Annotated in this window: 61 protein-coding genes (2 of these 61 only partly in view); 24 read left to right on the top strand and 37 right to left on the bottom strand. The window is 67.9% G+C overall.

All coding sequences use genetic code 11. From position 1 onward, the window contains the following. Positions 1-2,854, bottom strand: partial view of a tetratricopeptide repeat protein gene (locus tag NCO8_RS07145; RefSeq protein WP_067637434.1) — the 5' portion only. The gene continues 95 nt to the left of window position 1, outside the view; the window shows 2,854 of its 2,949 coding nt (coding positions 1-2,854); it begins with the start codon at positions 2,852-2,854; its stop codon lies off the left edge, out of view. Positions 2,855-2,967: 113 nt separating this feature from the next. On the opposite strand from NCO8_RS07145, the gene NCO8_RS07140 reads away from it, so the two are divergent. Continuing rightward, positions 2,968-3,888: a hypothetical protein gene (locus NCO8_RS07140; RefSeq protein ID WP_067637432.1), complete on the top strand. Its 921-nt coding sequence runs from the start codon at positions 2,968-2,970 to the stop codon at positions 3,886-3,888. Between the two features lie 69 nt (positions 3,889-3,957). Here NCO8_RS07140 and NCO8_RS07135 read toward each other — a convergent pair whose 3' ends face one another. After that, a complete protein-coding gene (locus NCO8_RS07135; protein ID WP_157104809.1) occupies positions 3,958-4,707 on the bottom strand; it encodes a peptidase inhibitor family I36 protein in 750 nt (249 codons plus the stop codon). Between the two features lie 183 nt (positions 4,708-4,890). On the opposite strand from NCO8_RS07135, the gene NCO8_RS07130 reads away from it, so the two are divergent. After that, positions 4,891-5,157 carry a hypothetical protein gene (locus NCO8_RS07130; protein ID WP_067637429.1) on the top strand — a complete coding sequence of 89 codons (267 nt, stop codon included), beginning with the start codon at positions 4,891-4,893 and terminating at the stop codon, positions 5,155-5,157. After that, positions 5,154-5,573 (top strand): type II toxin-antitoxin system VapC family toxin, encoded by a 420-nt coding sequence (locus NCO8_RS07125; protein ID WP_067637427.1) that lies wholly within the window; start codon positions 5,154-5,156, stop codon positions 5,571-5,573. Before NCO8_RS07130 ends, NCO8_RS07125 begins: the two co-directional genes overlap by 4 nt. A gap of 7 nt (positions 5,574-5,580) precedes the next feature. Here the strand turns inward: NCO8_RS07125 and NCO8_RS07120 are convergent, their stop codons facing one another. Together NCO8_RS07120 and NCO8_RS07115 are read right to left on the bottom strand one after the other, a co-directional pair. Further along, positions 5,581-5,904: a hypothetical protein gene (locus NCO8_RS07120; RefSeq protein WP_067637425.1), complete on the bottom strand. Its 324-nt coding sequence runs from the start codon at positions 5,902-5,904 to the stop codon at positions 5,581-5,583. Continuing rightward, positions 5,901-6,179, bottom strand: coding sequence for a hypothetical protein (locus tag NCO8_RS07115; protein ID WP_067491422.1), 279 nt, complete (start codon positions 6,177-6,179; stop codon positions 5,901-5,903). Before NCO8_RS07115 ends, NCO8_RS07120 begins: the two co-directional genes overlap by 4 nt. A 111-nt stretch (positions 6,180-6,290) precedes the next feature. Here NCO8_RS07115 and NCO8_RS07110 point away from each other — a divergent pair, with 111 nt between their 5' ends. Next, positions 6,291-7,598 (top strand): phthiocerol/phthiodiolone dimycocerosyl transferase family protein, encoded by a 1,308-nt coding sequence (locus tag NCO8_RS07110; protein ID WP_157104808.1) that lies wholly within the window; start codon positions 6,291-6,293, stop codon positions 7,596-7,598. Here NCO8_RS07110 and NCO8_RS07105 read toward each other — a convergent pair. Genes NCO8_RS07105 through NCO8_RS07075 form a run of 7 tightly spaced genes read right to left on the bottom strand, consistent with a single transcriptional unit; the run spans position 7,566 to position 12,828 of the window. After that, positions 7,566-7,979: a type II toxin-antitoxin system VapC family toxin gene (locus NCO8_RS07105; protein ID WP_084456699.1), complete on the bottom strand. Its 414-nt coding sequence runs from the start codon at positions 7,977-7,979 to the stop codon at positions 7,566-7,568. The genes NCO8_RS07110 and NCO8_RS07105 overlap by 33 nt on opposite strands. After that, positions 7,972-8,223 (bottom strand): type II toxin-antitoxin system Phd/YefM family antitoxin, encoded by a 252-nt coding sequence (locus NCO8_RS07100; RefSeq protein WP_067637421.1) that lies wholly within the window; start codon positions 8,221-8,223, stop codon positions 7,972-7,974. The genes NCO8_RS07105 and NCO8_RS07100 overlap by 8 nt, the downstream gene beginning before the upstream one ends. 52 nt (positions 8,224-8,275) lie before the next feature. Next, positions 8,276-9,802: a class I adenylate-forming enzyme family protein gene (locus NCO8_RS07095; RefSeq protein WP_245655267.1), complete on the bottom strand. Its 1,527-nt coding sequence runs from the start codon at positions 9,800-9,802 to the stop codon at positions 8,276-8,278. Continuing rightward, positions 9,799-10,554 (bottom strand): glycosyltransferase family 2 protein, encoded by a 756-nt coding sequence (locus tag NCO8_RS07090; protein WP_067637420.1) that lies wholly within the window; start codon positions 10,552-10,554, stop codon positions 9,799-9,801. Before NCO8_RS07090 ends, NCO8_RS07095 begins: the two co-directional genes overlap by 4 nt. Before the next feature lie 13 nt (positions 10,555-10,567). After that, positions 10,568-10,930, bottom strand: coding sequence for a hypothetical protein (locus NCO8_RS07085; protein ID WP_243749732.1), 363 nt, complete (start codon positions 10,928-10,930; stop codon positions 10,568-10,570). After that, the gene (locus NCO8_RS07080) at positions 10,927-11,793 is read right to left on the bottom strand and encodes a beta-ketoacyl-[acyl-carrier-protein] synthase family protein (protein ID WP_067637418.1); all 867 of its coding nucleotides are present in this window, start codon (positions 11,791-11,793) and stop codon (positions 10,927-10,929) included. The genes NCO8_RS07085 and NCO8_RS07080 overlap by 4 nt, the downstream gene beginning before the upstream one ends. Positions 11,794-11,799: 6 nt before the next feature. Further along, entirely contained in the window at positions 11,800-12,828 is a 1,029-nt protein-coding gene (locus NCO8_RS07075; protein ID WP_067637417.1) for a 3-oxoacyl-ACP synthase III family protein, read from the bottom strand. Between the two features lie 214 nt (positions 12,829-13,042). Here NCO8_RS07075 and NCO8_RS07070 point away from each other — a divergent pair, with 214 nt between their 5' ends. Next, positions 13,043-14,146 (top strand): cytochrome P450, encoded by a 1,104-nt coding sequence (locus NCO8_RS07070; protein ID WP_245655266.1) that lies wholly within the window; start codon positions 13,043-13,045, stop codon positions 14,144-14,146. Position 14,147: 1 nt separating this feature from the next. Here NCO8_RS07070 and dprE1 read toward each other — a convergent pair whose 3' ends face one another. Genes dprE1 through NCO8_RS07040 form a run of 6 tightly spaced genes read right to left on the bottom strand, consistent with a single transcriptional unit; the run spans position 14,148 to position 20,624 of the window. Further along, positions 14,148-15,533, bottom strand: a complete 1,386-nt coding sequence (dprE1, locus tag NCO8_RS07065; RefSeq protein WP_067637413.1) for a decaprenylphosphoryl-beta-D-ribose oxidase — start codon at positions 15,531-15,533, stop codon at positions 14,148-14,150. A gap of 9 nt (positions 15,534-15,542) precedes the next feature. Beyond that, a complete protein-coding gene (locus tag NCO8_RS07060) occupies positions 15,543-16,190 on the bottom strand; it encodes an ABC transporter ATP-binding protein (protein ID WP_067637558.1) in 648 nt (215 codons plus the stop codon). Next, complete coding sequence (locus NCO8_RS07055; RefSeq protein ID WP_067637411.1) at positions 16,177-17,244, bottom strand: ATP-binding cassette domain-containing protein; 1,068 nt, start codon at positions 17,242-17,244, stop codon at positions 16,177-16,179. Before NCO8_RS07055 ends, NCO8_RS07060 begins: the two co-directional genes overlap by 14 nt. Further along, on the bottom strand, positions 17,241-18,071 hold the full coding sequence (locus tag NCO8_RS07050) for an ABC transporter permease (protein ID WP_067637409.1): 831 nt from the start codon (positions 18,069-18,071) through the stop codon (positions 17,241-17,243). Before NCO8_RS07050 ends, NCO8_RS07055 begins: the two co-directional genes overlap by 4 nt. Further along, a complete protein-coding gene (locus tag NCO8_RS07045; protein ID WP_084456719.1) occupies positions 18,064-19,017 on the bottom strand; it encodes an ABC transporter permease in 954 nt (317 codons plus the stop codon). The genes NCO8_RS07050 and NCO8_RS07045 overlap by 8 nt, the downstream gene beginning before the upstream one ends. Before the next feature lie 20 nt (positions 19,018-19,037). Then, complete coding sequence (locus tag NCO8_RS07040; protein ID WP_376739940.1) at positions 19,038-20,624, bottom strand: ABC transporter substrate-binding protein; 1,587 nt, start codon at positions 20,622-20,624, stop codon at positions 19,038-19,040. 78 nt (positions 20,625-20,702) lie between these two features. On the opposite strand from NCO8_RS07040, the gene NCO8_RS07035 reads away from it, so the two are divergent. Then, positions 20,703-21,038, top strand: coding sequence for an ArsR/SmtB family transcription factor (locus NCO8_RS07035; RefSeq protein WP_067491441.1), 336 nt, complete (start codon positions 20,703-20,705; stop codon positions 21,036-21,038). Positions 21,039-21,067: 29 nt separating this feature from the next. Further along, complete coding sequence (locus NCO8_RS07030; protein WP_067637552.1) at positions 21,068-21,766, top strand: type 1 glutamine amidotransferase domain-containing protein; 699 nt, start codon at positions 21,068-21,070, stop codon at positions 21,764-21,766. On the opposite strand, the gene NCO8_RS07025 is transcribed toward NCO8_RS07030, so the two are convergent. The 3 genes from NCO8_RS07025 to NCO8_RS07015 form a co-directional block, all read right to left on the bottom strand. Continuing rightward, positions 21,741-22,178, bottom strand: a complete 438-nt coding sequence (locus tag NCO8_RS07025; protein ID WP_067637407.1) for a hypothetical protein — start codon at positions 22,176-22,178, stop codon at positions 21,741-21,743. The genes NCO8_RS07030 and NCO8_RS07025 overlap by 26 nt on opposite strands. Positions 22,179-22,240: 62 nt before the next feature. Beyond that, entirely contained in the window at positions 22,241-22,684 is a 444-nt protein-coding gene (locus NCO8_RS07020) for a MarR family winged helix-turn-helix transcriptional regulator (RefSeq protein WP_067637405.1), read from the bottom strand. Between the two features lie 72 nt (positions 22,685-22,756). Then, entirely contained in the window at positions 22,757-23,344 is a 588-nt protein-coding gene (locus NCO8_RS07015) for a DUF4352 domain-containing protein (protein ID WP_210740313.1), read from the bottom strand. A gap of 322 nt (positions 23,345-23,666) precedes the next feature. Between NCO8_RS07015 and NCO8_RS07010 the strand changes: the two genes are divergently transcribed. The 3 genes from NCO8_RS07010 to NCO8_RS07000 all read left to right on the top strand — a co-directional run bounded on the left by NCO8_RS07010 (position 23,667) and on the right by NCO8_RS07000 (position 28,385). Continuing rightward, complete coding sequence (locus tag NCO8_RS07010; RefSeq protein ID WP_210740312.1) at positions 23,667-25,598, top strand: N-6 DNA methylase; 1,932 nt, start codon at positions 23,667-23,669, stop codon at positions 25,596-25,598. A gap of 61 nt (positions 25,599-25,659) precedes the next feature. Further along, on the top strand, positions 25,660-27,228 hold the full coding sequence (locus tag NCO8_RS07005) for a serine/threonine-protein kinase (RefSeq protein ID WP_157104806.1): 1,569 nt from the start codon (positions 25,660-25,662) through the stop codon (positions 27,226-27,228). Positions 27,229-27,314: 86 nt separating this feature from the next. Further along, positions 27,315-28,385 carry a hypothetical protein gene (locus tag NCO8_RS07000; RefSeq protein ID WP_067637401.1) on the top strand — a complete coding sequence of 357 codons (1,071 nt, stop codon included), beginning with the start codon at positions 27,315-27,317 and terminating at the stop codon, positions 28,383-28,385. Positions 28,386-28,467: 82 nt separating this feature from the next. Here the strand turns inward: NCO8_RS07000 and NCO8_RS06995 are convergent, their stop codons facing one another. The 3 genes from NCO8_RS06995 to aroA all read right to left on the bottom strand — a co-directional run bounded on the left by NCO8_RS06995 (position 28,468) and on the right by aroA (position 31,198). After that, a complete protein-coding gene (locus tag NCO8_RS06995) occupies positions 28,468-28,785 on the bottom strand; it encodes a hypothetical protein (RefSeq protein WP_225278907.1) in 318 nt (105 codons plus the stop codon). 101 nt (positions 28,786-28,886) lie between these two features. Then, the gene (gene rsgA, locus NCO8_RS06990; protein WP_210740370.1) at positions 28,887-29,891 is read right to left on the bottom strand and encodes a ribosome small subunit-dependent GTPase A; all 1,005 of its coding nucleotides are present in this window, start codon (positions 29,889-29,891) and stop codon (positions 28,887-28,889) included. Then, positions 29,888-31,198: a 3-phosphoshikimate 1-carboxyvinyltransferase gene (aroA, locus tag NCO8_RS06985; protein ID WP_067637546.1), complete on the bottom strand. Its 1,311-nt coding sequence runs from the start codon at positions 31,196-31,198 to the stop codon at positions 29,888-29,890. Before aroA ends, rsgA begins: the two co-directional genes overlap by 4 nt. Positions 31,199-31,283: 85 nt before the next feature. Here aroA and NCO8_RS06980 point away from each other — a divergent pair, with 85 nt between their 5' ends. After that, the gene (locus tag NCO8_RS06980) at positions 31,284-32,057 is read left to right on the top strand and encodes an SOS response-associated peptidase (RefSeq protein ID WP_067637397.1); all 774 of its coding nucleotides are present in this window, start codon (positions 31,284-31,286) and stop codon (positions 32,055-32,057) included. A 22-nt stretch (positions 32,058-32,079) separates the two neighbouring features. Here NCO8_RS06980 and NCO8_RS06975 read toward each other — a convergent pair whose 3' ends face one another. Together NCO8_RS06975 and ybaK are read right to left on the bottom strand one after the other, a co-directional pair. Next, positions 32,080-32,388 (bottom strand): hypothetical protein, encoded by a 309-nt coding sequence (locus NCO8_RS06975; RefSeq protein WP_067637394.1) that lies wholly within the window; start codon positions 32,386-32,388, stop codon positions 32,080-32,082. 88 nt (positions 32,389-32,476) lie between these two features. Beyond that, positions 32,477-32,968 carry a Cys-tRNA(Pro) deacylase gene (gene ybaK, locus NCO8_RS06970; protein WP_067491458.1) on the bottom strand — a complete coding sequence of 164 codons (492 nt, stop codon included), beginning with the start codon at positions 32,966-32,968 and terminating at the stop codon, positions 32,477-32,479. Positions 32,969-33,168: 200 nt separating this feature from the next. On the opposite strand from ybaK, the gene NCO8_RS06965 reads away from it, so the two are divergent. Together NCO8_RS06965 and rsrA are read left to right on the top strand one after the other, a co-directional pair. Continuing rightward, the gene (locus NCO8_RS06965; RefSeq protein ID WP_067491716.1) at positions 33,169-33,804 is read left to right on the top strand and encodes a sigma-70 family RNA polymerase sigma factor; all 636 of its coding nucleotides are present in this window, start codon (positions 33,169-33,171) and stop codon (positions 33,802-33,804) included. A gap of 11 nt (positions 33,805-33,815) precedes the next feature. Beyond that, positions 33,816-34,079 carry a mycothiol system anti-sigma-R factor gene (gene rsrA, locus NCO8_RS06960; RefSeq protein ID WP_067637392.1) on the top strand — a complete coding sequence of 88 codons (264 nt, stop codon included), beginning with the start codon at positions 33,816-33,818 and terminating at the stop codon, positions 34,077-34,079. A gap of 56 nt (positions 34,080-34,135) precedes the next feature. On the opposite strand, the gene NCO8_RS32995 is transcribed toward rsrA, so the two are convergent. Next, positions 34,136-34,210: a 50S ribosomal protein bL37 gene (locus NCO8_RS32995; RefSeq protein ID WP_022597109.1), complete on the bottom strand. Its 75-nt coding sequence runs from the start codon at positions 34,208-34,210 to the stop codon at positions 34,136-34,138. A 148-nt stretch (positions 34,211-34,358) separates the two neighbouring features. Between NCO8_RS32995 and NCO8_RS06955 the strand changes: the two genes are divergently transcribed. Continuing rightward, on the top strand, positions 34,359-34,574 hold the full coding sequence (locus NCO8_RS06955; RefSeq protein ID WP_067491718.1) for a biotin/lipoyl-binding carrier protein: 216 nt from the start codon (positions 34,359-34,361) through the stop codon (positions 34,572-34,574). Between the two features lie 31 nt (positions 34,575-34,605). Beyond that, complete coding sequence (locus tag NCO8_RS06950) at positions 34,606-36,120, top strand: sensor histidine kinase (protein ID WP_067637390.1); 1,515 nt, start codon at positions 34,606-34,608, stop codon at positions 36,118-36,120. A gap of 111 nt (positions 36,121-36,231) precedes the next feature. On the opposite strand, the gene NCO8_RS06945 is transcribed toward NCO8_RS06950, so the two are convergent. After that, on the bottom strand, positions 36,232-36,486 hold the full coding sequence (locus NCO8_RS06945) for a WhiB family transcriptional regulator (RefSeq protein WP_022567051.1): 255 nt from the start codon (positions 36,484-36,486) through the stop codon (positions 36,232-36,234). Positions 36,487-36,738: 252 nt separating this feature from the next. Further along, positions 36,739-37,683 (bottom strand): diacylglycerol/lipid kinase family protein, encoded by a 945-nt coding sequence (locus tag NCO8_RS06940; RefSeq protein ID WP_067491720.1) that lies wholly within the window; start codon positions 37,681-37,683, stop codon positions 36,739-36,741. A 194-nt stretch (positions 37,684-37,877) separates the two neighbouring features. Between NCO8_RS06940 and NCO8_RS06935 the strand changes: the two genes are divergently transcribed. Continuing rightward, complete coding sequence (locus tag NCO8_RS06935) at positions 37,878-38,321, top strand: hypothetical protein (RefSeq protein WP_067637544.1); 444 nt, start codon at positions 37,878-37,880, stop codon at positions 38,319-38,321. On the opposite strand, the gene NCO8_RS06930 is transcribed toward NCO8_RS06935, so the two are convergent. From NCO8_RS06930 to NCO8_RS06910, 5 genes are all read right to left on the bottom strand, one after another. Continuing rightward, positions 38,318-38,995 (bottom strand): endonuclease V, encoded by a 678-nt coding sequence (locus NCO8_RS06930; protein WP_067637388.1) that lies wholly within the window; start codon positions 38,993-38,995, stop codon positions 38,318-38,320. The genes NCO8_RS06935 and NCO8_RS06930 overlap by 4 nt on opposite strands. 6 nt (positions 38,996-39,001) lie before the next feature. Then, the gene (locus NCO8_RS06925) at positions 39,002-39,442 is read right to left on the bottom strand and encodes a GNAT family N-acetyltransferase (protein ID WP_067637542.1); all 441 of its coding nucleotides are present in this window, start codon (positions 39,440-39,442) and stop codon (positions 39,002-39,004) included. Between the two features lie 35 nt (positions 39,443-39,477). Then, positions 39,478-40,086 carry an acid phosphatase gene (locus NCO8_RS06920; protein ID WP_067637386.1) on the bottom strand — a complete coding sequence of 203 codons (609 nt, stop codon included), beginning with the start codon at positions 40,084-40,086 and terminating at the stop codon, positions 39,478-39,480. A gap of 26 nt (positions 40,087-40,112) precedes the next feature. Beyond that, positions 40,113-41,348, bottom strand: a complete 1,236-nt coding sequence (locus NCO8_RS06915; RefSeq protein ID WP_067637384.1) for an Rv3212 family protein — start codon at positions 41,346-41,348, stop codon at positions 40,113-40,115. 262 nt (positions 41,349-41,610) lie between these two features. After that, positions 41,611-43,347 (bottom strand): DEAD/DEAH box helicase, encoded by a 1,737-nt coding sequence (locus NCO8_RS06910; RefSeq protein WP_067637382.1) that lies wholly within the window; start codon positions 43,345-43,347, stop codon positions 41,611-41,613. 430 nt (positions 43,348-43,777) lie between these two features. Between NCO8_RS06910 and NCO8_RS06905 the strand changes: the two genes are divergently transcribed. Continuing rightward, positions 43,778-44,830 (top strand): alpha/beta fold hydrolase, encoded by a 1,053-nt coding sequence (locus NCO8_RS06905; RefSeq protein WP_067637380.1) that lies wholly within the window; start codon positions 43,778-43,780, stop codon positions 44,828-44,830. A gap of 28 nt (positions 44,831-44,858) precedes the next feature. After that, positions 44,859-45,548: a ferritin-like fold-containing protein gene (locus tag NCO8_RS06900; protein WP_067491477.1), complete on the top strand. Its 690-nt coding sequence runs from the start codon at positions 44,859-44,861 to the stop codon at positions 45,546-45,548. 234 nt (positions 45,549-45,782) lie between these two features. On the opposite strand, the gene NCO8_RS06895 is transcribed toward NCO8_RS06900, so the two are convergent. Next, a complete protein-coding gene (locus tag NCO8_RS06895) occupies positions 45,783-46,640 on the bottom strand; it encodes a helix-turn-helix transcriptional regulator (protein WP_067637379.1) in 858 nt (285 codons plus the stop codon). A 100-nt stretch (positions 46,641-46,740) separates the two neighbouring features. Between NCO8_RS06895 and NCO8_RS06890 the strand changes: the two genes are divergently transcribed. Next, on the top strand, positions 46,741-47,274 hold the full coding sequence (locus NCO8_RS06890; RefSeq protein WP_067491480.1) for a YceI family protein: 534 nt from the start codon (positions 46,741-46,743) through the stop codon (positions 47,272-47,274). Positions 47,275-47,379: 105 nt separating this feature from the next. Beyond that, a complete protein-coding gene (locus NCO8_RS06885) occupies positions 47,380-47,607 on the top strand; it encodes a DUF3107 domain-containing protein (protein ID WP_067491482.1) in 228 nt (75 codons plus the stop codon). Positions 47,608-47,666: 59 nt separating this feature from the next. On the opposite strand, the gene fasR is transcribed toward NCO8_RS06885, so the two are convergent. After that, entirely contained in the window at positions 47,667-48,335 is a 669-nt protein-coding gene (gene fasR / locus NCO8_RS06880) for an HTH-type transcriptional activator FasR (protein WP_067491484.1), read from the bottom strand. A gap of 194 nt (positions 48,336-48,529) precedes the next feature. Between fasR and NCO8_RS06875 the strand changes: the two genes are divergently transcribed. The 3 genes from NCO8_RS06875 to NCO8_RS06865 all read left to right on the top strand — a co-directional run bounded on the left by NCO8_RS06875 (position 48,530) and on the right by NCO8_RS06865 (position 51,959). Beyond that, positions 48,530-49,618, top strand: a complete 1,089-nt coding sequence (locus tag NCO8_RS06875) for a DUF3152 domain-containing protein (protein ID WP_439951669.1) — start codon at positions 48,530-48,532, stop codon at positions 49,616-49,618. Positions 49,619-49,817: 199 nt separating this feature from the next. After that, on the top strand, positions 49,818-50,999 hold the full coding sequence (gene moeZ, locus NCO8_RS06870; RefSeq protein ID WP_067637377.1) for an adenylyltransferase/sulfurtransferase MoeZ: 1,182 nt from the start codon (positions 49,818-49,820) through the stop codon (positions 50,997-50,999). 108 nt (positions 51,000-51,107) lie between these two features. Next, on the top strand, positions 51,108-51,959 hold the full coding sequence (locus NCO8_RS06865; protein ID WP_067491486.1) for a TIGR02569 family protein: 852 nt from the start codon (positions 51,108-51,110) through the stop codon (positions 51,957-51,959). Positions 51,960-52,014: 55 nt separating this feature from the next. Here the strand turns inward: NCO8_RS06865 and NCO8_RS06860 are convergent, their stop codons facing one another. Both NCO8_RS06860 and NCO8_RS06855 read right to left on the bottom strand, forming a co-directional pair. Next, on the bottom strand, positions 52,015-53,496 hold the full coding sequence (locus tag NCO8_RS06860) for an MFS transporter (RefSeq protein ID WP_067637375.1): 1,482 nt from the start codon (positions 53,494-53,496) through the stop codon (positions 52,015-52,017). Between the two features lie 150 nt (positions 53,497-53,646). After that, positions 53,647-54,318 carry a FadR/GntR family transcriptional regulator gene (locus tag NCO8_RS06855; RefSeq protein WP_067637373.1) on the bottom strand — a complete coding sequence of 224 codons (672 nt, stop codon included), beginning with the start codon at positions 54,316-54,318 and terminating at the stop codon, positions 53,647-53,649. A gap of 294 nt (positions 54,319-54,612) precedes the next feature. On the opposite strand from NCO8_RS06855, the gene NCO8_RS06850 reads away from it, so the two are divergent. Beyond that, on the top strand, positions 54,613-55,018 hold the start of the coding sequence (locus NCO8_RS06850) for an MFS transporter (RefSeq protein ID WP_245655271.1). 746 nt of this gene lie beyond the right edge of the window; 406 of the gene's 1,152 nt are visible here — the first part of the coding sequence; its start codon is at positions 54,613-54,615; its stop codon lies beyond the right edge, outside the window.

Below are 55,018 nucleotides of genomic sequence, written 5' to 3'. Positions count from 1 at the left end.
GGGTCTCGGGGTGGCCGGATCCGAGGATACGTTCGCGGTCGAGGAGTAGTTGCCGGAGGACGGCGAGCTGTGCCTCTGGGGCGCCGGATCTGCCTAGCCAGAAGGCGATCCTGTCGCGGGTATCCAGGGTGTCGGGGTGGTCTAGTCCCAGGGTGCGTTTGAGGTCGGGGAGTAGTTGCCGGTATGTGGTGAGCGCTTGCGAGACTTCGCCGGTTTCGCCAAGCCAGCTGGCGATGTTGCCACGAGCGATCAGTGTGGCGGGGTGATCTGGCCCGAGGACGCGTTCGAGGTCTGGCAGGAGTTGTAGGAGAGCGGCAAGTGCTGCCGATGGGTCGCCGGATCTGCCGAGCCAGGCAGCGATGTTTTGCTGTGTATGCAGCGTGGTGGGGTGAAGTGGTCCGAGGATGCGTTCGTGGTCCGGGAGCAGTTGATGATATGCGGTGAGCGCTGCGTTGGGGTTGCCGGTTTCGCCGAGCCAGGCGGCGATGTTATGCCGGGTGCGCAGAGCATCAGGGTGGTCTGGTCCGAGGATGCGCTCCTGGTCGGAGAGTAGTTGCCGGAAGGCCACGAGCGCTGCGTTGGGGTTGCCGGTTTCACCGAGAAAGCCAGCGATGTTGTTGCGAATGATGAGGGTACTCCGGTGGTCGGTCCCGAAGGTGCGTTCCTCGTCAGCGAGGAGGCTACGGAAGGCTTTCAGCGCAGCGTCAGTGTCGCCGGTTTGCCCGAGCGTCTGGGCGATGTTATTGCGAGTGACAACGACTTCGCGGTGATCAGCCGGATCAATTTCCGGCAGCAGCGCCGTCCAGAGCGCGAGGTTGTCAGCTGCGCGATTGCCTTGCAAGGAATAGACCAGTACTAGCGCTTCGTGGGCTCGACCGGCTCGGGCTAGATGGCGCGCGCCGGATCTGGCGCGGTAGTCGAGGGTCGACTGCTGGGGATCTTTGGTGCCTAGAGTGTCGGCGATTGCTCGGTGGGCAGTGCGCATGTCGATTTCTAGATGACGCTCGATGGGTTCGGCGAAAGCCAAGTGGGCCAGTCCGATTCGTTCGTCGGCAGTGCTTGCGGCCGAGCGAGCAACGAGGACGCCAAGGGATGCAAGCAGGTCGCGCAGTTCGGCTGGCGATAGGGGGGTGCCGAGGTTGTTGAGGGCTTGGCCGGCCAGGTCAAGTGGGAGAACCGGGCCGACACCGGCAGCGGCGAGGATTGCCAGGATTCGATCGATATGAGTTGCATATGTGGGGGTTTGATCTTCTTCGGACGCGGACGCGGAGGCGGAGGCGTCGGTGATGCGTTGGGCGATCGCGGCGTTCAGGGTCGAATCGCCTGTGTCCGTCCAGTTGTCGGGGAGCTGGGAGACCTCAGTGAACAGGCGCGAGATCAACCATCCGCCACCGACAGTTGTGTCCTCGGGGACAAGGTCGTCGAGACCGTTGTCGTCGGGTAGGAGCCCACCTGCGAAGGTGAAGGTCGCCTCGACAACTGTTCTGGCCGTGGGCAATTCAAGGAAGATCTCGAAACCGTGCGCCAGGCGCGGGTCTTCATCAACTCTGGTTCCCTGGCGGATACCGGCGATTACACACAGGTCGCTGACCGATTCATCGGTAGTGACCGCACCGATTGCTGCAACCAACGCCTCTCTGTTACCAGGATCGGGTTGATCGAGTCCGTCGATGACGATATGGACCGGGTCATCCGAGGCCACCTTGGCGAAGGGCAGAACGACCAGGCGGTCGAGGGCGCCGAGCGTGCGCTGCTGTTCCTCGGTGAGCGAGTTGGCCGTCCTGGCGGCTGCCGCAGCGAATCCTGGCAGCGTGTGGCCGAGCTGCGTGGCCAATTCTTCGGCCACGGTCAACGGGCTACTGGTCGCATCGAGGAATACCGCTGCGTGAATGTATTTCGGCGGAATGAGTTCCGGCCGGGTGGCGCGAACCAGCATTCCCATGATTGCTGATTTCCCGGAACCGGCGGGTCCGATCAGCAACCGCAGGCGCGGCGGCTCGTGAGTGACGAGCTTTCTGATGGTGCGCGCGACGTCGCGTGTCCACAGCAGGTCTCTGGTCAGCTGGTCGACCAGACCAGCGGACGGTCGCCCGGTCAGGCAATCGGACCGCGCCCGGTTGGGAACGAGCCACAGCCCGGGGTCACCACCGCGCAATGCTTGTGCGGCACCCGACATGGTGAGACTCAGATGCCCTGGATCCTGGTTGGTGCAGCCTCGCGCAATGGGAGTACGCAACGTTTCGACGAAGATCTGGCTGGGCCCGGTCGGGTCGCCGGTACGTAGGGTGTTGATGATCGTCCGGGTGAAGCAGGCGTTGAAGGCCGGTGCGTCGTCGGCGGAGGCGGTGAGTAGCTCCATTCGCGCCGCGTTGCGGGGGATCGCGGTGAACCATTCGGACCCGGCGACATTGATCGCCCGACCCGAGGCGCACGCGTCCACGAGCATCACCAGTCCGTCGAGTCTGCCTTGTTCGTTGCGCTTGAGGTCGGTCTGGATCCGGGAGCCGAGGTCGAGCGCTTTGTCACGGTCGGGAACCTCGGTGGTGTTCTCATCCAAAGAGTCTTTCGCCAGCAGGAAGAACTTGCGGTCCTCGGGATCGTAATGGCCGTGGCCGATGAAGCTGACCAGCAGCGTCGCCTGCTGCCGCTTCGCGGTGGTGAAGGCGCTCGACACCGCGTGTCGCAGTTCGACATGCCCAGGATCGACCAACGGTGCACCGTCCGCGGTCACCGGCATCCACCCACCAAGCTCACGGAGTTCCGTCAACAGCTCTCCGGCCAGCGTGTCGATGTGCTCGATCCGCCCTAGGCCTTCGCATTGCGACGCCACCACCAGCGCCAAGCGCCCACCCATTCTTTGAACCTAGCGCGACGAACCGAAATCTGCCGGTTCTCCGACGAAAGCGCCTCTGGCAGAATCGGGTTGGCGCCGGACGGATCCGGCTGACCCAGTGAGGGGAGCCGACAATGTCGGAAATTGTTCTCGTCCACGGTATCGCTCAGGAGCAGTACTCCGCGGACCTCCTGGAAAGCCGTTGGATGCCTGCCCTCGCCGGCGCGGTCCGTCTCGCTGGGTACCCCGAACTGGCGGACGAAATGTGGCGTCAGCAGCGCCCCGGCTCGATCGAGGCCCGAATGGCCTTCTACGGCAACGCCTTCCTCGAAGCGGGTGCACAGGGCGGCCCGGCATCGGTTGAACTGGACACGAACGAACTCGACCTGGCCGAAAGGCTCGCCGAAGCATGGTTGCGTGCCGCCGCCGAGCGGGCCGCCGACCCAGCCGACCGCGCCGAAGCGGACCGCCAACTGGCCATCCTCGCCGACACCACCGCCCAACCACAGGGTGCAGGTGCCGCTCTCCGCCCAGCCATCAACGCTCTGACCCGGCTGAACTGGTTCGCCCCCGGCGGGTACAGCCTTGCCTCCCGTTTCGTGGTCCGCGCCCTCGGCCAGGTCACCCGCTACTTCACCGACCCCCAGGTCCGCGAGTTCGCCCAGCAGCGCGTGCTCGAGCACATCGGCCCCGAAACCCGCCTTGTCATCGCCCATTCCCTGGGTTCGGTCGTCACCTACGAAGCCCTGCACCGCACCACCCAACCGGTCGCGCTCATCACCGCGGGCTCACCGCTCGGACTGCACTCGATCATCTATCCCCGCCTGCGGCCTAGCCCACCTGGAGTGCCACCCACCGTGACCAGCTGGGACAACCTCGCCGACCGCGACGACATCATCGCAACCACCCTCGACCTGGCCCCACTGTTCCGAACCTCCGACCGGGGCGTCGCGCCGGGAGTCACCCTGGTCGACAACGGTGCCGAACCCCACAGTGCCCTCAACTATTTGGCAAAGGGACAAATCGGAAAACTCGCCGCGGCTGCACTGACATAGTGGTTCAGTTCGGTTCGGTCTCCGCATTGTCGGCTGCGCTCCCTGTGGAGGTGAGGGACATGCATTCGGTCAGGAGGGTGGGGCGGCGGTGGTCACCGTCGACGTGGTGGTCGTCGGCTTGCGGGTCGTGCTCGTCGGGATAGGTGCGGTTGTCGTGGTGGTCTTCTTCGTGGTAGTGGTCGGCACCGGTCCCACCGTCAGCGACCGGGCTCGCCCCTGCCATTCCTCGGGCAGATTTCCCTTGGTCGACACGGCGATGGTGTAGCTGTCGCCTTCGTGTCCTGCGGTGTCGAACAGGGTGACCGTCTTGCCGGTGCGGTTGAACACCGAGACGGCGGCGGCGTCGATGTGCTGGCCGCTCAGGTCGGGGGAGCCGATCTTGAACAGCGACATCTTGCCCGCACCGTCGTGTCCGGTGAACACGCACACATACGAGGTGGGGCAACGCTCGAAGCCGGTGCAGCCGCCGGTCTTGTTGCACCAGTCCTCGGTGACGCTGGTGAACGTCTTGGCAGTGACGGTCGTTGTCTCGCTGCCCTTTCCGCTTTCGAGCTCGACGGTGTGTTCCTCGTCGGGCGCCGCACCGAGCCGGTCGATCACGTACTCACAGGCCGCGCTCAGCGCGATCCCGGTCGCCGCCGTCACCAGTGCCGCCGTCACCGTCACCCCGGCCCGCAGTTTCAGCGCGATGACCTCGACGACCGGCACCACCATCTCGCACACGACATCCTGTGCCGTCTCGGTCGCCTTCTCGTGGTCACACGCCACCGCACCGAACCCGACAAGCATCGCGAGTATCACCGTGAACACTGTCCGCACGGCGTCAGAATGCGCCCGGAAACCGCTCTCCCGCAGCCGGTTCCGCCCGCAACGAAACCCGCGTTCGGGCGTGGTTTCGATTGCTCAGCACAACGAACTTCTCAGCTCTGACGGCGGCGCCCGTGTCAGTGTCCATCACGAGCGCATCGCCACAATCCCGGTCATGCATGTACAATTGCATGCATGGTTGCCTTGCAGATTCGCGACGTTCCCGAACCGCTGCGGGACCAGTTGGTCGCGTTGGCTCGCCAGCGAGGGCAGTCTTTGCAGGCATTCCTCTTCGACCTGGTGCGCGATGAAGCCCGGCGCCAGGACAACATCGCGGTGCTCAAGCAGTTCAGTCCGGCCACCTGGGATGTCGCGTTCACAGCTCAGGACGTCATAGTGGCCTTGGACGATGAACGCTGCGAGCGGGACTCGGCGTTGGACGGTCCGGGAGCTCGCGAATGATCGTGGTCGACGCTTCGGTCTTCGTTCACGCGCTCCTGAACCCCGACCCACTCGGTACCGTCTGCCGCGATGCCTTGGAAGCCGACAATCGCTGGATCACCCCGCAGCATTGGACTGTCGAGGTTCTGTCCGTCATCCGCCGTTTCGCCCGCGCGGGCACCATCACCACCGGGCAGGCCGCTCGCGCTGTCACCGCGTTGGAAAAACTCGACCCCGAAGTTCCGGTCACGCGCGTACTCGTCCCGAGAATCTGGGCGCTGCACGACAATCTGACCGCCTACGACGCCGCCTATGTCGCCGCGGCCGAGGCATATGGTTGCGATCTGCTCACCACCGATTCGAGGCTGGCGAACGCGCCGGGCATCACCTGCTCGGTGCGCGTGTTGACGGCCGCGAATACTGCGCCGATCCAGTAGGGGGCGTTCAGCTGGCTCGGTGGATGGGGTGGACTCGGGAGAGGGCGCGTTTGGCTTCGGCCAGGGAGATCATGTGGTCTTCGTCGTCGATTTCGGCGACGGCGGCCTCGGCCCATTCGCGCAGTAGCGTCGATACTCCGACGCGCCGTTCGTCGGCCAGATCCTTGAGGCGGGAATGCAGGCCGAGCGGTAACCGGATCGAGGTGGTCACCATGATGTCCTCGTTGGCCGGCAGTCGGGGCGGCGCGTCGGCAGGCTCGTCGGAGAAACTCAGCCGGTCCATGAAATCGGCGAGTTCCTCTCGGCTGGACGGAAAGTCCTGATCGCTCATGATGGATTCCCACTTTCCCACTGCTCGAATTGCGCCAGCTCCTCGGCACGCATCGTCCGTGCGCCGATGATCACCCACGTCCAGTCGTCGCGCTGCCGTGTGACCACGATCAACGGACGCCCGGCCGTGGTGCGCCCCCACACCGTCAAGACGGTCACCTGGCCGTCGAAGGCCGGGCGCGGCCACCGTCGTGACGCTGCGAGGACCTGCCGAACCTCGCTGGGTTCGATGCCGATCAGGTGAGCGATCGCCCAATCAGGCCACTCGAAACCCATAAGTCCATAATACGCACGTAGTAACGGACTGTGAAAGAGCTGTGTATCGAACCGGCCGCTGTTCGTTAGGCTCGCCGTGACCCGATTTTCCGACGAAGGGTGGGTGCGACGGTGCGCACGGAAGCGGTGCAGCGTGCGTTGTCGGCGTCGGAGCGGTGGTTCTGGTTGGTGGATCAGTTGTCGCCCGCGAATTGTGTGGTGCGGATCCGGGTGCGGGGGCCGATCGGGGCTTATCGGCTGGAGTTCGCGGCCGAAGCGCTTGTCGCGGAGTTTCCGTTGTTGCGGTCGGTGGTGGGACAGGGGCCGTGTTTTGTCGCGTCGGCGGACCCGCATCTGCCGGTGTTGCATCGCATCGTCGTCGGCCTCGATGACTGGCGCACCGTGTTCGACACTCAGCTCGCGACGCCTGTCGACTTGGCGACCGCGCCGGGTCGGATCGTCGACTTGGCTTTCCGGCCGGGCACCGACGACGAGCAGCACGACCTGATCGTGGTGTTCTCGCATGTCTATCTCGACGGGCGTTCGATGGTCGCGCTCGTCTGGCGACTGCTCGCCTACGCCTTTGGTGCCCAACCCGTGGTCACCGCCCGCCCGGCGATTCCGGCGCCGGATGACCTGATCCCGCCCGCGCAGACGCGGATGTGGCGCTGCCTGTGGACGAATGTGTCCGCCCAGCTCACCGCCTTCGCCCGGCGCGCCGTAAGCCTGCCCGGTTGCCCGCCACCGCTACCGATTCGCCGCACCCGCACGGTCGTGCGCACGATCACGGGGGAGAAGCTCATTGCTCTGCGCGCCCGCTGCCAACGCGAAAGCGTCACCGTCAACGCGCTGTTGGCAGCGGCACTGGCCGAGGCGATCGGCGGCCACGCCCCGAAAGCGACCGGCACGGTGGGCATCGGCATCCCCGTCGACATCCGCACCCGCCTGTATCCGCCTCCCGCCGAAGACGAACCCGGCATGTTCACCGCCGTAGTCCCCACCTTCGTCCCCTTCGGAACCGATCTGCCCGACGCCGCACGATCCGCAAAAGCACAGTTGGACAGAGGGATCGCCCGCCACGCCGATCTCCGCTCATTGGCGGCCATCCGCTACGGCTGCCCCCGCACCCTCGAATCAGGCAGGCGCACCATCGAACTCATCGACCGCCGCGCCCCCTGGAACGTCACCCTCAGCAACCTCGGCCTGGTCACCCCGCCGAAAACCCCTGAGCCCCTGCACATCACCGACGTCACGGTAGCGGGAACCAACTCCTGTGCCAGCGCCCTCACCGTAGGTGTCGCCACCTTCGACAACACCATGTCGATCACCTTCTGCTACGTCGACACCATGCTCCCCAGGGCAACCATTGAAGCCCTGGCCGACACCATGATCGCCATAGCCGGTTGCTCAGACCGGAATAACGTTGAGCAGAGGACCTAGACCCTTGAAATCGTCCGGGTTCCGTGTGTATAGCGGCAGTGCATGTTGGACAGCGGTCGCAGCGATCTGCAGGTCTGCGACGCGACTGCGGGGTTTGCGGCCGAGCTGTTCGACCAGTAGAGCCAATGATCCGTAAACATGCGCTGTCTCGGCGTCGAATACCAAGGGATCGAAGGTTCGTACTACCCAGTGGAACTGGAGTTGTCGCTGTGCTCGATGCACCGGGTCCTTCGCCGCGTGGACTCCGGCCGCGAGTTCGGCGAGGCTGACTGCGCTGATCGCGGCTTCGGCCTGACTGGGAAGCTCGGTGTGGATCTCGGCGTAATCGATGAGGACCGAAGTGTCCAGCAGGATATTGAGAGGTTCGGCAGCCTCACTCACTGCCGGAAACTTCCGGATCGATCATCGCATCGAGGTCGGCACGCCACTGTTCGTATCCGACAGCAGGCAAGGTCGCGCTGGTGCGCGCGAGCTCGGAGACCGGCACGAATGTCCGGCGAACCAATGGCTCGAGTTTGGCCACCGGATTGCCGTTCCGCGTGATGATGAAGCTTTCGCCGGCTTCGACGGCGGCTAGAACTTTCCCGCTGTCGTTGCGTAGGTCGCGTTGCTGGATCTGCCTCATAAAGCCGAGTGTACTCTGCTGCTACGGCGTGTACAGAATGCTACGGATGCGGTTATGGCAGGATAGCCCGCACCATTTCGCGCAGCGCGGTCCGATCGGGCTTGCTTGTCCGGCCTGTGACAGGGATGCGGTCGACGACCACGATGTCGTCCGGCAGGGCGGAGGTGTCGATGAGCTGCGGTAAGACGGTGCGGAGACGGTCGACCACATCGCCCGCGCCAGGCTCGGGGACGATCGCGAGGACGATGCGTTCGTCGCCGATCTCGTCGGGCAGCCCGACCAGCACGGCCTCGCGCACCCCGTCGACGCCGGCGATCGCCGGTTCGTAGAGTCCGGGGTAGATGTTGGTCTTGCCCCGGATCATCATGTCCTTCTTGCGTCCGGTGAGGACCAGCCGGGCGCCGTCGAAGCGGGCGAGGTCGCCGGTCGCGATCTCGGTCAGCGGTGCGGAACCGAGGTAGCCGCGGCACAGGTTCGGTCCGCTCAGGACGAGTTCGCCGTCGTCGGCGATGCGTGCCCGGACGCCGCGAACAGGCGTGCCGAGCAGGTCACCGTCGTGCGCGAGCTTGTCGGCGCCGGTGGCGACCGCGACGGGCAAGATCTCGGTCATGCCGTAGACGGCGAGAAACTCGGTGTCGGGCAACGACTTCTGTGCTCGACGCAGCAGCGCGGCCGTCACCGGCGCGCCACCGAGCGCGACCTGACGCAGGTACTGCGGCGCGGCGATCTTCCCCGCCTCCAGCGCATCGAGGGCCACGGCGAGGTCGGCGGGTGTGTAGAAGGCGTGGGTGGCGCTGCGCAGGTTGCGGGTGAACCGCACAGGATCGATGTGGGTGCCGAACCGGGGATACTTCGGCATGGCCCAGCGCGCACCCGACATCAGCGCGGGCAGACCCATCATGAGCTGTTCGGTGTGCAGGAACGCACCTGGCGCGAGGCTGGTCTGCCCACCCATCGCTGCCAGTCCGGCGCTGAGCGAAGCACGGGTATGCACAACGGCTTTCGGCTCGTCGGTGGTGCCAGAGGTGAAGACGATCAATGCCTCCGCTTCCGGATCACCCTGAGGCAGAGACGAATCCGGCGCGTCACCGAGTACGCGGCGCAGCGGGAGGGATCGCATGGGCGTGCCGGGCAACCACACCCCGCTGTGCAGGTGCCGAACCTCGAGCTCACTGAACCGGGGCAACGTCAACCCACGCTTGCGCCCGAATCCGGCCAGCGGCCCGCTCACCGCATAGAGCAGCGATTCCGTTGCCGCCCAGGGGGGTTCGACCAGCGCGATGCGCTTGGCGAACAACTCCGGCCCCACGCCGGGATCCACGAACACAATCGTCCCGCCCGCGGCGATGGTGCCGAAGATCAACCCGACCGAACTCACCGACGGCCGGATCGAGAACAGCATCCGATCACCCGGCCGCAATCCGGCGACCCGCAGATTGTGTGCCACCCGGCCGATCGTGTCGACCAGCTCGCGATAGGTGAGCGCCCGCTTGCCGACGGTTCCGAGTGCCGAGGCGTCCGGAATACGGGTGGCATGGGTGGCGAGACGGTCGAGGAAATCGGGAAACAACGAGCTCACCGGATGTCGACCACCTCGGGCCGGTACCGGTGATCGGCGTACCAGGCCAGCGTCTTGCGAATACCCCACGCGCGCACCCGCCGGTTCGACCCGTACACCCGCACGTCACGGCGCAGCCCGTAATCGGTGGTGATGGTGCGCACCGCGTTCACCAGGGCACGGTCCTCGTGCAGGTCCTCGATGGCGGTACGCGGGAATCCGCCTGCGGCCGAATAGAGTTCGGCGGTAATGGCCATATTGCACCCCGGTGTCATCACATACGGCCCGAGATATCTGGGGTCACGATTACCCGAGCGCACCTTCCCGAACAGCGAAGCCACCTCGAGCGCGACCCGGATGATCGTGCGGTCCCGCCAGGAAACCCCCTCGTCGGTCCGGGGAATCAGCTGCCCGCTCACCAGGCGCAGACCGGAGTCGAAGCCGGCGCGGATCCGCTGCGTCCAGTCCGGCGCCGGCAGGCAGTCGGCGTCGGTGCGGGCCAGCAGTTCCGCGCCCTGTGCGATGGCGTACCGCATACCGGTGTCGGCCGCCGCGCCGGTGCCCTTCTGCGCCTCGTCGATCACCTCGATCACCGGAACCGGGTTCGCCGCGGCGAATTTACGCACCACCTCGACGGTGCGATCGGTGGAATTGTTGTCCACGACGACCACCGTGAAATCGGTGTCACGTTGGGCGGCAAGAGCTTTCAGCGTCGCCTCGATCCCGCGTTCCTCGTCGAACGCGGGGATCACCACCCACAGCGGCTTTCTCACGGGCGCCGGTCGGTCATGGCTCGCCCAGGGTCTTCCACCAGGTGGCGCCGAGCAGCATCGTCATCAGTGCGGCCCGGCCGGCCGGGATACCGCGTTCGGCGGCCACCCGCCGCGCGGCCGGGATCTGCGCGGCATGCACACCGACACTGAGCACCACATCGATCCAGAACGCGACCCGCAGCAGCTTGGTGCGGAACGGGCGGACCACACCGAGAATCAGGAACAACCACCCGAAAATCGGGATCGCCCGCAGGGCGAGCACCGCCTCGCGGCTCGGGGCACGCGGGGGTTCGGCCCGGTGACGGCCCGGTTGGGGCACACTCACCTGCCAGAAATCACCCTCCGTAGAGACCGCATGCAACGGACGACTGCTCACCGCACTCCCTGTCCTCGGTAGGTCACCGCCGCCGCCGTCGGCCCGCCGTCGGCGGCGACGAACAGCAGCGCACGATTGTCGTGTCCCGCCGCTCGCGCGGCGACATAGGCGCCGGTGAGGGCGGAGGTATGGGCGTCACCGGCGAAGTCGTCGGTCACCACCGCCGCGACGCCGAGTTCGCGCGCCAGTTCGGAGGCGAATTCCGGCGTCGGCTTACCGCACACCAGTACTGTATCGGCCGCGTCGAGACCGTCGGTGGTCAGTGCGTCGCGCGCCGCGATCACCGCGTGCTCGACGAGTTCGGCTGTGCTGGTGGCGAGTTCGACGGTCAGCGCCGAGCGTCCCTCGGCGCCCATCTCGGCGAGAGCCACATACCCCTGCGCATCGGGCAGGGTGTCACCGGCGCTCACGTGGACGTCACCGAAACCGGCCACGTCGGCCCGGTTCTCGAGGACGAACGCCGCACCCACGGGCTGGAACGGGAAGTGTGCGTCCGCGCTCATCGACGGATGCGCGTCACCGGAGACGATCACCACGTGCCCGTTGGGTAGGTCGGCCAGCAGCGAGGCGGCCACGCCGATGGCGTTCACCGGCCCGCAGGCGCCGTTCATGAGGTCGAACGACAGGCACGGCACATCGCCGGGCCGGTACTCGAGGCCCACACCGGCGGCCTGCTGGATGAGCGCGGCCACCGCCGGTTCCACCAGGTTGGCGTCGCGGTACACCCCGACATTGATGAGCGCGTCGACCTGCTCGTGCGGACAGCCCGCCGCGTCGAGCGCGGCGCGGGCGGCCTCGGCCGCCTGACCCACCGAGCTGACGCCGCCGGTGCGTGTGATCGCCGCCGAAATGATAATTCCCATACTGTCCTATACCCGAAGATCGCCCAGTGTCACCGACAAAAATCCCGCGACCACCCCGGAGGCGGCGGGCACGAGCAATACCTTCGACCCCGGTGCGATCCGGCCGTCCCGCAGCGCGTCGTGCAGAACGACGAAATGTGAAGTCGACGCGGTGTTTCCGTACTTGTCGAGCACGGCGAGTTTGGGTGGCATCACCGAGTCGAACTCGCGCTCGGCGATCTTGTCGATCAATTCCACTGCCGGGCCGCTGAATTGGTGGTGGATCAGGTAGTCGTAGCCCTCGGCGGCGAAACTCGAGTCGCGTTCGGTGAGGAACCGTTGCTGACGCGAGGTCCACAGCAGATACCGCGATTCGTTGTGCATAGCCCGGTTGTCGGTGTAGAGCGCCACGCCCGCGCTGCGGTCGCTCGGCATACCGAGACACAACTTGGCGTAGGCGGCGCTGGTATTGAGTTCCACATAGTCCAGGCCGGGCCCGTCGGTGGCCTCGAGCAGCACGGCCGCGCCCGCGTCGCCGACGGTGAGCGAAGCGAATTGCGGGTCGTACTTCTCGGAGATCTCGCGGACCGCGGTGTCGGAGATCGGCGTGATGCACTCACCGGAGACCACCAGGCCGCGTTTCACCGCGCCGGACCGAATCATCCTGTCCAGCACCAGCACTCCGGTCAGCATGCCCGCGCAGGCATTGGAGACGTCGAAATGTATCGCGCGGGTGGCGCCGAGGGTGTTGCGCAGCATCAGTGCGAACGACGGTTCCAGGCAGAAATCGGTGCCACGGGTGCGGGTGATCGAACACGAGATCACCACATCGAGGTCGGCGGCCTCGTAGTGCGAGTTGTCCAGTGCGGTGCGGGCCGCGGCGAGTGCGATGGTGAACGAGTCCTCGTCGTCACCGCGCACCCGGCGGGCCCTGACCCCGCTGACCTTCTCCAGATCCAGCGGCGCCTCGACGGCCAGCCTGCTCATCAGTTCCGTCGTGGTCAGCTCGCGGGACGGCAGGTACGCGCCGATCGCTTCGATTGTCGATCTCACCATGTGTGTCACTTCCAGCTATCGCGCGAAGGCCGACTCCGCCACCGCGCGTGCCGCCGATCCTAGTCACAGACCTTCACTAATCGGGCCTGGTCAGCTAGATTCTGCCGGGGTGTGGAGTACTGCTCGTCGCCGTGAACTCACCCTACTAGCCGCAGGTCAGCCCTGGTTACCGGGCTTATTGCTGCTGGGACGGGTCGCGCGGCCGGTGCGCAAAGTGCCCGCACTCGGTTGGTTCGTCGCCGATCCCGTGATCGCCCGGCAGATCTACAACGACAGCACCCACTTCAGCATCGTCTCCGAGGGCGCGGCCGGGCACTGGTGGTCGCAGGTGATCGGTGACTGGGTGCAGGACCTGTTCGAAGGCCCCGGGCACACTGAATTGCGTACCAAGGTGCGTGACCTGTTCACCCTCACCCACACCGACGCGCTGGTCCGGCGGGTCATCGGTCCCGATCTGCGTGATATGCGGGAGCGGCTGGCGGCGGGCGAGACCGTCGACATGGCCGCCCGCGCGCAGATCCTCGTCGGCCGCAGCGTCTCCGACCTGGTCGGTATGCGGCCCGAGGACATCGCCGCGGCCATCGGCGGCGATCCCGACGACGACCAGGACGCGCTGTTCCTTCGCCTGTTCCATCATGTGGAGGAGCTGGTCAACCTGGGGTTCGGCACCATGACCTCCACCACCCTCGACCCGGTCGCGGTGGCGCGGGCCAGGGAGCTGGCCACCCGGCTCGCCGTGAATGTTCCCGCCGCCTACGAGCGCGCCGACCCCGACACCACCCTCGGCCGCTGCCGCGAGCTCGGCCTCGCCGTCGAACACGCGGCCGGGCTGGCGATCCTCATGGCGGTCGCGGGCACCGACACCCTGGCCAGCGCCATGACGAGGATGGTCGCGATCATGCACGACAGCGACCAGCACCGCGCCCTGCTCGCCGCCCCCCACCGCCTACCCGACGCGGTCCGCGAAACCCTGCGCGTCACGAGCCCCGCCTACCTCGTCGGCCGCTCCGTCACCGCCGACGTCCGCGTCGCCGACCGCGACCTCAAAGCCGGCGATCACGTCAAGATCCTCACCTGGACCATCAACAATGCCGCGGGCGATTTCGACATCCACCGCGACTACAACCCCGAAACACGCCAGCTCTGGTTCGGCGGCGGTCGCCACCTGTGCCTTGGCGCGCAACTGGTCCACTCCGAACTCACCGCCCTGCTCGCATCCCTCACCGCCGCAGGCCGTCCCTGGGAAATCGTCGAACGCCGCTACCGCCGCAAAGTCTTCATCCCCACCTACGAATCCCTGCGCATCCGGCTCGCCTGAGTCAGCCGAGGAGACGCAGGCGGCGGGCGAGGTCGGAGGCGAAAACACCCTCCGGGTCGATTCGGTTCCGGGTGCGCCGCCACTCGTCGAGGCGGGGGTACATCGCTTCGATCATTCGCGGGGTGGTGCGGGAGTCTTTGGCGAAGTAGAGGCGGCCGCCAGCGGCGAGGACTCGCTCGTCGAGTTCGGCGCAGAACCGGCCGAGGCCGTCGGTGAAGGCGAAATCAAGGCTGAGCATGTAACCGGGGTGCGGCCAGGACAAAGGTGCCGGATTGCTCGCGCCCATGCGTTTGAACACATTGAGGAACGAGTGATTGCCCGATTCGGCGATGGCGCGGACGGCATCGGCCAGGTGTTGTTCGGCGCCGAACGGCATCGAGAACTGGTACTGCAGGAAACCCCGTTTGCCGTAGGCGCGATTCCATTCCCCGAGCAGATCGAGCGGGTGATAGAACTGCGTCAGATTCTGGATGCGGCCGCGTGCCCGGCGGGGAAACATCCGGTGCGCCGCCTCCCCGGCGATGCGCGTGGTGACGGCGTTGACCATGCCGTTGGGGAAGATATCGGGCACCGTGAACAGTTGTGGCGCATCGAAAGTCAGCGGCCTGGCGCGCAATTTCGGCGGTAGCTGATCGAGCGTGGCCAGCGACCCACGACTGAAACCCGCGCGGCCGAGCTTCGCCCCGGTGGAAATGGTGTCGGGCACCGCCATCGAATAGTCGTAGCCGTCGTCGGACCCACCCGTGAGCAATTCCATGGTCTCGTCGAGATCGCGGGTGCGGTCGTTGTCGACGACGAAGTACGCGGTTTCGGTGTGCTTCAACCGGATTCGCGCACCGGTGACGATTCCGGTGAGTCCCATCCCGCCGACGGTGACCCAGAACAAATCGCGGTCGTCGCCGTCGGGTGTCAGGGTACGGAGGTCGCCGTCGGCGGTGAGCAGGTCGAGCGAAAGCACGTGGTTGCCGAAGCTGCCCTGCGAATGATGGTTCTTCCCATGGATATCCGCGGCGATCGCGCCGCCGACGGTCACCTGGCGGGTGCCGGGCAGCACCGGCACCCACAGGCCGTAGGGCAGGGCCGCGCGCATCAGCGCGTCCAGGCTCACGCCAGCGTCCACGTCGACGATCCCGCTGTCGGGGTCGATGCGGTGGATCCGGTCCAGGGCGGTCATGTCGATCACCAGCCCACCGCCGTTCTGGGCGGGGTCTCCGTAGCTGCGGCCGAGCCCGCGGGCGATCACCCCACGCGCGCCCGCCGTACGCACCCGCTCGGCGATCAGGTCCAGATCGGGTGTGCGCAGCACCTCGGCGACGGTCGGTGCGGTGCGCCCCCACCCGCTCAAACGCCGTCGCGTTGCGGTGCATGTCCCCTGCGTCGATGTCACCCGGCCACGCTAAATCGGTTCGCTGAGCCCCGCCTGAGGGAGTTGTGGAGAAAGTGTGCCCTTGTGCAGGGTGTGCACGCGGGTGCATGCCACCTCGAGGAGGGCGGGGTCGTGGCTGATGAGGAGGACGCCGAGGGTGGTGGCGTGTTCGACGACCAGGCGGATGACGGCGGCGGTCGTCGCCGCGTCGAGCATGGCGGTCGGTTCGTCGAGGAGTAGGTAGCGCGGGTTCTGGGCGAGGGCGCGGGCCAGGCAGGCGCGTTGGAGTTGGCCTTCGCTGAGGGTGTGGGGGCGGCGGTCGAGGAGGTCGGGGGTGAGGCCGACCGAGGTAGCCAGGGCGGGAATATCGATGGGGCGGCGGTGGATTCGGGCGGGCTCGGCGATGATCTGTGCCACGGTCAAGTGGGGATTGGTCGCGGCGCGCGGGGATTGGAAGACCATGGCTGTGGTGCCGCGTGCGCGTCGGGGTGGTACGCCGTCGACCGTGACCCGCCCCGCATCGGGCGTGCGCAGTCCCGCCAAAGTAGCGGCGAGAGTTGTTTTGCCCGAACCGGATTCGCCGCCGAGTCCGACGATCTCACCGGGCGAGATCGTCAGCGTCACGTCCTGGAGTACGGGGCTGCCGTAACCGACAGTGATCGAATCAGCGATGAGCACCGTCGACACCTTTCCGAATCATGCGTTGCCGCTGCGGAACCAGCGCAGTAGGTCCACCCGCGTAGGGGCAAATGTCGGACAGATTCGTCAGCTCGAGTGGTGGATGGGGGAGTGGGTGCAGACCGTTCTCCGGCAGCGCGGCGAGCAGATCGCGCGTGTAGTCGTGCCACGGATCCGCGAACACCTCGGCCGCGGGCCCCACCTCCATCAACCGCGAGGCGTACATGATCGCCACCGTGTCGGCGATCCCCGCCCGCAGCAGGTGACTCAGATCGTGGGTGATGAGCAGGACGGCCGCACCCGCGTCGGCGCACTCACGCAGCAGGGCGCCGATCCGATCGGTGTGGTCGCGGTCCAGTCCGGCCGTCGGTTCGTCGGCGACGATCACCGCCGGATCACCGGCCAGCGCCGCCGCGACCGCCGCCCGCTGGGCCATTCCGCCGGACAGTTGGTGTGGATAGAGGTCAAGTGCTGTGGGTTCGAGCCCGGCTCGGCGCAGCAGGTCGGCCGGTGTGTGCGAGGTGCCCAGCGCTGCAACGGTTTCCGCGAGTTGTGAGCCGAGTGTGCGGACCGGTGTGAAGTGTGTGCTCGCGGACTGCGGGACCAGCGCGATATGACGACCACGGTACGGTTCGACCTGGGGACGATGACGCGCCAACCATCGGGTTGCGCTGCCACTGCGCTCACCTGGTTGTTCCGCGGCCCCCGGAATCGACTGAGGATGGTCGAATTGTGAAGCGCCGAGATCGGTTCCAGCGCTCGCCGGCAAGCTCGAATCGACGCGGTCACCGAGAATCTGCACGCTCCGACCACTCAGGCCGAGATGAACGGCCCCACTCACCACCGCCGCCTGCGGCAATACCCCCATCACCGCACTCGCGACAACCGACTTTCCGCAACCGGATTCACCGACCAGCGCCGTGACCGTGCCCGCCGCCACCTCGAGCGACACCTCACTCACCGCATGCACTACAGCGCCACGTCGTACGGGAATCCGCACCGTCAGCCCATCGATCCGCAGCCCCTCGCGGGGGCTTACGGCCACCCCGTTCATCGCGGAATCCGGGAAGGCTTGGGCGGCACCAGAATCCCCCTGAGCGACGACCCGGCCACAGCGACCGCAATGGTCGTCACCACCAGGAACCCCGCCGGGAACACCAATGTCCACCACCCGCCGAGCAACAGCGAACCCCGCGCCTCCTCCAGCAGCGTGCCGAGACTCGGTTCGTGCGGCGGCAACCCGAACCCGAGGAACGACAGCGTCGACTCATGCCAAATCGCATGCGGCAGAAGCAGAACCACCGCGATCAACGCCTGTGGGGTCACGGCGGGCAACAGGTGCCGGGTGAACAGATGGGTGCGCCCGGCCCCGGCCAGCACTGCGGCAGCCACATAGTCGCGTTCACGCAGGCTCAGACTTTCCGCCCGCACGATCCGCGCCACCTGAACCCAATGCGTGAGCCCGATGGACAACACCACCGCCACGGTATTGCCACGGAACAGCGCGACGATCACGATGCCGAGCAGCAGATGTGGCAGGGCATTGGCGGTGTCGGCGAACCGCATCAGCACCCGGTCGACCCGCCCACCTGCCAGCGCCGATACCGCACCGACCAGCACACCGAGCACCGTCGACACCGCCGCCGCGCACACCGCGACCACCAGCGAGGTGCGCAGCGCCGCCGCGATCCGCACGAACAGCGACCGTCCCGCCGCATCGGTACCGAACCACCACCGCGCCGACGGCGCCTGCCGGGCCTGGGCGAAATCGGTGAGCCGGTCGTCGACGCCACCGAGCCACGGCACGACCAGCGCGTAGATCAACACGGCGACCAGCACCGCGACCGCGACGAACAGCCGTCGCCGAGCACGCTCACCCATCGGCCCGCACCCGGGGATCCAGCAGTACCACCGCGATGTCGGCGAGCAGCGAACCGAGCAGCACCGCACCCGTCGTCGCGACCGTCAGTGTGGCCAGCAACGCCATATCCAGGTCCTTCGCCGATTGCACGAAGGCGCCCGCCACCCCCGGCCAGGAGAAGATCTCCTCCACCAGCACCGCACCGACTACCACTTCGGGCAGCCGCGCACCGAGGATCGTGACGAACGGTGCCAGCGAGGAAGGCAGGATGTGGCGGCGGGTGATGGTCGCGGTGTCGATGCTGCGCGTCACCGCGCCCACCACGAAGTCCTCACCGCGATTGGCGGCCACCGTTTCCCGCACCGCGAGCAACAACCACGGCAGCTGCGAGACCGCCAGGGCGGCAGCGGGCAACACCAGGTGCCGCGCGACCTGCGCCGCATCGACCTCGGCGCCCGCATCGGTGAGCCCGGCAGGCGGCAACCAGCCGAGCCCCACCGCGAACACCCCGATCACGGCCAGCGACACCACGAACGGCGGGAGCCCCTGCAGGGCGACGCAGACGGTACTCACCACCCGGTCGAGCAGGCCACCGCGGCGCATCCCCGCGACCACCCCGGCCACGAGCGACACCGCGACCGCCACCGTCATGGCGACCGTCACCAGCAGCATCGTCCACGGAATGCGCTGAGCGAGAAGCTCACTCACCGGCTGGGCGAAGCTGCGCGACGCCCCGAGGTCGCCGGTGCACAGGTCGGCGGCCCACTGTGCGTAGAGCCGGTACCAAGGCACGTCGAGCCCCAACTGCCCGGCGAGTACCGCGCGATCGGCGGCGCCGGTGGTGACGTAGCGGTCGCCGAGGTAGCCGACGAGCGGGTCGAACGGTGAGACCGCGGCTGCGGCGAACAGCGCCGCCGACACCGCGACCAGCACCGGAATCATCGTCAGCACCCGCCGCCGCGTCATCCGCGCGATGCCACGCCCCCTCACGAGCCGCGCGTCCAGGTCTGCAGCGACCACCACGGCCCCCACGTCACGCCGTGCGCGTGTGGCTCGAGTACCGGTCCCGACATCGTCCACCCCGAATCCTTCACCACATAGGTGTGATCCAGGTGGACGAGGAAAACATGGCTCGGGTCCTCGGCGTAGCGGGTCTGTACCGCACGGTAGGCGGCCGCCCGGTCGGCCGGATCGAGGGTGCGCCTGGCCTTTTCGAGCAGGGCATCGATCGTGGGATCGGAGTGGCGGCTGGCATTGTCGTACGGGCTGCCCGCACCCGGATCGACGGTGTGCAGGGTGTTGTAGGCCTGCGTATCGGGATCGAAGGGCTCGCTGCCGCCGCCGAGCAGAATGCCCGCCCGTTCGATCCGGGGTTCGATCCGATCCCAGGACAACGCTTCGAGATCCACCTCCACACCGACCCGGCGAGCGTCGGAGGCGAACGCCATGGCGAGGTCACGGCGCAAGGTATCGGTGGAGTTGTACATCACCGTGAACCGGGCCCGCACACCCTGTTTCGCGCGCACGCCGTCCGCACCGCGCGGCCAGCCCGCCGCGTCGAGGATCTGCTCGGCACGCGCCCGGTCGAACGCGAAAGTCGCGGTGGGGTTGTGGGATTCGCCGTATACCTCCGGAACGGGGGTGTAAGCGGGCCGCCCGTATCCGCCGAGGATGTTGTCGATCATGGCCTGCCGATCCACGGCGAAATTCAGCGCGAGCCGGACCGCGGGATCACCGGCCACCGGATCACCGGCGGGCAGGGAGACACCGCGCCAATCGGCAGAGGTGTTGGCGTGCACCGACATCGGCGCGCGGTCGGCGAAGGTGGCGGCCAGCAGCGGCGGCAGCGAGGTTCCGTCCAGCTCGCCGCTCGCGATCCGCTGCGCGCGGGTGTTGTCGTCGGGGACGTGGAGCACCGTGAGCCGCTTCACGGCAGGCGCACCGCCCCAATAGTTCTCGTTCGCCACGAATACGGCTCGGGTCGGTTCCAGGGTCGTCAGCCGGTAGGGCCCCGTGCCGACCGGCTTCGTATTGAGCGCCGACTCGGTGGCGGGTCCCGGTTCGGCCACCGCCTCCGACGGCACGATCCCGATGAGCAGCTTGGTGGGGAACGCGGCATACGGGTGCCGCAGCGTGAAACGCACGGTGGCGGGATCGACGGCCTCGACCCGCTCGATCATCGAGAACGACGAACGGACCTCCGAAGCCGAGGCAGGGTCGAGGATCGCACGATAGGTGGCCACCACGTCGGCCGCGTCGAACGTGGTTGCGTCGCTGAACCGCACGCCCGTGCGCAGCGGCACCGTCCACACGGCGGCACCGGGTTCGGCTCTCGGCAACTCGGTGGCCAGCGCGGGTGCGAAACCGGGCATCCCGGAACCACCGGTGAGCCGGAGCAGACCGTCGTAGATCTTCGCCTCGCCTGCCGCGCCGTAACCGGCGATCGGGTTGTATCCGCCCAGTTCGGCGGCATCCGCGAGGACCAGCGAATCGGTGGTCGTGGCGGTCGGCGCACCGCAGGCGGTGAGTACCAGCGCGAACGCGGCCCCCGCGACGGTCCGAATTCGCATCATGATGTTCCTAGCTGTTTATCTGAACAGATGGACAGATGATAGTCCGGCGCCGAACCCGGCGACTAAGCTGAGGGCGTTATGGGAGAGCCACGCACACTGGACGGGTCGCCGGTCGAGCTCGGCAGGCGCGCGATCGGTGATGTCGAGATCCGCGCCTGGGCGCAGCGATTCGACCTGCTCTCGGACCCCAACCGGCTGGAGATCCTGCTCTGCCTGCACCGCACTCCCGGCATCAGCGTGGGTGAGCTCGCGGCCGCGATCGGGCGCACCGAGAACGCGATCTCCCAGGCGCTGCGCGTGCTGCGGCACGAGGGGTGCGTCGTATCGAGCCGGGAAGGCCGATCGGTCACCAACCGGCTCGCCGACCCGATCATCCACGAGATTCTGCACACCATCGGCGCCAAACACACCTGACGTCGATCGGCCTTGTTCGGGAGGCGATGATGGCGAAGATCCTGTTCGTGATGACCGGTGCCGACCGCTGGAGTCTCACCACCGGCGCCAAGCACTACACCGGCTACTGGGCCGCCGAATTCACCATCGCCTACCTGGCCTTCCGCGAGGTGGGACACGAGGTGCTGGTGGCGACGCCCGGCGGGGTGGTGCCACCCGTCGACCTCGGCAGCCTCGCGCCGAATGCCAACGGCGGCAACGACAAAGCGCAGGAAGTGGCCGAAACGATCAAGGGCGCGACGGTTCTCGAAAAGCCCGTCGCACTCGGCGAGATCTCCGCCGCCGACGTCGACGCCCTCTACTACCCCGGCGGTTACGGGCCGATGGAAGACCTCGCAGGCAACGCCGATTCCGCCGCGCTGCTCGTCGACGCCCTCCGCGCGGACAAGCCGACGGCGCTGATCAGCCACGGCCCCGCAGCCCTGCTCGCCACCGGCGACGACTTCGCGGGCTACCGCGTGACCGCCTTCAGCAATGCCGAGGAAGACCTCAACGGGCTGGCCGATCGGGCGCGTTGGCTCCTGCAGGACCGGCTCACCGAACTCGGTGTCGACTACCGCTGCGCCGAACCCTTCGCGCCCCATGTGGAATCGGATCGCTGCCTGCACACCGGCCAGAACCCCGCCTCGACCCCCGACCTCGTCGCCGTCTTCCTCGACGCGCTCAGCCGCCCGGGCGCACGATCATGAGCACGACGACCGCCGTCCACAGCAGGTTGTAGATCCCTGCCAGCATCGACAGCATCCGCAGGCGTTTGCCGTCGTCGGGCTCGTCGAGTGCCTGCCGTTGCATCGGATGGATCTGCACCGCGAGCAGGCCGCCCGCGATGGCCGTGGTGATCATGGCCGAGGTGATCCAGATTTCGTTCATCCGCCCCTGGATGGTGGCCAGGATGATCCCGACCGCCGGCACGATGATCGCCAGCTTCGCGTAGTTGCCGGTGATGCGGTGCATCGCGACGGCCACCGACCGGCTGCGCACCGAATCGGGTTCTGGCGCGGCGATCGGCGCGTAGCGCGGGAAAAGACTGGTGGCGACCGCCGAGCCACCGACGAAAACGATGCCCGCGAGCACATGCACCGACAGCAAGAAATGTTCCACTACCGACCTCCAGCCTTCAACATGCTTGAAGCGTAGCGCAACCTTCATAGTTGTTGAAAGTGCTAGGGCGAGGCGCCCGAGAATGCCTGGAGAATCGCCGCGCCCACCTGTCGCTGGATCGGATCCGCCTCGGGGCCGAAGAGCTGAATATCGACCTGCGACACCACTTCTCGTGCCGCCGCCAGCAAGCGGACCCCGTCTTCGGTGAGTTCGATGGTCGATGCCGACCCCGCCCGCGCGGTCCGGTCTCGCACCAACCCGGCACCGACCAGCGCCTTCACCGAGGTGTGCACGCTCTGCACGCTGGTCCCCGACATCCGCGCCAGCTCGCTGAACGAGGCCCCCGGCACACCGTTGATATGCCCGAGCAGCCCCAGCCGCGCCACCGTCAGATCCAACGGCGCCAGCCCCGCTCCCAGTGCCGCCTCCACCCGCCGGCACAGGGTGATCACCAGGATGCTCGGGCTCATAATCGGCGGTCCGGGTCGCCCGTCGTCAGTGGTCATGCCCCGCATTTTCCCGTACGCGCACGGCTCGGTGCCCGGCGGATACCGCCGGGCACCGAGCCGGGTGATCGCTTACTTCAGCGCTACCCGCGCACCGTTGGAAAAGGCCGAGTCGTGGAATTCGACCGCCGCCGGGTCGGTGCCGGTCGGCACGTCGAACACCAGGACCATCGAGATCTTGTTGCCCGGATTGATCTCGGCGACGAGCTCGTCGTTGACATTGATCTCCGCGGAGGTGTCGTTGGCGAACTCGCGACCCTGAGCGTCGATCAGTTTCTGATTCGCCCCGAAGTACTGCTGGGCCACATCGCCGACATTGGTCACCTCGACGTGCACGAGCACGAATTCGCCCTGGGCGGTCTTCTGCAGGTACGGGTTGTCGCCGACCGTGCGGACCGGCGGGTCGACCTGCGTCACCGTGAACGCGAACTTCCCGTCGCGGACCTCGGTGCCCGCGGGTGCGGCCACCGACCGTGCCTGCTCGCTCTTGGCCACCTCGTTGGCGGCCCCGCCGATGAGGGCCACGCAGCCGCCGAAGAGGGCCAGAACCGCGAGCAGGAAGCCGCCGAGCACCCACGGCCAGACCTTGCGCTTCTTCGGCGGCTGCGGGTAGTAGGGCTGCTGCGGGGCACCGGGATTGGTGTGCTGGGGGTGGGACATGGCTGGCTCCTCGTCTGGAAAAGGTCAGGCGTGATCGCGCCGGGACGGACTGTCCGGCGTCATGGGGATGGGTTGCCCGGCTGGATGCCGCAGCATGAATGTGTTGCCGCGCAAGGGATTTGCGCGTCGGAAGCGGTTCCAGGCCGGTTGCCGCTCCGTTGAGAAGGACGCTACACCGAACAGGCGCCATTGGCAACAGAACAACAATGTTTTCAAGATTGACGAATCGGGAATGTGTACGTCAGAACGGATAAGTAACCAATCCATGTAAGGTTTGACCTTGACTACCTGGCCGGTAGGGCCGGGGGCCGAGAGGAGACCCATGCCAGACTCGACGCCCACCGTGGCCGCCGCCGAGATCTCGCGGTTGGCAGGCGTCACTCGTGCGACCGTCAGCAATTGGCGGCGCCGCCACGCCGACTTCCCCGCGCCCGTACCGGGAGGCTCGGAGAAACGGCCGCTGTTCGACCTCGCCGAGGTGCAGCAGTGGTTGCGCGGCCACGGCGTCACCGCCGCCGATTCCCCGGTGCAGCGGCTGCGCACCCTCTTACGCTCCGAGGTCGCCCCCGACGAGGTCGTCGCGCTCATGGCATTCGTCGCCGACAAACGTGCGAAAGCCGCCGATCCGGTGCGCAAGGCCATCCGCGAGGCGATCGACGAAGTCGGCGTCACCCAGACGCTCGCGGTGCTGTCCGAACGTGGCCTCGACGGGCCGAGTACCGGCGTCTACCCGACCGACCAGCCCGTGGCGGCCCTCATGGCCGACCTGCTCGCCGCCGCGACCTCACCCACCCCGAGTTCGGTCCTCGATCCCGCCTGCGGTGGTGGCACCCTCCTGCTCGAAGCCGCGCGTATCGGCGCGACGCAGCTGAACGGGCAGGACATCCTCCCGGTGCAGGCCGGCCGCACCGCGGCCGCGCTCGGCGTCCTCGTCCCGCAGGCGAAGTCCGACATCCGCGCCGGTGACGCCCTGCTCGCCGACGCCTTTCCCGAGACCGAATTCGATGCGGTCATCTCGAACCCGCCCTACTCGCAACGTGATTGGGGTGCCGACGAGCTCGCACTCGACCCGCGCTGGGTGTATTCGGTGCCCCCGCGCGGTGAATCCGAACTCGCCTGGGCGCAGCACGCCCTCGCCCACCTGCGCCCGGGCGCGACCGCGGTGCTTCTCCTGCCGCCCGCCGTCGCGGCGCGCTCCTCCGGCCGGCGGATCCGCATGGAACTGTTGCGGGCCGGTGCCCTGCGCGCGGTGATCGCGCTGCCGCCAGGCGCGTCGACGCCGCGTCAGGTGGGGCTGCAACTGTGGGTGCTGCGCCGCTCCGGTGTCGGTAGTCCCGGTGACACGTTGCTGTTCGCCGACACCACCCGCCTGCCGAATCGCGGGGACCAACCGGACTGGCAGCACCTGGCGACCACGGTGGTCGAGTCCTGGCGTGCGTTCGACGCCGGTGACGCGCAGGCCGCGACCGTCCCCGATGTCACCGCCGTGGTTCGGGTGATGGATGTCCTCGACGACGATGTGGATCTGACGCCCGCCCGTCAGGTGCGTGCGGCGGTCGACCCGGGCAACGCCTCCGCCGCAGCGCACACCGCGATCGGTGCGCTCGGCGACCACCTCGGCGAGCTGCGGGCGGTGGCCGAGGCTGTGCGCGAATGGGATTCGGCCCCCGGCACCGACTGGCGTTACGTGGCGGTCGGCAACCTGATCGCCGGTAAGGCGGTGCGGATCGTCACCGCGACCACCGACCCGGCCCCCGCCGACGACGCGCGTCCGGTGCTCACGGGCCACGACCTGCTCGGCAGCCGCAACCCGTCGGGCATCACGACGCCCGGGTCGCCGGTGGGGGAGCCGATCGAAGAAGGCGATGTCCTGGTGTCGCGGCTGCGCGACGACCACGGTGCCGCCCAGGGCGCCCGTGTCGCCGAGGGCGCCGATATCGGTGCTGTTCCCGGGCCGGGCGTGCTCGTCTTCCGCACCGATCCCGCCCGCGTGGATCCCTGGTTCTTCGCGGGTTTCATCGGCAGCCCCGACAACGCGGCCGCCATGTTCGGCACAACCACCATCCGCCTCGATCCCGCCCGCCTGCGCATCCCGCTGCTGCCGATCGCCGAACAGCAACGCTACGGCGCGGCATTCCGCCGGCTGCACCAACTCCGGGTGAGCGCCCGCACCACCGCCGAGGCCGCCCGTACCGCCGCGGACCTCATCGCCACCGGCCTGACGGCGGGCGCGCTCGAGCCACCGGCGAAGTAGCCGAGGAGCCGCCGACGACATCGCTACCGGCCCGGCAGAGTAGTCGAGGCGGTGCCGATCGGTGCCGGGCAGTATCGTGCTGGCGTCCGGTACCGGTATCGAGCTGGGGGTAGTGGTGGGCGAGATCGTCGACGGGCGGTACGAGATCACCGGGGTGCTCGGTGCCGGTGGGATGGGGGAGGTGCTGGCCGGCTACGACACGGTGCTCGACCGGCCGGTCGCCGTGAAGCGGATCGCGGTGCGCCAGTTCGCCTCTCGTGCCGATCTGGTCGACGAGTTCGTCGCCCGGTTCCGCCGTGAGGCCAGGGTGACGGCCCGGATCAGGCATCACGGCGTGCCCCAGGTGTTCGACGCCGTGCTCGACGCGCAGGCCGACAGCGTGTACCTGGTGATGGAGCACATCGACGGCGTGACGCTGCGGGACTATCTGGCCGAGATCGGTGAACTGCCGGTCGGCTGGGCCGTCGCGATCGCCACGCAGATCGCGACGGTGCTGTCGTATGCCCATGTGCTGCCGGTGGTGCACCGGGACCTGAAACCGGCCAATATCGTTGTCGCACAAGACGGCACGGTGAAGGTGATCGACTTCGGGATCGCGGCACTGCTCGACGGGAGCACCGGGCGGATCACCAGGACCGGATCGGTTCTCGGCACCGCCGCTTACATGCCGCCCGAGCTGGTGAACGGGCAGGAAGCGGGTCCACGCGCCGACCTGTACGCGCTCGGCTGCGTGATGCACGAGATGTTCAGCGGACGAAGGGTTTTCGAGGCCCGATCGGAGTTCGACACCCACAACCGGCACCTGTCCGACCCGCCGACACCGCTGCGCGCGCTGCGCCGGGACGTGCCGGCCCCGATCGAACAGCTCGTCCTCGAGCTGCTGGCCAAGGATCCGGCGCAGCGACCGTCGAGCGCGCAACTCGTCTACGAGCGGCTGCTGCCGTTCCTGCCCGCGCCGGGCGCACCGGAGGACCCCGCCTCGCGGACCCATCCCGACCCGACGCGGCTCTTCCGCCGACCCAATCCGCCCGCCGACGCCGTGGTGGAACCGCTGCCGCCCAAGCCTTCCCACGAGCTGCCCGCCGCCACCGGTCTGTCCGAGGCCGCCGCGCGGTATCGCGAATTGTTCGCGCTCGGCCGGGCCGCGCAGGCGGCCGACGTGCTGCTCGGCGTCGTCGATCAGGCCGAACAACGCTTCGGGCCCGACAGTCCGCAGCTGGGCGACCTGCACCGCGATATCGCCACCGCGCTCGAGCACTCCGGTGAACAACGCCGGGCGCTGGCGCAGTGGCAGCGGGTCGAAGCGATCGAGGAGCCGACCGGCACCAGGGGCAGGCGGGCGCGGGTGGCCGCGATCGGTTGCCGCGCCGCGCTCGGCGAGCTCACCGCCGCGGCCGCGGTCGACGAGCTGTACCGGATGCTCGGTGAAATACGTTCGGCAGACAACGAATTCGGTGACGACGCGCTGCTGGTCCGGCTCGCGCTCGCCGAGCACCTGCCCGCCGCGGGCGACCACGCCCGGGCTGCGAGGTTCGTCGCCCGGTTACGGGACGACCTCGCGGTGCTACGGCCACCCGACGACCCGATGCGCCGGAAGATCGAAGCACTGGCGGCCGAACTCCGCTGCTGAGGTGCGTCCGGGGCATTCCCGGCGGAGTAAGCTGCTCGCATCGCTGACAGGGGACGGTGTCGGCCGTCGGAAGTGGAGATCGTGCCGTGCAGTGGGTCGGCAGAATCGGCTGGGTCGTCGGGCTGCTGGCCGGGGCATTCGGGGTGCTGCTCGGCAGCGTCGGGTACTTCACCGGAATCGGCAACGGAAGTCCGTTCGAGATCACCCTGGCCGTGGTGTTCTTCGGCTCGGGGTGCGCGCTCGCGGGAGTGTCGATCTGGCAGCTCGTCATCGGCGACCGTCATAAAAGGCGCGGCTACCCTCGGCAAACGTGGCACACCCCGCTTGCGGGAATCCCGTATGCGGGCGGCTCGGGTTCCGCGCAGGTAGTCCCCGGCCACTCGCACGTCGGCCCGGTCGCCTCGGGTCCCTCCTATTTCGGGTCGCCACCGGCAGGCCACGCACCCGACGCACAGCCACCCGTCGGGCCCGAACCTCCGGTCACGCCGCCGAAACCGCTCCCGCACGCCGCCTACACCCCGCCTTCGGCGCCGATCGCGGCGACCGTCGCCCAGACGCCCGAGTGGGTCACGAGCACCCGGAGCATCCACCACTGGCTGCCCACCGGAATCCCCTACGCGAGCGCACCGACCAGCGTGCTCGGTTCACCCGTCGACCTCGACCGCGACAGTGCCGCGACCATCCCCGTCCGGGTGCGTGACGCGGTCCGCGAGCTCATCGCCATCGAGGGCCCGATCGAACGTGGCCGCCTGGTGACACTGGTCGCCCAACGCTTCGGCGTGCCGAAACCCTCCGAGAAACAACAGATCTGCGTGCTCGGTCAGGTCCCCGAGGAGCTGGTGCGCGCGACTCCGCTCGGCGTCTTCGTCTGGCCGTCCAACGTGGACCCCGGCACCTGGCGCGGCTTCCGCTTCACCCCACCCGGCACCACCCGCCCCATCGAGACGATCTGCGGCGAGGAGATCGCCAACGCGATAACCCATGTCGCCCAGCACAACCGCCCCACCTTCGACGACCTCGTCTGGTCCACCCTCACCCAGTTCGCCCACGAACGCACCGGCATCGCCGAAGACCGCATCGAAGCCGCCCTCACCCTCTCGACCCGGCGAGGCAGACTCACCACCGACCCCGACGGCCGCTACCGCCCGCTCATCTGATCAGCGAAGGCTCCCGGTCCCCGCACGGCGGTGGTGACGGGCACGTCGACGGTGGCGATGCCGGACGGCGACGGCTCGTCTCCTAGGCGGGTAAGGCGGGGGCGGTGCGGGTGTGGGTCACCTCGGGGGCGACGGTGACGATGTCGCAGGCGGCGAGGAGGGTGTGGGGGAAGTCGTCACCGAGGTGGGCCAGGCTCGGCATGACGACGGCCGCGGCGGAGGTCGCGGCGACCACGTCGAGCAGGCGGCCGAGCGGATCGGTGGTGCGGTCGCTGAAGGCCACCGTCTTGGTGAAGCGGTAACCGAGGCGTTCGGCTAGGGATCGGATCTGCGTTTCGTCCCAGGACTGGGCGACACCCGAGATGTCGCGGCGCAGATATCCGATCGCCGGTGGCTTCATGGGCATGACCGTACCGGCGCGGAGTGTCGCAGTCGTGAACGCGAGCGAACGCGAGTCGAATTCGCAATCCGACCGAGACCCATTCGCGCGCTGATCGAGTGCTACCACGCCTCATTGGAGATCAGCGCGGTGAGCAACTGGCGGATCGCGGCGACCCGTCGCTCGACACCGGACAGCTGATCGAGGGCGCATTCGGGGTCGGCGGGCGGCCCGAGATGGGTGCAGCCGCGCGGGCAGTCCTCGATGGCGTCGGCGAGATCGGTGAACGAGGCGATCACGTCGTCGGGCGTGATGTGGGCCAGACCGAACGACCGCACGCCCGGTGTGTCGATCACCCAGCCACCACCGGGCAGCGGCAGCGCCACCGACTGGGTGGAGGTGTGCTTGCCCTTACCCACGCCGGACACCTCGCCGACCGCCCGATAGGCGTCGGGTACAAGGCGATTCACCATCGTCGACTTGCCGACCCCGGAATGCCCGATGAGCGCGGTGAGCCGGTCGCGCAAGATCTCGACCACCGGTTCGATGGGGTCGTCGATCCCCGCGTACAGGATCTTCAGGCCCAAACCCTCGAAGGCCGAAGCGAATTCGGACTCGGCCACCAGATCACGCTTGGTGAGCACCAGGATCGGTTCCAGCCCACCGGCATACGCGGCGACCATGGTCCGTTCCACGAAACCCGTGCGCGGCGGCGGATCGGCCAGGGCGACGACGATGAACAACTGCTCGGCATTGGCGACGACGATCCGCTCGAACGGATCGGTGTCGTCGGCGGTGCGCCGCAACACCGTTCGCCGATCGGCGACCCGGACTATCCGGGCAAGACTGTCGGGCTTGCCGGTGAGATCACCGACGACGCCCACCCGGTCGCCGACGACGATCGGGGTGCGGCCGAGCTCACGAGCCCGCATGGCGACGATGCGCCGGTCGGGGTCACCGTCGAGAACACACCCCCACCGGCCCCGGTCGACCGCGACGACCATGGCGTCCTCGGCGTCGTTGTGCTGCGGCCGGGTCTTGGTGCGCGGGCGGGAGGAGGCCTTGCCGGGACGAACCCGCACATCGGATTCGTCGTAGCTGGCCGCGCTGCGTCCTCGGCGACTCAGCGCGCCACTCCTTCACCCGATAACGCAGGCGCGAGCATCTGCTCCCACAGCGCGACGAAGGTCGGCAGGGTCTTGGCGGTGGTGCCGATGTCCTCGATCTCGATACCGGGCACCCGCAGGCCGAGAATCGCACCGGCGGTGGCCATCCGGTGATCGGCGTAGGAATGCCACTGCCCGCCGTGCAGCGGGGCGGGCACGATCTCGAGCCCGTCGGCGGTCTCGGTGACATTGCCGCCGAGCCGGTTGATCTCGGCGGAAAGCGCTGCGAGACGGTCGGTTTCGTGCCCGCGCAGATGCGCGATGCCACGCAGCACCGACGGCGAATCGGCCAGGGCGGCGAGCGCGGCGACGGTGGGGGTGAGCTCGCCGACGTCGTGCAGGTCGATATCGATGCCCGCCAGCCGTTCCGGCCCGCGCACGGTGAGGATCCCGTCGAAGACGCGGGCCTCGGCACCCATGCGGACCAGGATCTCGCGGATCACGTCACCGGGCTGGGTGGTGCCGCGCGGCCACATCGGCACGCTCACCTCGCCGCCGGTGACCGCGGCCGCCGCCAGGAACGGCGTCGCGTTGGACAGGTCGGGCTCGATCTCCCAGTCGACGGCGCGGATCGGGCCGGGCGCCACCGTCCAGGTCTGCGCGCCGCGCACGTCGCTCGGGGTGGTGACGGCGACATCGGCGCGGCGCAGCATCTCCACCGTCATCTCGATGTGCGGCATCGACGGCAGCACACCGCCGCTGTGGTTGACGGTGATGCCCTGCTCGAAACGGGCGGCCGAGAGCAACAGTCCCGACACGAACTGCGAGGACCCGGAGGCGTCGATGGTGACCTCACCGCCGCGCAGCGTCCCGGTGCCGTGCACCACGAACGGCAGCGCGTCGCCCTCGATGTCGAGGCCGAGGCTGCGCAGCGCGTCGAGGATGGTCGACAGCGGCCGGTGCCTGGCCTGCTCGTCGCCGAAGAAGGCGACATCGCCGGTGGCCAGGGCGGCGGCGGGCGGCAGGAACCGCATGATGGTTCCCGCGAGGCCGCAGTCGACGGCGGCACTGTGCAGTGGCGCGGGGGTGACCTCGAGGGTTTCGGCGTCGCCGACGATCTCGGTGCCGAGGGCGCGCAGGGCGGCGATCATCAGGTCGGTGTCGCGGCTGCGCAGGGCACCGGTGAGGGTGGACGGCCCATCGGCAAGTGCGGCGAGGATGAGCGCGCGATTGGTGATGGATTTCGAACCGGGCAGGGTGACGGTCGCGTGGACGGGGACCTCGATGTGGGGCGCTGGCCAGAAACTCACCTGCCCATCCTCCCTCATGTGCGGACCGAACACACCGGTGGTGCGCCAACTCGCGTCGCCGCGTCGGCCGAACTTGTCGGACGTCGGTGCCACCATGGTTGCTATGTGCGGACGATATGCGACTACGACCAACCCCGGCCGCCTGGCGGCCGAGCTCGACGCGGTCGACGAAACCGACCTCGACAACCCCGACGAGACGGTGAGCTACAACGTGGCCCCGACCAGTCAGGTGCTCACCGTGGTCGAACGCCACGAGCACGACCACCCCGACGACGATCCGCGCCTGCGGATCCGCCGGATGCGCTGGGGGCTGATCCCGCACTGGACCAAGGCGGCCGAGCCGGGTGTTCCGGCCAAGGGCAAACCGCTGTTCAACGCCCGGGCCGACAAGATCGTCACGGCACCGTCGTTCCGTGACTCGGCCAAGTCCAAGCGGTGCCTCGTCCCCATGGACGGCTGGTACGAGTGGCTCGTCGAACCCGCTCCGACCGGCAAGGGCAAGGCGGTCAAGAAGCCGTTCTTCATGTCCCACGCCGACGGTTCGCGGATCTACATGGCCGGCCTGTGGTCGGTGTGGCGCGACCGGAGCAAGCCCGACGCGCAACCGCTGATGTCGTGCACCATCCTCACCACCGACGCCGTGGGCGAGCTCGCCCGCATCCACGACCGCATGCCCTTACCGATGCCGCGTGAGCACTGGGAAGCCTGGCTGGATCCGGACCACCCGGCGCCCGCCGAATTGCTCGGAGGGCCCGCGGCGGACGAGGTGGCGAATATCGTCGCGCGACCGGTGTCCACACTGGTGAACAACGTGCGCAACAACGGTCCCGAACTGCTGGTTCCCGACGAAGAGGCCGGGCAGACCACACTGCTGTGATCGTGCCCGGCCGCCGCGAACGTCAGAGCGGGCAGGGCACCGAATCGGTGGCGATGTTCAGGCCGCACTTGATGGCGCCGGTGACCAGGTCGATGATCTCGGTGGCCAGTCCGCCGCCGAGGTTCTCGGTCTTCTCGGCCTGTTCGTTCTTCTCGGCTCCCGGCGCGTTCTTCGGGCTGGTGCCCTGGCCGTTGAGCGGGTAGTCGCCGGGCTCGGTCGGTGCGGACGGCGCCACCGGTGGAATCGCGGCGGCGGGCACGGCGGCCTCCGCGGCGCCGAAGCCGAGTATCAGGGCAAGGGACAGGGTGGCGATCGTCGAGCGAGTGGACATTTTTCGCATCACATCCTCGGGTCGAATCGGTCGTACCGGGCGCGGAATGCGTCGGTAGTGGATTCGGAACGAGACTGTGATCGGATTGCTACGCCGTGATCGGCGCCGTCACCGCGCCCGCCGCGCGCACCAGATCGGCGGGGGCGAGCTCGATCTCCAGGCCCCGTTTACCCGCGCTGCACAGCACCCGGTCCCACTCCAGTGCCGAGGCGTCGACGACGGTTGCCAGCTTTTTGCGCTGCCCCAGCGGGGAGACTCCGCCGAGTACGTATCCGGTGGTTCGTTCGGCCTTGGTCTTGTCGGCCATGCTCGCCTTCGGCGCACCGAGCGCGGCCGCGGCGGCTTTGAGCGACAGCTTGGCGGGCACCGGAAGCACCGCCACGGCGAGCGCGCCGGTGGAGAGCTCGATCACCAAGGTCTTGAAGACCTGTGCGGCCACCACCCCCAGTGCGTCGCCGAGCGCGTCGACAGCTTCCGCGCCATAGGAGTCCGCACGCGGGTCGTGGGCGTAGGAGTGGACCTCGTGCGCGATTTTCGCAGCGGTGAGCACCTTGATCGCGGGCGTCGACGCGGCAGCCATGAGCACACCCTAAAACCGGCCGATCGGGAACACAGCCGGGGGAGTGCCTGTTGCACAGCAGTGACACCCCCGAGACAACGTGAGGAGAGATAGTGACACTGCTGCTCGAGGAGCGTCCCCTCGCGTCGGGGGACGTGCGATTGCCCATCGACACCGTGCTGCCGGTAGATTCGGTGGCTACGGCGATCGAAGGGATTGGTGTGACGAGCGACGATGACGTGGTGCCTACCGAGGCGTCCGGCGCGCAAGTCGACGAAGCCGAGCTGGCGGCCCGGTTCGAGCGCGACGCGCTGCCGATGCTCGACCAGCTCTACGGCGCCGCCCTGCGGATGACCAGGAATCCGGCCGACGCCGAAGACCTGGTGCAGGAGACGTACGTCAAGGCGTTCCAGGGGTTCAAGTCCTTCAAGGAGGGCACCAATCTGCGTGCCTGGCTGTACCGGATCCTGACGAACACCTACATCAACTCCTACCGCAAAAAGCAGCGTCAGCCCGCGCAGTACCCGACCGACGAGATCACCGACTGGCAGCTGGCCGCCACCGCCGAGCACAGCTCGACCGGTCTGCGTTCCGCCGAGGTGGAGGCTCTCGACGCCCTGCCCGACGACGAGATCAAGGCCGCACTGCAGGAGTTGCCGGAGGAGTTCCGGATGGCGGTGTACTACGCCGACGTCGAAGGCTTCCCGTACAAGGAAATCGCCGACATCATGGGCACCCCGATCGGTACCGTGATGTCGCGGCTGCACCGCGGCCGCAAGCAACTCAAGGGTCTGCTCGCCGGGGTGGCGCGCGACCGTGGATTCGACCGTGGGGAACGCCAGGAGGTTTCGAAGTGAGCGACCCCGATATGGAGATGGACTGCACCGCCGTACTCGCGGATGTGTGGCTCATGCTCGACGGCGAATGCGACGAGGCCACGCGCGCGCGGTTGCAGGAACACATGGACCACTGCAGCCCCTGCATCGAGGCCTACGGCATCGAGGAGAAGATCAAGGGTCTGCTCAACCGCAAGTGCGGTGGCGAGCACGCACCCGAGGGTCTGCGGGAACGGCTGAAGGTGGAGATCCACCGCTGCATCACCGTCACCAGGGTCGAGTCGACCGAAGGCTGACGGCAGCAAAAAAGGGGCACCCGACGGGTGCCCCTTTTTCGTGTCCCGAGCCTGGCTCAGGCGTTGGGCCGCTTGCCGTGGTTGGCTGCGTTGCCCTTACGGCTGCGCTTCTTACGTCCGCGCTTACCCATAGGTAGCTCCCTTCTCTGGGTCCTCCCCGCCGCAGCGCGGAGCACAATCTGATCGAGAGCCATTGTTTCACGTGTGGTTGGCTGTAGCTTCGGCGGATACGGCCACGGCCGCGAGCGCGGTGGCCGACACGACTACGAACGGGGTGTCATGGTGGAAGAAGTGCGCGCGGAGATGGTCTCCACCGTGCTCGCTGTCGAGGTGGCGGTGGGTGATCACGTGCACGTCGATCAGACCCTTGTGCTGCTCGAGTCCATGAAGATGGAGATCCCGGTGCTCACCGAGGTGGACGGCGAGGTCACCTCCGTCGACGTCACCCCGGGCCAGGTTCTGCAGGCGGGCGACCTGATCGCCACCATCGCCTGAGTCGCACGAGAAACGAAGCGGTAGATCCAGCGTGGCAACACTGAGCGAGCTCCTGGCCGAACACACCGACCTACCCGGCACCGCCGTCGACCATCTGCAACGAGTGGTCGGCGATTGGCAGTTGCTCGCCGATCTGTCGTTCTCGGATCTGCTGCTGTGGGTCGGTGCGGGCCCGGTCGCCGACGGCGCCGATGTGGTGTGCGTGGCCCAGATCCGGCCGACCACGGCACCGACGGTGCACCTCGACGACAAGGTGGGCACCACCGCGTCGCGTACCGACTTCCCGCAGGTGTTCGACGCGCTGCTCGCCGGGGCCGCCGTACGCACCGACACCGAGGTGCGGGTGAGCGGTGCCGCGGACGCGAGCCCGGTGCACGCGATACGTGAGGCCATTCCGGTGCGCTGCGGCGAGGATGTGATCGCCGTGCTGAGCCGCGACGGCGACCTGCAGCGCTCCCGGGTGCGTTCCACCCTGGAGACGGCCTACGTGTCGGCCGCCGACGACCTGTGCCAGATGATCGCCGACGGCAGTTTCCCCACCCCAGAAGACCGGGCGGCCACCCATTCCAGCCCGCGCGCGGGTGACGGCTTCATCCGGCTCGATACCCAGGGCCAGGTGGTCTACGCCAGCCCGAACGCGCTGTCGGCCTATCACCGGATGGGCTTGCAGGCCGACCTGGTCGGCCAGGATCTGGCGGTGACGACGCGCTCACTCATCACCGACCCCTTCGACGCGCAAGAGGTGGTCGCCGATATCCAGGCCGCGCTCGCGGGCCGCACGGGTCGCCGGATGGAGGTCGAGGCGCGGGGTGCCACGGTGTTGCTGCGCACCCTGGTGATGCGGCCGGGTGGGCAGCTGGCCGGGCCGGCAGTGCTGGTGCGCGATGTCACCGAGGTGAAGCGCCGCGACCGCGCCCTGCTCAGCAAGGACGCGACCATCCGCGAGATCCACCACCGGGTGAAGAACAATCTGCAGACCGTCGCGGCGCTGCTGCGGTTGCAGGCGCGTCGCACCGAGAACCCGGAAGCCCAAGTGGCACTGACGGAATCGGTGCGCCGGGTCACCTCGATCGCATCGGTGCACGAGATGCTGTCGATGTCGGTGGACGAGGAAGTCGACCTCGACGAGGTCGTCGACCGGCTGTTGCCGATCATGGCCGACGTGGCCACGGTGCACACCGCTCGCATCAAGGTGCGCCGCGCGGGTTCGCTCGGGGTGTTCTCGGCCGAGCGGGCGACCCCGCTGGTGATGGTGCTGACCGAACTGGTCCAGAACGCCATCGAGCATGCCTTCGACGCCGGGCAGAACGGTACCGTGACGATTCGTTCGGAGCGTTCGGCGCGCTGGCTCGACGTGATCATCAGCGACGACGGTCGTGGCCTGCCCACCGGCTTCAGCCTGGAGAGTTCCGACCGCCTCGGCCTGCAGATCGTGCGGACGCTCGTGACCTCGGAACTGGGCGGTTCCATCGGTTTGCACCCCGGTGCCGATGTCGGTACCGACGCGGTGCTGCGGGTTCCGCTCGGTCGCCGTTCCGCACGGTAGAACTTCGAAAACTGTTGTAGGGCAACAATAAACCCGGCACCCATGGGTGCCGGGTTCTCACATGCGTTACCGGACCGGGGCTGCTGGCCCGGTAACGCCCGTCTTGTCTACCTAGACGGAGGTACGCGTACGGGTGCGCGCGTTGCGCCGCTTGAGCGCGCGACGCTCGTCTTCGCTCATTCCACCCCACACGCCGGCGTCCTGGCCCGACTTCAGGGCCCACGACAGGCAATCGGCGGTGACGGGGCAGCGGGCGCAGACCAGCTTGGCATCGGCAATCTGCGCGAGCGCAGGACCGCTGTTACCCACCGGGAAGAACAGCTCGGGGTCCTCATCGCGACAGATGGCCTTGTGGCGCCAGTCCATTCCTCTGCTCCTTTGCGCGGGCGCCACAAAGGGCACCTCTGGTTAGTGGATCGTTCACTTGTGCGACTCGAATGTTTCCGCACGGTTGCTTGTGAATGCTTTCACGATCACCGTAGATGTCAATAGGTCTGCGGCGCACCGTGGGGGAGATCACGCTCTAGGCTGCCCACATGGGGCACCTGCCCGGTCCTTTGTACTCGCGTCTCCGGGTTTTCGCAGCGCAACCCGGAGATTTTTTCGAGAGTTCCTTGCTCAGACGGGCTTCGGGGCTACCACATCGAGCACGCTCGGCACCGATGTGAAATGCACCATCTTGCGTTTTCCGATGAAGTCGCCATCGATTTGCAGGCCGATCTCACCGGGAGAATCGATGCGAACCGAATCGACATCGTCGATCCGAAACAGTGCGTCCGCCTTAGGGTTTCCATTATCGCTCAGCAACTGCCGGGCGAGCAACAGGGTGCGCGTCACACTCATCGACCCCATCGCGAACACCCCGAGGCCCGTTTCGAAGGTCGTACCGGGATTCGTACGAACCGGACGATCCTCCAGATAGGTCCACGGGCTCGAATTCGTGACGAAGGCGTAATACACCGACTCCACCGGATCGTGTCCCGGAACGGTAACGGTGACGCTCGGTTCATGCCTGCGCGCGCGGAAGAACTGCCGAACCGTCGTCCGCAGATAGCGCGCCGGAGTGGCCTTGCGACCTTTGGCGCGGGCCGCGTCGATCGCCTCGCACACATCCGCGTCGAGGCCGACTCCGGCGCTGAATGTGAACCACCGGTCATCGGCCAGACCGAGCCCGATCCGGCGGTCCGCGTCGCGGCCGAGCAGATCGATGAGCTGGTTGGTAGCTGTCACCGGATCGGGGGAGATGCCGAGGGCGCGGGCGAACACATTGGCCGAGCCGCCGGGGATCACCCCGAGGCGGGGCCGCCACACCTGATCGTCTTCCACCTGGGGCAGCGGCAGGAACCCGTTGATGGTCTCGTTGACCGTCCCATCGCCGCCGTGCACGACGATCAGGTCCATCTCCTGGGTCGATGCCCACTGCGCCAGTTCGGCCGCGTGACCGCGATGCTGGGTGTGCGCAACGGTCAGCTGCGTCCGGCTCTCCAGGGCATGCGCGAGCAGGTCCCTTGTCGCCGGCGTGGTCGAGGTGGCATTCGGATTAACGATGAGCAGCGTCCGCACTGTATCCATCTTGCCGCGCCTGCGGCCCGGCGGGTTCGCGGCCCCTGGAGGGCCCGCCGGTCAGGCACCGCGGCTTGCTCCTTCGTCGCCTACGCCGCGGCACCTGACCGGCGGGCCGGGCCGCGAACGCCCCTCCCTAGGGGTCGGGGGTGCGGGGCCGGGGTCGTACGCTGGGCGCCGTGACGGAGCGCGACATGACCAAGGGTGACGAGCACGACCACGGCGGAAGGGCCGACTCGGGTATCCCGACGACGGTGCGGGTGGCCGGTGCGATCGTCACCCTCGAGGGGCTGGCCGGTGTCGGCACGGCGGTCGTGCTGATCGTGCGGGCGCTCACCGGCCACGACCAGTCGGTGGCCAGCGGGGTCGGTACGGCCATGTGGTTCATCGCGTTGTTCGGCGGCGTGCTCGCGGCCGGGATCGCGCTGCTGCGCGGCAAGCGTTGGGGCCGGGCCATCGCGGTCATCGCGCAGATCCTGTTGCTGCCGGTCGCCTGGTCGTTGCTGACCGACTCGCATCAGCCGGTGTACGGCACCCTGCTCGCCGTCGTCGCGCTCGGCGGCCTGGCCGCCCTGTTCGCACCCGCGTCGAGCCGGTGGATGGCGCAGGACTACGGCGAGCTGCCCGAGGAGCGCTAGCCGGTCTTCGCGCGCAGCGCCTGCCGACACAGGTGGTCGGCGGCGCGAGTCGTCTCCGGTTGCCGGAAATTCTTCGTGAGCGCGAGCACCTGGGCGCAGGCGGTGTCGAGGTCGACGAGATGACCCACCGAGACGAACAGTGGTTTCACACCGTCCCTGGTGCGCAGTGCGCGGCCGACGATCTCGCCGTCGATTGTCACCGCACTGCTGTCACCGCGTCGCGGCCCGGGTTCGCAGTATTCGCCCCACACCGATTTGGCGACACCGATCGTCGGAATGCCCGTCAGCAATCCGACATGACAGGCGAGGCCGAATCGGCGCGGATGCGCCAGGCCCTGCGCGTCACACACGAGCAGATCCGGTGTGCGCGTGAGTTTTTCGAGGGCGGCGACGGTGGCGGGAAGTTCCCGGAAAGCGAGCAGGCCCGGCACGTAGGGAAATGTCGAAACACCGTATGCCACCGCCGTTTCCACGGTTTCCAAGGTGTGCGCGTCGAGAATTACCGCCGCCGTGGCAACGGTGCCGTCCGCGGCGTAGGCGGAATCGATTCCGGCCACTGTCGAGAATTGCGGTGGCACAGGGTTTTCGGCGCGAACCAGCGGGCGTAGCCGATCTTGCAGTGCGACGGCGTCCTCGGGTGTGGCGGGCCAATCGTGCGGTAGAGCTATGCGCATCCGATATCACCGCGCCGACGCGGCGAGCGCGGACAGTTCCTTTCCCGCGAGCCGGTACCCGGTCCATTCGTCTTGCGCTGTGGCGCCGAGGGATCGGTAGAACTCGATCGACGGCGTGTTCCAGGTGAGCACCGACCACGACACCCGGCTGTAGCCGTGCGTGACCGCCTCGGCGGCCAGAGCGGCGACCAGGGCGCGACCGAGCCCCGTGCCGCGCGCTTCGGGGCGCACGTAGAGATCCTCGAGGTAGATGCCGTGCACGCCGTCCCAGGTGGAGTAGTTCAGGAACCAGATCGCGCACCCGACCACCTCGCCCTCGTGCTCGGCGACGTGGGCGAACACGGCGGGTGACGGCCCGAACAGGGCCGCGCTCAACTGCGCCTCGGTGAGTGTGCACGCCTGGGGAGCCTTCTCGTACTCGGCGAGATCGTGCACGAGCCCGACCATCGCGGGCACGTCGGTCGCGAGGGCGCGGCGCACGGTCAACGGAGGTCTCCTTCGGTGCGATGAGTCAGGTTGTGGGCCCAGATCGTATGCGCCCCATGGTCGTAACCGAGAACGCTCACCGCACCGGTCGACATCGCGAACCGCCGCCCCTCGCGCACCGCGAACTCGCCCCAGCGGGCGATCAGCACGCGGGAGAAGTGCCCGTGCCCCACCAGCACCACATCGCGGTCGGCCAGGGCAGGCTCGGCCCGGTCGAGGACGTGGTCGGCGCGGGCACCCACCTGCTCGGCCGTCTCGCCGCCGGGCACCGGGTGGGTCCACACGGTCCAGCCGGGGACGGTCTCGCGGATCTCGGCGGTGGTGACGCCCTCGTAGTCGCCGTAATCCCATTCGACCAGTTCGTCGTCGACATGGATATCGGCGAGCCCGGCCAGTTCGGCGGTCTGGCGCGCACGCAGGCGCGGGCTGGTGAAGACGAGCGGATCACGCAGGTCGAGGGACTTCACGACCAACCCGGCCGCGCGGGCCTGCGCCTCGCCGAGCTCGGTCAACGGCAGATCGGTGCGGCTGGTGTGCTTCCGTTGCGCGGACCACGTGGTTTCGCCGTGGCGGAGCAGGACCAAACGGGCGTCGGATGCGGACATGGCTCCATCATGACAGCCCGGCGGGCTCAGCCGAGTGCGTAGAGCCTGCCACCGCGTCGTTCGAAGACGGTGTCGCCGAGCACCGCCGTGCTGATCGGGTCGCCGCTGTAATCACTGCGCTGCACCGCGATCCGCGCAACGGTCGTCCCGGTGGCGAAATCCACCGCGAGCATGCCGTCGGCGACGGGGACCAGCAGTCTGCCCGCCATCGACGCCGGGGTACCGAGCGCGTCGCGCACCGTCCAGGTGGGCTGTAATGTGGCGGCGCTCAAGGCGATCAAGGTCTTGCCGGTGAACACGTAGATCGCCGAGCCGAGCCGGGTCACGGTGGTGCGGTCGGTCCACGGCTCGGCCAGCGCGGCGGAGGACACCTCGTTGCCGGTGCCGTCGTGCACGGCGATGCGGGCCGGTTGCGCGAGACCCGTCGCCGTGGCCGGGGTCGGCGGATAGTAGACGGCGATCTTGGCATCCGACACCGCGATCACCCGCACCTCGGCGGAGTCGGCGCCCGGTGCGGTGAGCAGGCGCGAGCCGTGTTCCTCGGGTGCGGTGGCTTCCTTCGGCGACGGGGCGAGCACCGTCAGCCGGGCGCCCGGATCGTCCGGGCACCGTTCGATCACCGCCAGCCGCGACGAACTCGAGGCCGCCGAGCGGAGCTCACATCCGCTGCGCGGCTGGGTATTCGGGTTCACCGGCGCGTCCACGTAGCCGTACTCGAGCGTGCGCACCAGATCCGAACGCCACATCTCCAGCCGGTCGGCACCGAGGGCGAGCAGATAGGTGCCGTCGCCGGAAAGCCGGATCGCATCGTCCATGTAACTGCTGCGGGCGATGCTGCGGGCACCGGTATCCGCGTCGAGCATGGTGGTCTGGCTGCAACCACGCTGATCGCGGTAGGTCGCGATCACCGAACCCCACTGCGCCTCCACCCCGCACAGCGGCATGTCCCGCCGGTACCACCACCGCTGCTCACCGGTCAGCGGATCGCGCCCGCTCACCGTGCCTTCGTCACCGGTGACAACCACATTTCCGGCGACGAGCGCCCGCGAAGCGGCCGAATCCGCCGCGTGCCATCGTTCGCGCAGTGTGCCGGGCAACTGGGTCGCAGCCACCACGGTGGGTGCGGGGGAGTCGGCGGTTACGGAATCGGTGCCGGTGGCGTCCGCACGCGCCCACACGACAGCCGCCGCGACCAGGCAGACAACGGCGATCGTTACGGCGGCGATGACATCGGCACGGGTACGCCGCTCCGGAACAACCACGCCAGCGACCCTAGCAGGGCCGCCTCTCCGGGAATTCTGGCCGGACTGAGGTGCGGTGAGGGTTGCGTCGGCGGCCAGACGAGGTAGGGGGTCACCCTAGCCCGTCCCCGGTGAGTTACCCATGTGCTCGCCTGCTGCTCCGGGACGGAATCGTGAGACTTTGCCTGCGGCAAGGGTGAGGTGGTGGGCACTTATGCCGGTGAGTACGCGAACGGCCCGCCATCTGGTGATGACGGGCCGTTTCGGGGGGTGCTGGGTGCGGTCAGGCGTCGACGGTTACCTGAGTATCGGCGGTGGTGTCCGCGGGCTTGCGGCGACGGCGGCGGCGAGCGGGCTTGGGCTCGGCGTCGGCATCGGTCGCCTCGGCGGGGGTCGAATCGGCCGGAGCCGACTCGGCGGTGGCCGATTCGGTCGGTGTCGAGTCGGTGGGCGCCGAATCAGTGGCCGACTCGGTGGTCGCGTCGGTGCCCTCGGCGGGCTTGCGGCGGCGGCGACGGCGGCGGGCCGGCTTGTCGCCTTCGGCGGTGTCGCTCGCGTCCGACGCTTCCTCGGTGGTGGTTTCCGAGGAGGTCGTCTCGGCGGACTCGGCCTTGCCGCCACGGGTGCGACGGCGGCTGCGCGTGGTCTTGGGGCGCTCGGTGCGCTCCACGACGACCGCGTCCTCGTCGCGCTCCGGCTTCGGCTTGCGCACCACACCGGTGACGCCCTCGGGGATGCCGAGGTCGGAGTACAGGTGCGGCGAACGCGAGTACGTCTCGGCGGGGTCGGCCATGTTCAGGCCGAGCGCCTTGTTGATCGACTCCCAGCGGTGCAGCTCGTCCCAGTCGATCAGGGTGATCGCCACGCCGGTGCGGCCCGCACGACCGGTGCGCCCGATGCGGTGGACGTAGGTCTTCTCGTCCTCGGGGCACTGGTAGTTGATGACGTGGGTGACGTCGTCGATATCGATACCGCGCGCGGCGACATCGGTGGCGACCAGCACGTCGATGGTGCCGTTGCGGAACTTGTTGAGCGCCTTCTCCCGGGCCACCTGGTTCAGGTCGCCGTGCACGGCGCCGACAGCGAACCCGCGCTCGGCCAGATCGTCGGCCACCTTCTGCGCGGTACGCTTGGTGCGGGTGAAGATCATCGTCGCGCCGCGGGACTCGGCCTGCAGCACGCGGGCGACCAGTTCGGCCTTGTCCATCGCGTGCGCGCGGTAGACGAACTGCTTGGTGCGGTCGTGCACCGCGGAATCGTTGGCCAGCTCGGCGCGGATATGCGTCGGCTTGGTCAGGAAGGTGCGGGCGAGCGTGATGATCGGCCCGGGCATGGTCGCCGAGAACAGCATCGTCTGACGCTTGTCGGGCACCATCGTGAGGATGCGCTCGATATCGGGCAGGAAGCCCAGGTCGAGCATCTCGTCGGCCTCGTCGAGGACGAGCACGCCGATCTTGCCGAGGATCAGATGGTTCTGATTCGCCAGGTCCAAGAGTCGACCCGGGGTGCCGACGACCACGTCGACGCCCTTGTTCAGATCGGCGATCTGGGAGTCGTAGGGACGGCCACCGTAGATGGCGGCGACCTTCAGCGGGCCCTGGTGGTTGGTCAGGTACTTGCTCGCGTTCTCCAGGTCCTTGGTCACCTGGATGCACAGCTCGCGCGTGGGCACGATGACCAGCGCGCGCGGCGTGCCGTCCAGCGGGGTGGTCCCGGTGTCGGCGGTCGCGACGCGGTGCAGCAGCGGCACACCGAAACCGAAGGTTTTACCCATACCGGTGCGGGCCTGGCCGATGAGATCCTCGCCGGCCAGTGCCAGCGGCAGGGTGAGTTCCTGAATCGCGAAGGTGCGTTCGATACCGATCTCACCGAGCGCGCGCACAATTTCGGAGCGCACCCCCAATTCGGCGAAACTCGGCGGCGTGTGGGTGTCGTCCAGTTCGGCCGTCAGCAGGGTGTCGGCCACACCGGGTTCCTGTTCGACAGTGATCTTGCTCAGGGTTCGTGCCTTCCTCGTCATTGCATCTCGCACGCACGAGGTGGGGCGGGCCGGTCGGCCCGCGACGACCACATATCCGCCTGTGATACTCGCCGGGCCAGCGCCGATCGCGTCTGCGTCATCGGCGCGGCACATCGGTGATACGGATTCGGTGCGCGCACATTTTCCTGGTCAACGCTGCCGGGTGGCGCTGTGCGCCGTGGTGTGACGCGCCCGCGAAGTGTGCCGGGGCTACGAAACTAGCGTTGTCCACAGTGATTGTAGCGTGATATTCTGCGCAATCCGAATTTCACGCCGTCGAGGCGTCGCGTGAAAATCGAAATCGTCGCCGGTCACGCCCGCATACACGATGCGACGCAGCGCAATTCACCGATTCCGGTTTTCGCGCGTGTCGCGGATGTAATAGAGGTCACTGTAACCGGCGGTACCGGGATGTGAGACATTTCTTGTCGTGAGCATCACCGACACCGTCACCACCGCCGCGCGCAACGCCTGGGCGCTGAGCTTCGGCGCGGGCATCGAGGCGCCCGACCCCGCGCCCTCGACTGTGCTGTGGGACGAACCGCACCGCAAGCTGTGCCGCTACGACACCGAAAACGGCTCGGCTGCAACCGATTCCGCGGTGCTGCTGATTCCGCCGCTCGCGGCGCCCGCCACCTGCTTCGACCTGCGCCCCGACCAGAGCCTGGTTCGCCACCTGGTGTCCACCGGCCGCCCCACCTACCTCATCGATTACGGCGAGATCGGCTTCGCCGACCGCCGGATGGGTTTCGAGGACTGGGTCACCGACATCCTGCCCGAGGCGATCCGCCGGGTCAGCGCCGATCGCGGTGGCGCGCCCGTCGACCTCGTCGGCTGGTCCATCGGCGGCATCTTCGCCCTGCTCACCACCGCCGCCAACGCCGATCTGCCGATCCGTTCGGTCACCGGATTCGGCCCGCCGCTCGATTACGACAAGATGCTCGGCATGCCGCAGGTGCGCGCGGTCGCCCGGATCACCGGCGGCAAAGCGGTCACCAACGTGGTGCGGGCCGTCGGCGGCATCCCCGCGCCGCTGACCAAATTCGCCTACCGGGTGGCGGCGTTCGACCGCGAACTGGCGCGGCCGATGTTCATCGCGGGCAATATCGCGCGCACCGAGACGCTGGCCAGAATGGAATCCATCGACCGGTTCCAGGCCGCCATGCCCGGCTACCCCGGCCGCTTCTACGGGCAGCTGTGGGGCCGGTTCATCCTGGCCAACGACATCGGCAAGGGCAAGGTGCACCTGCGCGACCTCACCATCGACCTCGCCGAGGTGCGGGTGCCGGTGCTGCTGTTCGGCGGCACCGCCGACGTCATCACGCCGAAGGCCGCTGTCGAGGCGGGTTTGCGCACGCTCACCGGGTCGCCCTCGGTGACCTACGAGGTCGTCCCCGGCAGCCACCTCGGCATTCTCGCCGGACCACAGGCCCGCGACACCACCTGGACGCATCTGGACAAATTCCTGGCCGATCGCGACTGATCGGCGATCGCGACTACGATTGGCGGTCATGGGAGCCCAGACCTCAGCCGCGCCGGAAATTTTCTCGACCGCACCGCTGTCCGCCGATCACCCGGGGGTGACCGAGCTGTTCGCGGTCCTCGCCTACGGCGAGCTGTCCGCGTTCTACCGGCTCGCCGAGGAAGCCAAGCTCGCGCCGTCGGTGCGCGGGCGGGTCGCGGTGGCCAAGATGGCGGCCGCGGAGCTGGCGCACTTCGAGGCCCTCGAGGCGGCGCTGAGCGCGCGCGGGGTCGACGCCGAGCGGGCGATGGACCAGTACCAGGGCGCGCTGGACTCCTACCACGCCTCCACCGACCCGTCGACGTGGCTCGAGTCGATGGTGAAGTTCTACGTGGGTGACGGCCTGGCCGCCGACTTCTACACCGAGATCGCCGGCGCGCTCCCCGCCGAGGTCGCCGATGTGGTGCGCGACGTGCTCGCCGAGACCGGGCACTCGCAGTTCGTGGTCGAGGAGGTCCGCAACGCGGTCACCGCCAGCCGGTCCGAGCGCGACCGGCTCACCCTGTGGGGTCGCAGGCTGCTCGGTGAGGCGATCACCCAGGCGCAGTACGTGATGGCTCAGCGCGACGAACTGGCCGAACTGGTGCTGGCCGCCACGGGCGACCTCAACGGCATCGTCTCCCTGTTCGACCGCATGCAGGAGCGCCACGCCGCCCGCATGGCCCAACTAGGGCTGTGACCGCCTCTCCGCGACTCTTGGCCAGACTCGGGTGCGGGGAGACTTGCGTCGGCGGCCAGACTCGAGCAATGGGTTGCGGTAGCCCGTGCCCGGTGAGTTACCCATGTGCTCACCCGTCTCCCCGCGACTTTTTGGCCGGACTCAGGTGTGGGGAGGCTTGCGTCGGCGGCCAGACTGGGCAATGGGTTGCCGTAGCTCGTGCCCGGTGAGTTACCCATGTTCTTGCGGGATCTGTCAGCCGTTGGCTGCTTGGGGGTGGATCAGGCGTAGTTCCGGTGCGCGGGCGGCGGTTTCGCGGGGGAGCCAGATGACGATCTGCTGATCGTTGTCCGCGGACAGCGTCTGCACGGTGAAGGTGAGTGTGCCGCGGGTCGGGTGTTCGAGGCCGAGCAGGGTCGGTAGGTTTTCGGCGAGGCGGTGTGGTTGCCAGCGGTGCGCGAATTCCGGTTCGGTGCTGAGGAATTCGATGGTCGAGGCGATGCTTTCGTCTTCGGGGCGGCGCAGTCTCGTGCGGGCCAGTTGATCGGCGAGCAGGTCGGCGTATTGCGGCCAGTCGGTGATGGTGGTGCGCGCCAGTGGGTGTCGGAACGCCCAGACCGCCAGGTTCACCTGCTCGGGATCGTCGAGCAGGCCGAGCGGGGCGACGAGGTCTTCCCAGGAGTCGTTCCACGCGAGCACATTCGCGCGCGGGCCCAGAGCGAAGGCGGGGGTGGGCGTGAGGGCGTCGAGCACGGCGGTGAGCGCGGGCGGCACCTGATCTAGCTTCGGGTCGAAAGCCGTACTGGGGCAGCGCGCTTCCTTGCTGGTGGTCAGTGCCAGCCAGCCGAAATGGGCGCGTTCGGTGTCGTTGAAGCGCAAGGCGGTGGCCAGCGCGTCGACGACGGCTGGGGAGGGGTTGCTGTCGCGGCCCTGCTCGAGCCGGGCCAGGTAGTCCGCGCTCACGCCCGCCAACACCGCGACCTCCTCGCGGCGCAGTCCCGGTGTGCGCCGGCGACCGCCGCCGGGCAGGCCGACGTCTTCGGGGCGCAGTTCCGCACGGCGGGCGATGAGCAGTTCGGCGAAGGTCGAGCGGGCTCCAAGCTGGTCGGGCATTGCTCCATCCTCCCTGGTCCTGGCTCCGACAGCCTGGCCCTGACAGGTCCAGGATAACGGCGGTCTGGTTAACGGACCACGGTCCGGTCAGGCTGGACGCATGACTTCTTCGACACAGACACAGCAGCTGAAGGCCGGATCCTGGGCGCTCGACCGCAGCCATTCCTCGGTCTCGTTCACCGTTCGCCACCTCGGCATCGCCAAGGTGCGCGGCGGCTTCACCCGGTTCGAGACCGAGTTCGTTGTCGACGAATCCGGTGCCGCCACCATCGGCGCGACCATCGACCTGGACTCCTTCGACACCGGCAACGCCGACCGCGACGCCCACGTGCGCAACGCCGACTTCCTCGACGTCGCCAACCGTCCCACCCTGAGCTTCCGCGCCACCGAACCGGTCCGGATCGCCGAGACCTTCACCGTCACCGGCGAGGCCACCCTCGGCACCGTCACCAAGCCGCTCACCCTCGAGGTGGAGTGGGGCGGCGTCGGCGACTTCCCCGACGGCTCGCGCCACGCCGGCTTCTCCGCGACCGGTGCCATCAAGCGCACCGATTTCGGTGTCGGCGGCCCCATGCCGGGCATGCTGTCGGACACGGTCAAGATCGAACTCGAGATCGAGCTCGTCGAGCCCTGATCCCCGCTCGTTCGCTCACAGCGCAGGCGGGTGTGTCACCGGGGCCGAACGGCTGCATTAGCCTGGAACTCGACAACACAGGACTCTTACGTTCGGAGGTTGGCCGTGGAGGTCAAGATCGGTATTTCGGATAGCCCTCGGGAGCTCGTCATCAACAGCTCGCAGAGCCCTGACGAGATCGAGGCGCTGGTGACCGATGCCCTCAGCGGCTCCGGTGGCGTCGTCAAGCTCACCGACGACAAGAACCGCAAGTTCCTGATCCAGGCCGCGAAGGTCGCCTACGTGGAGATCGGTTCCCCGGCCGTCGGCCGCGTCGGCTTCGCCACGGTGTAAGACGCAGTAAACGAAACGACCCGCCATCACTGGGATGGCGGGTCGTTTTCGTCTGTGACCTAGCGGTCGCCCGAAAGACGGAACGGCACGTGCTTCAGGCCGCCCCAGGCCAGGGCGACGGTGGTGTCGACGGCCTCGTCCTTGGGGACCGGGCGGTCGGCCTCGAGCCAGTAGCGCGCCGAGAACTGGCTCGCGCCGACCAGGCCGACGGCCAGGATGCGCGCCCGGTACGGGTCGAGACCGGAGTCGTGGGCGACCAGGTCGAACACCGCGTCGACGCAGGCCTCGGTGGCCTGTTCCACCCGGCGCTGCACCTGCGGTTCGCTGGTGAGGTCGGATTCGAAGACGAGGCGGAAACCCTGCATCTCGTTGTCGACGAAGTCGAAGTAGGCGGCGACGGCGGCGCGGACACGCTGCTTGTTGTCGGTGGTGGAGCGCAGCGCCTGACGCACGCTCGACACCAGGATGTCCACATAGTTCTGCAGCACCGCCAGATACAGTTCCAGCTTGCTCGCGAAGTGCTGGTAGAGCACCGGCTTGCTGACACCGGCCACCTGCGAGATCTCGTCCATGCCCGCGGCGTGGTAGCCACGCTGGACGAATACCTCGCTCGCCGCGAGGAGCAGTTGCTGACGCCGCTCGTCACGAGGTAGGCGGGTGCCGCGCTTTGCCGGGACCGTCTCCGGCACCGATCGGCGCGAGGTCATGCGGTCCACGAGGTCAGTCATCTCGGCTCTCTTTGTCGACTACACCAGGCAGGCGAATGTGCGCCCGATGTCCCACGAACGATACTCGCACAGTGTTCCCCCAGAGTTTCGCCCTGGAAATGTAGTACCAGGCGGGAACGTTCGCCGGGCCGTAACCGGCGGATCTTCCCCGGCCACCCGCGTCACCGATTTGGCCACTGTGAGAATCTGGTGTGGTGACCGACCGCCCGGAACGACCATCCGGCGGCGGGCGCGATGTCGCTCGCCCCACGCAAACCACCGAGTCCGGTTCAGTGACTTCGGAGTCAGAAGGGCGGGAACTGCAGGTCTACGACCCCCTCGGGCTGTACCAACCGGCCGACCGATCGCGTCAGCCCCTCCGCGCACGCTGGGATCCCACCGAAGCCGACACCGGCAGGCCGCGCAGCCCACAGCGCGACGCCAAGAAGCAGAGCGCCCTCGGCCGCTTCGTGTCCACCTACGGGTGGCGGGCCTACGCGCTGCCGGTGTTGCTGGCGGTGACGGCTTTCGTGATCTTCGACGCGCTGCGCGTGGCCAAGCAGCCCGCACCGGCGGACCCGGGGTTCGGGGCGTTGAGCCCGAACGTCGCCCAGTCCGGCATCATCGGCGCGCCGCCCGGCGACGGGAAGTTTCCCGCCGATCTGCCGCTCGGCGCGCTCCCCGAGGGCGGCGCGTTCGTCGAGCGCGGCGCGGGCACCTGGCATGTGGTGCCGGGCACTGGCCCACAGGTCGGGGTGGGCACCGAGCGGGTGTTCCGCTACACCGTCGAGGTGGAGGACGGCATCGACACCTCGGCCTACGGTGGTGACGTGGCCGTGGCCAAGATGGTGGAGACCACCCTGGCCAACCCCAAGAGCTGGACCAAGGACCCCAAGTTCGGGTTCCAGCGCATCGACGTCGGCGAACCCGACTTCCGGCTCTCGCTCACCTCCCGCGAAAGCACCCGCGCCGCTTGTGGATTCGAGATCCCCATCGACTCGTCGTGTTACAACGCGAGCATCGACCGGGTGGTGCTGTCGGAGGCCCGCTGGGTGCGCGGCGCGCTCGCCTTCGACGGCGACATCGGTTCCTACCGGCAGTACCTCGTCAACCACGAGGTCGGCCACGCCATCGGCTACCACGGTCATCAGCCGTGCGAGACCGAGGGCGGCCTGGCGCCGATCATGATGCAGCAGACCTTCGGCACCAAGAACAACGACATCGCCCTGCTCGACCCGCACGGTGTGGTCCCGCCCGACGGCAAGACCTGCCGCTTCAATCCCTGGCCGTACCCGCGCGGCTGAGAACTCCGCCGGTGCGAGACCATGGGCGGGAAGAACAGTACGGCGGTCAGTGTTGTAGATACACACGGCCATCGGTTTGCGGCCGCCTTGATCTGGACTGACCAGAGGGTGCGACGAAGGAGTGCCCGGCGGGAGGGAAGATCAAGGGAACAGGCCGCAAACCCGCGGCGCCAGCCGCCAAAGAAACGGAGTTCCGAAGGTGTCTTTCAACGGGTCCCTGCCGCCGCTCGTCGAGCCTGCGGCGGAACTGACCAAAGATGAGGTCGCGCGGTACAGCCGCCACCTGATCATCCCCGATCTCGGTGTCGACGGTCAGAAACGGTTGAAGAACGCCAAGGTGCTCGTGATCGGCGCGGGAGGTCTCGGGTCGCCCGCCCTGCTGTATCTGGCCGCCGCGGGCGTCGGCACGCTCGGGATCGTCGAGTTCGACGAGGTCGACATGTCGAACCTGCAGCGCCAGGTCATCCACGGCGAGTCCGACATCGGCCGGTCCAAGGCCGACAGCGCCCGCGATTCGATCCTCGAGATCAATTCGGGAATCGACGTGCGGCTGCACAAGATCCGCCTTGAACCCGACAACGCCGTCGAGCTGTTCCGCGAGTACGACCTGATCGTCGACGGCACCGACAACTTCGCCACCCGCTACCTGGTCAACGACGCCGCCGTCCTCGCGGGCAAGCCCTACGTGTGGGGCTCGATCTACCGCTTCGAGGGCCAGGTGTCGGTGTTCTGGGAGGACGCGCCCGACGGGCGTGGCATCAACTACCGCGACCTGTACCCGGAGGCCCCGCCGCCGGGCATGGTCCCGTCCTGCGCCGAAGGCGGCGTGCTCGGCGTGCTGTGCGCGTCGATCGGTTCGGTGATGGTGACCGAGGCGATCAAGCTCATCACCGGCATCGGTGAGACGCTGCTGGGCCGTCTGATGGTCTACGACGCACTGGACATGAACTACCGCACCATCAAGCTGCGCCGCGATCCGGAACGCCAGCCGATCACCGAACTGATCGACTACGAGGCGTTCTGCGGTGTGGTGTCGGAGGAGGGCCAGGCCGCCGCCGCCGGGTCGACCGTCACCGCCGCCGAGCTGAAGGACCTGCTCGACGCCGACAAGGTCGAACTCATCGACGTGCGTGAGCCGGTGGAGTGGGACATCGTGCACATCGACGGTGCGACGCTGATCCCCAAGGACCGCATCCTCTCCGGTGAGGCGCTCTCGGAGCTGCCGCAGAACAAGCCGATCGTGTTGCACTGCAAGACCGGGATCCGCTCGGCCGAGGCGCTGGCCGCGCTCAAGCGCGCCGGTTTCGCCGACGCCACGCACCTGCAGGGCGGCGTGGTCGCGTGGGCCAAGCAGGTCGATCCGTCGCTGCCCGTGTACTGATCCGTACCGGTCCGCCGTTGATTGCGGGGAGGTCGCAATGGGGTCGCGTGCCAGCGTGCCTTCGGGCTGTTGACGCGTCCTCAGGGTTACGGTACGGCCGTGACGTCAGTGACTTCAGTCGAACCACCCGAGCATGTGCGGGCCACATTCGGTCTTCGCGAAGTGACGCCGGTCTCCCTCGGTGACTGGGACGGTGGCTGGCGGCTCGGCGATGTGGTGCTGAGCCCGGTGGCCGATCACGCCCGCGCGGCGTGGTCGGCCAAGGTGCGCGAAACCCTAGCCGTCGACGGTGTGCGCGTCGCGCGTCCGGTGCGTGCCACCGACGGCCGCTACGTGGTGTCGGGCTGGCGTGCCGACACCTTCATCGACGGCGCCCCCGAACCCCGCCACGACGAGGTGGTGTCGGTGTCGCTGCGATTACACAAGGCGACAGCACAATTGGAGCGCCCGCGTTTCCTGGTGCAGCCGCCCGTCGCGCCGTGGGTGGATGTGGATGTGTTCGTCGCCGCCGACCGCGCCGCCTGGGAATCGGTGCCGCTGCGCACCCTGCGCGCGGGCGGCGTCCCCCTCACCGCGACCCCCGACGGCCAACGCAGCCTGGAACTGATCGGCCAGTTGGCCACTCTGCGCAAACCGGTCCGCAGCCCCGACCAGCTCGTCCACGGCGACCTGTTCGGCACGGTCCTGTTCTCCGGCACCCACGCCCCCGGCCTCACCGACATCACCCCGTACTGGCGCCCGGCCTCCTGGGCGGCGGGTGTGGTCGTCGTCGATGCCCTGGCCTGGGGCGGCGGTGACGACGGCCTCCTGGAACGCTGGTCCAGCCTGCCCGAATGGCCACAGATGCTGTTGCGCGCCTTGATCTTTCGCCTCGCCGTGCACGCCCTGCATCCCCGCTCCACCCCGGAAGCCTTTCCGGGTCTTGCCCGCACGGCCGATATGGTCCGCCTGGTCCTGTAACAGAAATGCCGAAAGCCGCGCCCGGTCGGGGATTCCGGGCGCGGCTTTCGTGGTGTCAGACGTTGGCGTAGGCCAGGGACGGGACCTTGTCGGTGGCGAAGGAGGTGCGCAGGTAGCACCACCAGGTGACGCCCGCCATGACGACGAAGGCGACGGCGTAGGCCCAGAAGGCGGGGGCCATGGAGCCGAAGTTGATGTTGGACAGGCGAAGTGCCTGTTGCAGGATGAATCCGCCGAAGGCGCCGACGGCCCCGATCACGCCGATCGCGGCGCCGGCCTGACGACGTGCCGATGCCTGGGCCTCGGTGAGCTGCATGCCGTGTTCGGCGGCGTACTTCTTGGCGGTGGCGCCGAAGATCGACGGGATCATCCGGTAGGTCGAGCCGTTGCCGACACCGGTGAGCACGAACAGCAGCAGGAACGCGGCGAGGTAGAGCGGGAAGCTCTTCATCGACAGCGCGGTCATGATCAACGCGACCGCCACAGCCATTCCGGTGAAGACCATCACCGTGATGCGCGCGCCGCCGACCTTGTCGGAGATCCACCCGCCGACCGGGCGGCTGAACGACCCGACGAGGGCACCGAGGAAGGCGAGGTTACCGACCGTGCTGATCCAGCCGATCTGGGTCAGGTGCGGGAAGTTGGCCTTGATCAGGGTCGGGAAGGCGAACGAGAAGCCGATGAACGAACCGAAGGTGCCGATGTAGAGGAACGACATGATCCAGGTGTGCGGGTTGGTCAGTGCCAGCTTGTAGGACTTGCCGTCGGCCTTGGCCGAGGTGATCGAGTCCATGTAGCGCAGCGCCCCGAACGCGGCGATCAGGATGAACGGCACCCAGACCAGGATGGCGAGGGTGAGGCCGAACCGGTAGCCCGCGGCGTCCTTGGCCAACAGGTGCGTGCCGAGCGTGATCAGCAGCGGTGCGGCCAATTGTGTCTGTGCCACACCGAGATTGCCGCCCGCGGCGTTGATGCCGAGCGCGGCGCCCTTCTTGCCCTCGGGGAAGAAGAACGAGATGTTGGCCATCGACGACGAGAAGTTGCCGCCGCCGACACCGGCGAGCGCGGCCAGCAGCAGGAACACCCACATCGGGGTGCCCGGCTGGTTGACGAAGTACGCCAGGCCCAGCGTCGGGAACAGGAGCATGCCCGCGCTGAAGGCGGTGAAGGCCCGACCGCCGAACTTGGGGACGGCGAAGGTGTAGGGGATGCGCAGGGTGGCGCCGACCAGGGTGGGCACCGAGGTCAGCAGCAGGGCGTTGGCGACGGCGGTCGGGTTCCCCTTGCCGAGGCCGTCCAGGAACGTGAAGCCCGCGGCGCCCATGGCGGTGACGATGGAACCGAACAGGACCCAGACGCTGAAGCCGAGGTTCTCGGCGAACACCGAGAACCACAGGTTCTTCTTGGCGGTCTTCTCACCGCCCGATTCCCAGAATTTCGGATTGTCGGGCTCCCACTGGGTGAGCCAGCGGCCCTTCTTCTCATATTCGAACGACGCGGTGTCTGTCGTCTGGCCGGTGGCGGCGATTGCGGTCATCGGCTTCCTCTCGATCGGGCGCGTGATGCGGTGTCGAGAGAAACGGTAGAAGCCGGTTGTTGCGTGACAATGGCCTCAGGTGACATTCGAGCCAACTCGGGCTCACCGCGCGATTCCCGTCGGGGTGACAGCTCGGTTACCCGGCGAAACTCAGCGGTCTGGGTACTCGGCGATGAGCGAGCCGAGGAAGCAGCGCGCGGCCTGCATCGCGCGGTCGGCGTCGCCGTCGATGACCGCCTGCACCAGTTCGATGTGCTCGCTGTCGTAGGCGTCGTCGGATTTGGCGGTGCGCGCGTGGATCACCTGCTCGATCACCGGCAGCAGCGAGTCGTAGAACTCCAGGTACACGGCGTTGTGGCTGGCGACGACGATCGCGCGGTGCAATTCCACATCGGCGGCGATGGCCACCGGGTCGGGTTTGGTCCAGTCGCGGTCGTTGCGTTCGGCGAGCAGGCGGCGCAGGTTGGCGATATCGGTGTCGTCGCGGCGACGCGCGGCCAAGCCCGCGGCGGTGGTGTCGAGCGCCTGGCGCAATTCGAGGATGTCGCGTTCCTCGGCGTCGGCGAAGTACTTGCCGAGCGTGCCGCCCACCTCTGAGGTGGCGATCACGTAGGTGCCCGAACCCTGGCGGCGCTCGAGCATGCCCGCGTGGACCAGGGCCTGCACGGCTTCACGCACGGTATTGCGGCCGGTGCCGGTGAGTTCGGTGAGTTCGGGTTCGGTGGGGATACGGCCGCCGACCGGCCAACGGCCCGACCGGATTTCGGCGCGCAGTTGTTCGGTCACCTGGGCGATGAGGCTGGAGCGCCGGACGGGTTGCACGTGAGCCAGCGTAAGGCAAAGCGGCAGGCCGGTACTCGAGCCTGACTTGTCGCTCACATTTGCTGGCATCGATCATCGGGTCATCCTATGATTTCGTCTGTGACTCCTCCGCCCTCCTCCGAAACCTTGACCCGGCTCACCCCTGTGGATGGGCAGGTCGATGGTCGATGGGATGCGGTCGATGGTGGGAGTGCGCTCCCGAATCCGCCCGCCGAGGTCGATCAGGCGGAGTCCGAGCAGCTCACCCGTCGGTCGCTGATCGAGGGACGGCTGCTGGTTCTCGCGGCCATCATCATGTCGGCGCTCACCCTGCGTGCCGCCGTCACCGCGTTCAGCCCGCTGGCCGAGCAGATCGGTGACGACATCGGGTACGGCACCGCCATCGTCGGTGTGTTCGGCATGCTGCCGACCGCGATGTTCGGCGTCGCCGGGCTGGTCACCCCGTTCGCGGTGCGGCGTTTCGGGCTGGAGCGCACGGTTCTGCTGGCGATGCTGCTGGCCGGATTCGGTTCGCTCGCCCGCGTGTTCTCTTCCGGCACCGGCGAGCTGCTCGCCTTGTCCGGGGTGGCGCTGCTCGGCATGGGTATCGGCAATGTGGTGATTCCGCCGCTGGTCAAGCGGTATTTCGCCGATCGGCTGGCGTCGATCTCCTCGCTCTACATCGTGATGGTGCAGCTGAGCACGGTCATTCCCGCGTTCG

Source organism: Nocardia coubleae NBRC 108252 (assembly GCF_001612805.1).
Classification (GTDB): Bacteria; Actinomycetota; Actinomycetes; order Mycobacteriales; family Mycobacteriaceae; genus Nocardia; species Nocardia coubleae.
This window is presented reverse-complemented; position numbering and strand designations above follow the sequence as displayed.

Coding starts and splice junctions, on each gene's coding strand:
- NCO8_RS07140 (WP_067637432.1), top strand. CDS start 2,968: ATGTCGGAAATTGTTCTCGTCCACGGTATCGCTCAGGAGCAGTACTCC.
- NCO8_RS07130 (WP_067637429.1), top strand. CDS start 4,891: ATGGTTGCCTTGCAGATTCGCGACGTTCCCGAACCGCTGCGGGACCAG.
- NCO8_RS07125 (WP_067637427.1), top strand. CDS start 5,154: ATGATCGTGGTCGACGCTTCGGTCTTCGTTCACGCGCTCCTGAACCCC.
- NCO8_RS07120 (WP_067637425.1), bottom strand. CDS start 5,904: ATGAGCGATCAGGACTTTCCGTCCAGCCGAGAGGAACTCGCCGATTTC.
- NCO8_RS07115 (WP_067491422.1), bottom strand. CDS start 6,179: ATGGGTTTCGAGTGGCCTGATTGGGCGATCGCTCACCTGATCGGCATC.
- NCO8_RS07100 (WP_067637421.1), bottom strand. CDS start 8,223: ATGAGGCAGATCCAGCAACGCGACCTACGCAACGACAGCGGGAAAGTT.
- NCO8_RS07080 (WP_067637418.1), bottom strand. CDS start 11,793: ATGGGAATTATCATTTCGGCGGCGATCACACGCACCGGCGGCGTCAGC.
- NCO8_RS07075 (WP_067637417.1), bottom strand. CDS start 12,828: ATGGTGAGATCGACAATCGAAGCGATCGGCGCGTACCTGCCGTCCCGC.
- NCO8_RS07055 (WP_067637411.1), bottom strand. CDS start 17,244: ATGAACGGGGTGGCCGTAAGCCCCCGCGAGGGGCTGCGGATCGATGGG.
- NCO8_RS07050 (WP_067637409.1), bottom strand. CDS start 18,071: ATGGGTGAGCGTGCTCGGCGACGGCTGTTCGTCGCGGTCGCGGTGCTG.
- NCO8_RS07045 (WP_084456719.1), bottom strand. CDS start 19,017: ATGACGCGGCGGCGGGTGCTGACGATGATTCCGGTGCTGGTCGCGGTG.
- NCO8_RS07040 (WP_376739940.1), bottom strand. CDS start 20,624: ATGATGCGAATTCGGACCGTCGCGGGGGCCGCGTTCGCGCTGGTACTC.
- NCO8_RS07035 (WP_067491441.1), top strand. CDS start 20,703: ATGGGAGAGCCACGCACACTGGACGGGTCGCCGGTCGAGCTCGGCAGG.
- NCO8_RS07030 (WP_067637552.1), top strand. CDS start 21,068: ATGGCGAAGATCCTGTTCGTGATGACCGGTGCCGACCGCTGGAGTCTC.
- NCO8_RS07020 (WP_067637405.1), bottom strand. CDS start 22,684: ATGACCACTGACGACGGGCGACCCGGACCGCCGATTATGAGCCCGAGC.
- NCO8_RS07015 (WP_210740313.1), bottom strand. CDS start 23,344: ATGTCCCACCCCCAGCACACCAATCCCGGTGCCCCGCAGCAGCCCTAC.
- NCO8_RS07010 (WP_210740312.1), top strand. CDS start 23,667: ATGCCAGACTCGACGCCCACCGTGGCCGCCGCCGAGATCTCGCGGTTG.
- NCO8_RS06995 (WP_225278907.1), bottom strand. CDS start 28,785: ATGAAGCCACCGGCGATCGGATATCTGCGCCGCGACATCTCGGGTGTC.
- aroA (WP_067637546.1), bottom strand. CDS start 31,198: ATGAGGGAGGATGGGCAGGTGAGTTTCTGGCCAGCGCCCCACATCGAG.
- NCO8_RS06980 (WP_067637397.1), top strand. CDS start 31,284: ATGTGCGGACGATATGCGACTACGACCAACCCCGGCCGCCTGGCGGCC.
- NCO8_RS06975 (WP_067637394.1), bottom strand. CDS start 32,388: ATGTCCACTCGCTCGACGATCGCCACCCTGTCCCTTGCCCTGATACTC.
- ybaK (WP_067491458.1), bottom strand. CDS start 32,968: ATGGCTGCCGCGTCGACGCCCGCGATCAAGGTGCTCACCGCTGCGAAA.
- rsrA (WP_067637392.1), top strand. CDS start 33,816: ATGGAGATGGACTGCACCGCCGTACTCGCGGATGTGTGGCTCATGCTC.
- NCO8_RS06955 (WP_067491718.1), top strand. CDS start 34,359: ATGGTGGAAGAAGTGCGCGCGGAGATGGTCTCCACCGTGCTCGCTGTC.
- NCO8_RS06945 (WP_022567051.1), bottom strand. CDS start 36,486: ATGGACTGGCGCCACAAGGCCATCTGTCGCGATGAGGACCCCGAGCTG.
- NCO8_RS06935 (WP_067637544.1), top strand. CDS start 37,878: ATGACCAAGGGTGACGAGCACGACCACGGCGGAAGGGCCGACTCGGGT.
- NCO8_RS06930 (WP_067637388.1), bottom strand. CDS start 38,995: ATGCGCATAGCTCTACCGCACGATTGGCCCGCCACACCCGAGGACGCC.
- NCO8_RS06925 (WP_067637542.1), bottom strand. CDS start 39,442: ATGGTCGGGCTCGTGCACGATCTCGCCGAGTACGAGAAGGCTCCCCAG.
- NCO8_RS06920 (WP_067637386.1), bottom strand. CDS start 40,086: ATGTCCGCATCCGACGCCCGTTTGGTCCTGCTCCGCCACGGCGAAACC.
- NCO8_RS06910 (WP_067637382.1), bottom strand. CDS start 43,347: ATGACGAGGAAGGCACGAACCCTGAGCAAGATCACTGTCGAACAGGAA.
- NCO8_RS06900 (WP_067491477.1), top strand. CDS start 44,859: ATGGGAGCCCAGACCTCAGCCGCGCCGGAAATTTTCTCGACCGCACCG.
- NCO8_RS06895 (WP_067637379.1), bottom strand. CDS start 46,640: ATGCCCGACCAGCTTGGAGCCCGCTCGACCTTCGCCGAACTGCTCATC.
- NCO8_RS06890 (WP_067491480.1), top strand. CDS start 46,741: ATGACTTCTTCGACACAGACACAGCAGCTGAAGGCCGGATCCTGGGCG.
- fasR (WP_067491484.1), bottom strand. CDS start 48,335: ATGACTGACCTCGTGGACCGCATGACCTCGCGCCGATCGGTGCCGGAG.
- NCO8_RS06860 (WP_067637375.1), bottom strand. CDS start 53,496: ATGACCGCAATCGCCGCCACCGGCCAGACGACAGACACCGCGTCGTTC.